Genomic DNA, 57,671 nt, shown 5'->3' with positions numbered 1-57,671 from the left:
CTGCTGGTCTGAGTGCTAACTTCTAAATATAAAAAAATGATAAATAACTCATATAAAAGATATACAGTGATATTATACCTATTGATCCTGATGGTATCCTGTACAAAATTAGATTATAAACCGACTGATTTTATCGACCCGGATAAAGCATTCAGAAATTTAAGTGATATCAATCTTGGCTTAAATGGTGCTTATGCATTGATTAATACAGACATTATGATTAATAATTCAATGGTGTCTGATGAAGTGAATCTGCCAACAGAAAATACGGTGAGCAATACCGATACCCACAGATGGCTTTATACAGGAAGTAATGGTTCTGTTACTGGTCTTTATACGGCTTATTATCAGGCCATAGATCGTGTGAACAGGACTATTGCAGGACTGGATTTACTCACTTTAACCGGTGCCGATATTGCCACGGCGAATAATTACAAGGGACAATTACTTGCCTTGCGTGCTTTTTTCCATTTTGAATTATTGCGTGCTTATGCCGCATCTTATCAGAGTGGCTCTTTAGGGGTTACTTATCTTAAATCCCCATCCTTTGAGTTTCTTGCCAGAGATAAATTCGAGACTACAATTGAAGGCGCAAAATCAGACCTGATCGCCGCAAAAGCTTTGTTGCCTGCAACAGCTGATGACAATAGCAGGATCACAAGAACGGCAGTTTCAGCAATACAGGCCAGACTTGCCCTTTATGAAAAAAACTGGGCCGATGCCATTACCTATTCTACAGAGGTCATCACAGCATTACCTTTGGCAGATATAACGGAGTTTCCATCTATCTGGACAGACGAGTCGGAGACCGAAGTAGTTTGGAAAGCGAAAAGAGTGCCTACTGATGACCGGACAGGCGCTGTATACTTCCGTCAGGACGTAGAAAGAGTTTTATATGCGCCATCATTTAAATTGATTAATTCTTTTGATCAGTTGAATGATATACGTTATGCTGCTTATGTTCAGTTTGATGCAACAAGAATCGGCACTAAATCAAAGTATCTTGTCCATAAATATGCAGGCCCTGCAGACAGTCCCGGGCAGGCAGACCTCAAATTATTCAGAACCGGCGAAATGTACCTGATCAGGGCAGAAGCCAAAGCCGAATCAGCAGGGGATGCGGCAGCGGATCTGAATATTTTGCGCGCAGCAAGGATTACCGGATATACGAATGCAACTTTTGCAAATAAAACCGCATTGATTGACGCTATTTACGCAGAACGCTTTAAAGAATTAGCTTTTGAAGGGCACCGTTTCTTCGACTTAAAAAGAAGAAATCTCCCTGTAGAAAGATTAGCGATCGATGCTGTAAATACCTCTGGTGCAGTAACTTTATTGCCAGCTGCAGCCCAGTATGCATTTCCATTACCTGCACAGGAATTGGCTATCAACAAAAACGCTGTACAGAATCCTAATTACTAATGCTTACAAATGCGCTATTCAACAACGTGGTATGCGGATTGAACGCAAATAATGGGTAAATAAATTATAATAGAACAATAACCATGATTAAGAATTTAATACTTTTCAAAACAAGTGCCATACTGCTGTTGTGCATGGCGGTCAATGTATCAATTGCACAAAATAAAGAACAAAAATATATCATGGTCATCCACGGTGGTGCGGGTACGCTGACCAGAAAAAACATGAGTGTGGAGAAAGAAGCGGCTTACCGGGCCGCCTTAACGCTTGCTTTACAAACAGGTTATAAAACATTGAAAGCAGGGAAATCCAGCCTTGATGCTGTAGAGGCTACTATTCATGTGATGGAAGATTCCCCGCTTTTTAATGCCGGTAAGGGAGCTGTCTTTACCCATGATGGGAAGAATGAGATGGATGCTGCGATAATGGAAGGTAAGACGATGATGGCTGGTGCAGTAGCCGGAGTAACGACTATTAAAAACCCAATTTCCGCTGCAAGGGCAGTAATGGAGAAATCAGAACACGTGATGATGGTAGGTCAGGGTGCAGAAGCTTTTGCCAGGCAGGCAGGTATAACCATTGTAGATCCCAAATATTTCTATACTAAAGAACGCTGGGATGGTTTACAGCAAGCGATTAAGGAAGATTCTGCTAAGGCGGTACTAGACCATGGGAGTAAAAAATCCATGAAATTAGGTACCCTTAATCATGATTTTAAATTCGGTACGGTAGGAGCTGTTGCGCTTGATCAGGCTGGCAATCTGGCTGCAGGAACTTCAACAGGCGGGATGACCAACAAAAAATACGGGAGGGTAGGCGATGCACCGATTATCGGAGCAGGTACCTATGCGAATAACACCACTGCGGGAATTTCCTGCACAGGCTGGGGTGAATTCTATATCCGCAATGTGGTAGCCCATGATATCTCGGCCATGATGGAATATAAAAATATGAGCGTTACCGATGCTGCTGCGGCAGCGATAGAAAAAGTTGGTAAGATGGGTGGTGACGGTGGTTTAATTGCTTTGGATGCCAAAGGCCACGTAGCGATGCCTTTCAATACTGAAGGCATGTACAGAGGAACTGTTACTGAAGATGGTAAAATTGAGATCCTGATTTATAAAAACAACTAATGAAATATATATATCGTACTTATGCGTTTATTTTTATCCTTTTGCTGTCAGCTACCCAGCTGATGGCACAAAAGGGAAAGCTCTTTATCATTGGAGGAGGCACGCGCTCCCCCGAACTGATACAGTCGCTTCTCGAAACATCGGCCATGCAGCAAAAGGATTATATCATTGTTTTACCGATGGCCACTGCAGAGCCGGAAGCTTCTTTCAACGCTATTAAAAAGCAGATAACTGCCTTCTCGAAAAACAACATTGCTGCCTTGAATTTTACACCAGAGCAAGTGAATAACAAAAATTGGCTTGATTCTTTAAAAGGAGCGAGGTTGATTTATATTGCTGGCGGCGACCAAAGCCGTTTTATGAAAGCAGTGTTGCACACGCCAGTTTATGCCGCAATCCATGAGGCTTATCAAAATGGAGCCACTATTGCAGGTACCAGTGCAGGAGCAGCAGTAATGAGCAAACAGATGATTACCGGCACTCAATTACAAGACAGCGTCTATAAAGAAACGTTCAATAAATTGTGGACCGGGAATATTGAGTTTGAAGAAGGAATGGGTTTGCTGGATGGTGTAATTATCGATCAGCATTTTCTTAAACGCAGCAGATATAATCGACTGATCTCTGCACTGGCAGCATATCCTAAATATGAATGCATTGGCATAGATGAAGGGACAGCTATTATTGTTCAGCAGAAAAAGGTAACCGTTGCGGGAGCGAGTCAGGTGCTGCGAATCTCCAAACCAAAAAACTTAAAAGTTACCAGTAAAAATTTGATCAAACTGGATGGTCTGGAGTTTAACCTGTATACAGCAGGTGATCAGTTTTTACTGAAAAAACAGTAGCATTACAGGAGAATTTTATAAAAAAAAGCCTGACCAATTGGATGATTGATCAGGCTTTTTTTCAGCTTTTAAAAGCTTAAATTACATTTTTGTAGTGTCTTTAACTAATGTATCTGTAGCAGCAGTATCTTTTGCTGTAGTGTCCATACCAGTCATTGAAGTATCTGCCATTGTAGTGTCAGTTGAAGTAGAATCAGTTGCACCTGCTTCTTTGTTACTACCACATGCCGCTACTGATAATGAAATTGCGAAAGCTAAAAAGCCAAATTTGAATATATTTTTCATAATACTGTTTTGTTGAAATGTCTTGTTTTCATTAGTTAATACTATTTAGTGCAAAAGGTAACCCGGTTTTGTGATAATCCTGTCATTCTTATTCCTGAATGCTGGACTGATCGCTGCGAATGTATTGGAATAGTTGCCTTTACCGCCGCATTGTATATCCTACTGTTGCAGCATAATAAAATGATAATAAGCTGAAATAAATAATCAATTAATGCTGTATTAACATGCAGATGCCGATATTGTATTACATAATCCTATTTAAAACAATCTTTATGAATTTGAAAAACTTACTGCTGAGTACGCTGACTACCGCTTTCTTTTTTGTTGCCTGCTCAAAACAAATAGCTGCACCTGAAGAAGCTGCTTTAAATGCAAATCTTTCTGAAAAATCTTCCATGTCGCTCGCTCGTGCCATCACACAGACTTTTGCCGAAACTTTTGAATCAGGTACCAAAACAGCTTATGCTACCGGCAATGTAACTTTCGGTAGTGGGTCCTGGACACTCAATGATGCGTTGGTGGGCAACAGTTCTACGGATCGCAAGTCCGGCGCACAGTCGGTACGGATCCGTAATACCGGTATACTGGGCATGAATTTTAACGTAACTACAGGTGCTTCCACAGTAACTTTTAAATATGCTGTTTATGGAACTGATGCGGCTTCAAACTTCCAGTTATGGGTATCTGCCAATGGCGGAAGCAGTTATACGCAGACAGGTGCTACAGTTACTGCATCTGGTACAGCGTTAAATACAGCTACTTTTACTGTTAATCAGGCCGGAACCTTACGTTTCCAGATCAGAAAAACTACCGGTGGAACTAACCGGATCAATATAGACGACTTCACCATTAATAGTTATGATGATGGCAATACTGGTGGTGGAGGCGATGGTGGCTCCGGTGGTTCCGTTGGCGATAATACAAACCTGTTATTAGGCAATCCCAGCGGGGCAACAAGCAGCCTTACTTCAGCTACTAATTACCTGATGGATCAGACTTATTTTGTGGAGAGTTATAATCGCGACAGGGGAACACCGAACTGGGTGAGCTGGTATGCAGGCAGTAGTAGTCTGGGTTCAACAGGTCGTACAGATGATTTCCGTGCAGATCCGAGTTTACCATCAAGCTGGTACCATGTGCAGAATACCAGTTATTCAGGTTCGGGTTTCGATAGGGGGCATAATTGTCCAAGTGGCGACCGCACTTCGTCAACTGCGGCTAACCAGGCTACATTTCTGATGACAAATATGATTCCCCAGGCATCAAATAACAATCAGCAGTCATGGGCTACCTTAGAAAATTATTCACGATCACTGGTAACGGCTGGTAATGAAGTATATATTATTATGGGCAGTTATGGTACCGGCGGAACGGGTTCAAATGGCTTTGCAACAACGATTGACGGCGGTAATGTTACAGTTCCATCAAATGTGTGGAAAGTGATTGTTGTTTTGCCGAATGGAAATGGAGACCTGAGCCGTATGAACAGCACGACCAGAGTAATAGCAGTGAATACACCAAATACCAATAGTATTGGTACAGACTGGAAACAGTACCGCTGCTCTGTCAGAAGTATAGAGTCTGCTACAGGTTATAACCTTTTATCGGCGCTGCCGCAGGCTGTGCAGGATGCATTAGAGACCGGGGTGGACAATCAGTAATCATTTCCGATGTTAAAAAAACAGACCTTTGCAAGACCGCTTGCAAAGGTCTGTTTTTTATAAATTTACGTTTCTATCAATTGCGTGCGCATTCCTGCAACTTTTCCTTCTTTCGTGATTCCAGCAATAAGCACTTCAATCCGGACTTCTCCAACCCGGTAAACCACCACATCTGTAAGCTCTTCTTTTATTCCGCTTGACAGGCTGCTGAATTTTTTTGCTGTTTCCTGATTTACCGTACCAGAGGAGGTACTGGTCATATTCCTTAATAAGTGATCAAGATCTGTTTTCTCAATAACCGAACCCTCTGGTTTTCCGGCAAGTTGGAGAATAAGCTTTTCATCAAGTTGGTCTACCGGTGTTTCGAACCAGGTGAAAGGATAATCTGATTCACTCATCATTAACAGACCATCTGCTGCGCTTTCCAGTTTTATTTGTGTCGATTTCATAGTTTTAAGCATCGGTTGTAAACCTAATTTCCGTTTATTATTCTGTAAGTTGATGGCGTTTGCCGGGTATGTTTCTTGAAAAAATGGTTAAAATGGGATAGGTCTGCAAAGCCAAGGCTATAGCTGATTTCCGAGATATTCCAGTCTGTGTGTTTCAGCATTGCAATTGCTTCATTTGTAAGTCTTTCAGCAATATGCTCGGTCGTGGTGCGTCCGGTAACAGATTTGACAGCACGATTCAAATAATTCACATGCAGACCGAGTTTCCCGGCATAATCACCGGCAGCACGTAATTCAAATTCCTGATTTGCCGATTCCACCGGGAATTGTCTGTCCAGCAGTTCAAGAAAGACGTTGGTGATTCTCAGCTTTGCATCTATATTTTGATAGATCGTCTCTGTCGGCAACATTCTTTGTGCAAAATGCATCAGCTCCAGCACCTGATTCCGGATAAGATCATGTTTGTAGGCATAATCGGAATTCATCTCTTTATGCGCTTTCATGAATATTTTATCCGCTGTCTTTTCCTGCTCTTCGTTTAACATATAGATTGGTCTTGATGCGTTCGCAAATAAGGGGAAATCCCGGATGTTAGTCCTTACATATTCATTAAGATAGTTTTCCCTGAAAATTAAATACCCTCCATAGTTAGTTTCTTCCAGCATTTCAACAGTATAGGGAATATCAGGATTAAAAAATACCAGCGCAACTCCCGAAACTTCCAGACTCTTGTCGCCATAATGGATTAATATCTTTCCTTTGAATAGGGATACCTTATAAAAATCCCTGCGCCGGTATTTCATGCTTGTGCCATTCGCGCATTCTTCATTGGTAAATATCGCAAATTGCAGCTCCTTATGATTCAGCTCAGACCGGGAAACATTGAATTTTTCTCTATAGAAATCTTCAAGCAACTCTGTTTTTTCCATATACTAAGCTAAGGTAATGTTATGATAAAAGTTTCAAAAAGACGGTTTTCCGGATACCAAATGTTTAAAGCTACTGATGTAAGAATTACAGTCCTGAAATGTATATCGGGTATGCTGGTATTTATTTATTTCGCTTTTCGAGTATTTCAGGAATAAAAGCTTTTCTCATGTAGTTTACATATTCCTGATCTTCGCCTTTTCTGATTCCGAAGTACAGCGCTGTATCTTTCCCGGCCATATAGCGCAGCTGATTTTTATTATCGGTAGCTGCCTGGTAGATCACCTCAGCAATTTCCGCTGACTTTGAAGTCATGGTATCATTCTTATTCCAGTTATCGAGTGCAATTTTATCAAATTCTTCATACGCTGTAATACCTTGATCTGCCGCCATACCTGCAGCACTAAAGAAATTACTTTCAGTAGAACCCGGCTCTACAATTTTTACGGTAATATTTTGCGAAAGTAATTCGTAGGCTAACGACTCTGAAAAACCTTCAATGGCAAACTTTGTGGAATGGTATAAACTGCAGGTAGGGAAGGTAACTCTTCCGCCCTGTGAGGTAATATTGATTATTGTTCCATCTTGTTTTTCCCTGAAATGGGGGAGAATCGCTTTGATCACGTTCATCACGCCAAATACATTTACACTGAACTGATTTTGTATCTGTTCGTCAGTAGATTTTTCAAAAGCACCCAGAATACCAAAACCGGCATTGTTAACCACGGTGTCAATAGTACCGAACTTATTGATTCCTGAGTGTATTGCTTCGCGGATACTTTCCTTATCCTGCACGTCGAGTCTGATCACCATTACGTTTTCCAGCAATGATAGTTCAGCTTCCTTTTCCGGCGAGCGCATGGATGCGATGACATTCCATCCTGCAGCTGCAAATTTTTTAGCCGTTGCTTTTCCTATGCCTGATGATGCACCTGTTATTAAAATAGTTTTCATTGTGTTTGATCTAAATTGCTGTGAATAATTAAACGCCATTATTGATAACACAAAGTTAGCTGCCCTTAATACATTGCGTTTGTTCTATCCAAACCGATAGTTGTATAATTCAAACCTGGCCTGATCCGGATGATCAGTAACCGGGGTCACAAAAACGATTGATAAAGACCCTGGGATTTCATTTATAGTTGATTGTCAGTTATTTACTTGCAGGTGATGTTGAAATGATACATAATAACATATATATGTGTTATTATGAAGAGTTCCCGGTTTGTTACCTGTATGTTGGGATATATTGGTGTATCTTGCCGCATCAGCGCATAATTATATGGATTGCAATGATCTACTTAGCAAAATTGATATGATTAATAGTTCCGACAGCCTTCTGGAACAAGTTCAAAGAGATAATGATTATTACAAATCAATTATTGATAATAACTCTTTCTATATTATAAATACTGATCTGTTGGGCAATTATGCCTATATGAATCCGTTCTTCGCTAAACGATTCGAGATTGATCCATTGGTCTGGATTGGACAACCATCTTTAAATCACATTTTACCGGAAGATCATCAACTCTGTATAGATACCGTGACTTTACTTTTTCAGGAACCGGAAAAATCACAGTGGGTAATTCTCAGAAAGCCGGTTCGTGATCAGTTTTTATACACGCAATGGGAATTTTCACTCTTATTTGATAAGAATGAAGAGCCCCTGGAAGTGCTTTGTATTGGCCATGATATTACCTCGCAAATTATAAAACAAGAAGAGTTACGTGCGCTGGTGGACATCACATCACAACAGAATAAGCGTCTGATCAATTTTACTTATATTGTTTCGCATAATGTACGGTCACATGTGGCCAATATATTAGGTATTATCAACCTGACCGAGCTGGAAGATGCGGAAGAGCAGGTAGTTTTATGGGATATGCTGAAGACCAGTGTGGGTAGCTTGGATGCTACTATCCACAATTTAAATGAAGTCATCAGTATCCAGTCTCAGACCAACCTTTCTATCAAAAAGATTTATATTCAAAAGGAGATCGAAAGCATCCTGAAAAGTATTGAAAATCTGGTTGCTAATGCTGATACAAGTATGGTGTATAACTTGAATGAAGAAGATTATATTGAAACCAATCCCTCGTACTTTGAAAGTATCCTGTTGAATTTAATTACTAATTCGCTAAAATATAAGTCGCCGGATCGTCCATTACAGATCAGTATCAGTATCAGTATCTGTTCTGACGACATCTATACTATATTAACATTCAAAGACAATGGTGTAGGGATTGATCTGGATAAATACCAGGATCAGTTATTTGGCATGTATAAAACCTTTAATGGCAATTCTGATGCAAAGGGTTTGGGCTTATTCATCATCAGAGCGCAAATAGAGGCTTTGCAGGGAAAAATTGAAGCGTTCAGTGAATTGGGAATGAGTACAACTTTTAAATTGTCCTTTAAAAAATAGGATTGGGATAGCTATGAATTTTTAACTTGCTCAATTTGTCAATGGAGAAAACTAGATTAGATTTTTTTTGGATAACGTTTAATAAGTTTGTGGATGATCTCTCCTAAAACCTGCAGACTTTTATCAATTGCATTATCATATACCGCTCCAAAACTAATCCGTAAAAAATTAGAAAAGCGGGAATCGGTACTAAAAATCTGACCCGGTGCAATACTGATTTGCTGTGCTATTGCCGCGTTATAGAGTTCAAAAGCATTTATACTTTTATCCAGTTCTATCCATAAAGCATAACCGCCCCGGGGACGGCTGATCATCGTACCTTCAGGAAAATACTTTTCAATACCCTGCATATATCGCAGGCATTGGGTATAAAGCACTTTGCGTAAATTACGCATATGTAAATCATAACGTCCGGTTTCGAAAAAATGTGCTATAGCAGCCTGTGTAGGTGTGGATGAAGAAACGGTATGGATCATCTTGATATTAAGTACCTGATCTTTAAAAATTCCAGGTATACACCAGCCCACCCGGTAGCCTGGCGCAATTGATTTTGAAACGGATGAACATAACATCACCAGACCCTGCAAATCATAACTTTTACACGTACGTGGTCTGCTTTTGCCAAAGTAAATCTCGCCATAGATGTCATCCTCTATCATTGGAATCTGTTTTTCACTCAATAATTTAACCAGCTGCCGTTTGCGTGCGTCCGGCATACAACTCCCGGTAGGATTACTGAAATTAGGCACAAATAAACACGCTTTAACGGGTAGTGTTTCCAGCGCTTTCTCCAGGTATTCCAGGTTTAAACCAGTTTCCGCATCTGCCGGGATTTCCAGTACCTTTAAATTCAAACTCAGCATGAGGTTGAAAATTCCAAAATATGCCGGACTTTCTATCGCTACCAGATCGCCCGGATTAGTAATTGCGCGGAGGCAAAAAACTAAGGCTTCCATACAGCCATGCGTGGTCACAACGTCATCTGCTGTAATGTTTCCACCCCAGTTAAAGGCATTTTTGGCTACCTGCCGGCGCAGGGAAATATTTCCCTGTAAATGCTCATAGCTGGTGTTTCCCGAACCACTCTGACGCAATGCTTCCATCATGGATTTATTCAGTTTCGCAACAGGTATCAAATTAACGGGCGGTGCAGCACGCGATAATCCTATAATGCCTTCACCCGAAACCTGCTGATAAACTAAGGCAATCATCTGAGATACATCACTCTGCTCCATCTGTTTTAAGGGAAGCTGCACAGATGGAATTTCGCTCATCCTGTTTGAAGAAAACTTGACATAATAACCTGATTTTGGTCTTGCCTCGATCATACCAGTATTTTCCAGTTCTACATAAGCTTTATAGGCTGTACTTATACTAATTCGCTGCTCTTCACTTAAAGCTCTCACGGAGGGTAATTTATCACCTTTCTTAAGTAGGTTTTGCCTGATCTGATGCGCTATCCTGGAAGCAATCTGCACATATAGGAATTCTTTTTCCGAAGCTATTTTAGTGACCATCATTTGGAATCTGTTATGGTCAAAATTAACAAAACTGAATCTGTTTTGCTATGATAATATACTTTTACTTTGTTAAATAATTAATCAAACAGCTATGAATTCTATAAGCGAACAAGAAGTACTGCAATTCAGACAGGAGACCAAAGGCACGGCAAACCTTACTCATTTCAATAATGCTGGCGCATCTTTGCCTCCAGATGAAGTTTTAACTACAATGATTAACTATCTGGAAGCCGAAGCTACCATGGGCGGATATGAAGCTGAAGCCATGTATCAGCCAGAATTACTGCGTACTTATGATTTGATTGCACAGCTCATCAACGCAGATAGTGATGAGATTGCGATTCTGGAAAGCGCAAGTGCAGCCTGGATGATTGCTTTCAATGGTATAGCTTTCAGCAAAGGAGATGAGATCATTACTTGTGAGATGGAATATGTTACCAATCTCATCGGATTTTTACATGTCCAAAAACGTGATGGTATTTGTATTAAAGTGATCCCTAATGACGAGTATGGTAATTTTTCTCTGCCGGCGTTAGAAGAGGCAATATCCCCGAAGACAAAATTACTGGCTATCACCCACATAGCATCAGGCACCGGAGGGATGATGCCTATTGCAGCGATAGGAGCCATAGCGCGTAAATATGGTATTCTCTATCTGCTGGATGCTTGCCAGAGTGCTGGTCAGGTTCCCATTGATGTAAAGGAAATAGGTTGTGATATGCTTTCCGTTACTGGTCGTAAATATCTGCGCGCACCGCGTGGAACAGGTTTCTTGTTCGTTAGAAAGGAAATTCGTGATCAGCTGCGATTAACTGCCATTGATGGATTTAATGCGGAATGGGTTACCACTACAGCATATAAATTGAGAGATGATGGTCGCAGGTTCGAGCTGTATGAAAAAAACCGGGCACTTACCCTTGGTTTGGGGAGAGCGGTAGCCTATGCACTCCACATTGGTGTAGACAGGATCTGGACAAGGATACAGCTATTGTCAGCCTCATTACGCCAGAACCTGGAAACTATAGATGGAGTAACCCTTCATGATACCGGTAAACAAAAATGTGGTATCGTCACTTTTTCAATTGAGGGTATAACACCGCAGGAGATTAAAATTAAACTGGCCGCTAAAAAGATAAATGTATCCGTAGCCATGGCAAAATCTACTTTATATTACATGGATAAAAATCAGTTAACAAGTGTGGTGAGGGCATCTGTTCATTATTACAATACAGAGGAAGAAATTGATGGCTTATGCGCCGCTGTCCTGGAAATAAGTAAATTGCTACCATAGGAACCTCTTTAAGAGAGCATTTGGATTACCTGTCTCATTATTTAAGCAGCGACTGATAAAAAGGTAATAACTGATCTGCTAAAATCGAATGATCGTCTACACTGGGATGTCCTGAACAGCCGCGAGGCTCCATTGCCGGAAAAAAGAACGTTTTAACTTTCTTGTCTTTCTGATACAGAGCGTCGATTTTCACTTTTATAATTTGAAGGGACCTTTCCAATAGTTCCTTTTGTGCGTTCTTTATCATCGGGCTGCTTAAAAGCGCTATTTGTGCTTTTGGATATCTGGACTTTACAAGTCTGATAAAGTCAACATATCTTTCTATAAAAATAGTCTCATCAAATGGCTTTCTATTTGTTTTTCCATCCCCGGTACTTAAATCATTGGTCCCTAGAGCAATACTCACAATCTTCGGGCTGTATTTTTTGAAATCCCATTTATGCGGGCTACCGGGCTGAAAATCTACATGCTCATAAACCTGAGGCATAGAAGGACCATCCATGTTCCACATTCTGTAAATTCCAATGCCACTTACACTGCTTAACAGGTAGTTCATCCCCAGTTTCCTGGCGACTCTCGGTCCATAAGCCATATATGCATTATGCTGATCATGATATTCGCCTGTTCCACACGGAAACAATGAAAAGTCTGATGCTGCTCCGCAGGTAATGCTGTTTCCAATAAATTCAATCAGTGGTGCTTTCAGAACTGCAATGGATTTTACGCCATCTGCCACAATCTTTGAAATCTGAATCGCTCCGGTATGTGCTTCCGTGGCTTTATAAATCCATAAGCTATGCTCACCGTTACCACCGGCTTTTATGATTATGGGTTCTTTGAGATTACCATTGATTCTTATCCGATGCTGATAAACCCCATCAATTTCGTATTGTATATAATTGTGGGCTTGTTTATCTTTTAGAGAGGCAAAAATCCTGCAGCTTTCACCTTTAAATTTAATGCCAAAATGAACTGCTGAGCTAATCATCTCCAGCTGATTATTTTCGTTAAATAAATATCTGCCGTAAGGTTTCAGTTTAGGAGCGTATAATGTATCCAGGTGATCCTGTCTTACATTGGCTTTTGAAAAGTAAGTCAGTAATAAAAAAAATAAAAGCAGGTGCAGGGTTTTAAGTTTCATTATGCGAATGTATGCTATACTGCAATGATATAGAATCTTACAGTGCTTAATAGCTCAACGATAAAATAATATCATAAAATGATTGAAATGATGATCAGGCAAGCGAAATCAGCGATGCTTACCTAATGATCATCTGATCGTCGTTTTTTCCATTAGTGACGCAATTTAAATGAGCTATTCATATTTCAGTGCATCAACAGGATTCGCTTTGGCTACCTTTACGGATTGAATACTCACCGTTAAAATGGCTATCAAAACGGATAGGCTGATGGCCAGGATAAATGGTATAACTGAAATTGACACCCGATATTCAAATGCCGAAAGCCACTTATCAATGATAATATAGGCTAAGGGAAAGGCAATGAGATTAGCAATAGCTACCAGCCTGATGAAGTCCCTGTTGAGTAGTGTCAAAATATTTGCCGTACTTGCACCTAATACTTTACGGATGCTGATTTCCCGCTTACGCTGCTCTGCCATAAACAAGGCGAGTCCGAATAACCCTAAGCAGGAAATAAAGATCGCAAAGCCACCAAACCAGTTAGATAGCGTTCCCAGAAGCTGTTCATTCTTAAATTTCAAAGCAAAACTTTCATCAACGAACTTACGGTCTACCGGAAAATTTGGCTCCATATCATGAACTATCTCATCAATTTTTATTAATGAATTTCCTACGTTTGATGAAGGATTTAAACGAATCAATACGGTTTCTGCACCACTAAAGTTGATCGGGTAAAACATCATCGGTGCAACTCTCTGATAAGCAGACTCGACTACGAAGTCTTTAACAACACCTACAACAGTCCAGTCTCTGTCGTTCCATTTCACTACCTTGCCTAAAGGTTCTTTTAATCCCATCGTTTTAACAGCAGACTCGTTCAACAGCATATGTGTTGAATCATTTGGGAATTTTGCAGAAAACTCCCTTCCGGCAATGAGTTCCGATCCGATGGTCTTAGTAAAATCATAGCCTATACCACGCTGATTAAAAAGAACATCTTGTTTCGGATCTTTACCCGGCCAGTATACATCCATCGTGTTATTGCCGCCCTCACTGATATCATAACTAAAGAAGGATACCGTTGTTGCTGCTCCCGATTTTAATAACTGGTCTTTCAGTAAGTCGAGTTTGCTCGTGTTTCTTAGACTTCCCTGAACAGCCAATTGCAGCAAGTTATGTTTATCATATCCAATAGGTTTGCCTTTTATAAAAGAGAGCTGCTGATAGATTACTGTCGTACAGATAATGAGACAAACAGCAAATATAAACTGAAAAACCACCAATACCTTCCTGATGGAAACAGCACTTCCTGCCTTCACATTGAAACCTTTAAGTACCTGAACAGGTTCGAAAGAGGAGAGGTAAAGCGCAGGATAACTTCCGGCTATCAAGCCGGTAAAAATGATCAGACTGGCAAGAATCAGCCAAAAGCGCCAGTTATCATATTGAATAGTGAGTTGCAGATCCAATAACTGATTGAAGTAAGGCAGCGTTACTTCTGTAAGTACAAAGGCAAGAATGGTGCTCATTGCTGCCAGAATAAGTGATTCCAGCAGGAACTGACCAATTAATGATTTGCGCGACGAGCCGATTGCCTTTCGTACACCAACTTCTTTAGCTCTCTTTTCGGAACTCGCCGTAGACAGATTCATAAAGTTTACGCAGGCTATCATTAATATACAAAAAGCAAGTAAAATAAAAATCTTCAGCTGATCAATCTTTCCGCCTACAGACTTCCCGTTCACAAAGTCATCGTATAAATGCCATTTGTCCAGAGGAAACAACAATGCTTCACTGATACTCCCTTTTTGGTTACGTTTGTAGATGTCTTTTATTTGCGCATTTGCATTTTCGAAAGCATCAGAATTTCTGAGTTGTACTAATGTAAGACACATGTTATTACCCCAATTCACACCCTGAGCCCAGGATTCCCGCTTTTCGAACAGTGCCCATGGCATCAGATACTGAAAGCGAATACTGTTATTGGCCGGAACATCCTCAATTACCGCGTCAACTTTTAATATGTCTGCATTATCCAGCTTTACTGTTTTGTTGATTGGATCCTCATTCCCGAATAATTTCTCTGCGAAGCTTTTTGTCAGGATGATGGAGTTGATCTCTTTCAGCGCAGCGTTGGGATTGCCCTTAATAAATTTATAATTCAATATTTTAATGAAGGCAGGGTCGGTGAAAACGCCGGTTTCCTTTAATTTCTTTTCACCATAGGTAATCAGATTCGGACGTGGATAGGTTGAATGCGATGCATATTCCACTCCCGGGATTTTTTCCTTTACTTCCTGAGCCATAGCATTTGGTGTCCATGCCCAGCTAAACACTTTACCACTGGAAGGGGTATTTTGATAAACTACATAAGTGTTTCCGTGATTACTAAACTGTTTATCATATCCCCATTCATAGCTTACATAGAGTAACAAAATCATACAGCTTGCAAGTCCTATACCCAAACCGCCTACATTGATGAAGGCAAAGCCTTTATTTTTCCAGAGATTTCGCAATGCGATTTTTAAGTTTAATCTGAACATGTCTTGTGTATTGCTGTGAAAATTAATAGGATGATTTTTTTCTTTCTTATTCAATTATCATCCCGGTTTGCTATTCACATGCCAAATTTAATTCAGTTTTTAAACCATTGAATAGTAGGTATATATGTTTTTATCTGAGTGTTCGTTGTTCAATATCGGACGCTGTATGTACGCCAATGGACAGTGTCATTTTGAAGGATGATGCTGGTCATAGCTGAAGGTACATTTTCTTAATTAAAAGACTGCCTGAATTCAAGAGGAGAGAAGTTAGTCTTTTTTCTGAATAAATTACTGAACGACTGTGCATGTTCAAAACCCAGGTGATAGGCTATCTCACTTATCGAGAGGTTTGTAGTTGACAATTTTTCCTTGCCTTTTTCGATCAGCTTGTGGTGAATATGTTGCTGTGCATTTTGTCCGGTCAGTGAGCGTAACATATCACTTAAATAACTTGCTGAAATATTTAGCTGTCCTGAAAGATACTGCACAGTGGGGATGCCTAGTTTTAATGACTGCTCTTTATCAAAATAATCGTCCAGAATTTCTTCCAGTTTTTGCAGCAGGTCGCTATTTACAGCTTTGCGTGTAATGAATTGCCGCTTATAAAAGCGGTTACTGTAATTCAATAACAGCTCTACTTGTGAGATAATTACATCCTGACTAAAATCATCTATTCTGCTTTTCAGTTCCTCATCAATAATTTTAAACACAGACATGATGGTTCCCCTTTCCTGATCTGATAAATGGAGAGCTTCATTCGCGGCATAGGAGAAGAAGCCATATTGCCTGATTTTTTTCGCTAAGGGGTAGGAGAGGAAAAAATCGGGATGAACGAGCAATATAAATCCAGCAGTAACATTATCATCCGGACTTTCAAAAACCTGATTTGGTGCCGTAAATACTAAGCCGCCTTCCCCGAAATCGTAATAGTTTTGTCCGTATTTTGCTCTGCCGCAAAGAAGCGTTTTGTAGGCTATTTTATAGAAATCCAGCACTATTGAATCTGCTAACTCCCCGGCATTATACTTCATATCTGCGATATCAATAAAGCTGATGAGTGGGTGCAGGGGCTTTTGCAGCCCAAACACCCGGTGAAAATCGTTTAAGGATTCAAACTTATGCAATGTTTTTTCTTCCTTTTTCATCTTGTAAATTTACTTGTTTTAATGAGATTTGCATTACCAGGGGCTAAGTCCTGTTTCAGGATTATATTCCTCAGCAATAAACTGTCCCGTTGGCCCATCTTCACCAATCATTGCATATTTAGCAATCCTGATACCGGCTTCCTGAACTGTGCCGGTTCCGCGATGATTGTTAAAATCTGTTGCTACAAAGCCGGGGCAAACTGCATTTACTCTAAAGGCCGTATCTCTTAATTCGTAAGCCAGGTCTATAGTGTACATATTAAGCGCAGCTTTTGAGGAGGGATATAAAGCTGCCTTATGTGTATAGTATATCCAGGTAGGATCACTATGTAAGGTTAATGACGCTCCACTGGAAGAAACATTAACAATGCGGGGTTGCGGGGAATTTCGCAGCAGATCAATAAATGCCTGCGTAACGCGCACCACACCATATAAATTCGTGTCGAATACCTTTTGAAACTGGTCGGTGCTTGCTTCCAATGCAGACTGCGGGAAACCTCCGTTAATACCGGCATTGTTAATCAATGCATCCAGCACTTTTGTTTTTTGTCCGATCATTATACGGGCCGTATTTACTGATTCAATATCCGTAACATCTAATTGTATAGCTTGTACGTTAGCCAAACCTTCAGCCTTAAGCTGTTCTGCAGCAACCAGACCTTTTTCTAAAGTACGGCTGCCCAGAAATACATAATATCCATTTTGCAGCATCTGGCGTGCAGTTTCAAAGCCAATACTTTTGTTGGCACCTGTAATTAATACTGTTCTCATTTTCGTTTATTTTGTTTGCTGATGATATACCTGTGCAAATTCTTTGGCAAAGTCTGCCAGTTTCACTTTTCCCAATACAGGCTTGTGCCGATAATAGTCTTCGTATAAACTGCCATTTTCCTGGGCGGTCTGCATGGCAACAAAGCCATTGGCAATCCACTCATTCATTCCTGCGCTTAACATTCCTTCATGTATTTGTTCACCGGGAATTACCGATACTTTCAAATCCGGCTGGCCAATCGCTTCACCGATTGTTTGAGCTACTTCATTCGGAGAAACTTCTTCACTGGCTATGTAATGCACGGTTCTTCCCTCAAAAGGTTTTTCCATTTCTTCAACGATGGTTGCTGCAATATCCAGCGGAGAAACCCAGGGCTCTTTTTGATCACCTCCGTAGCTTTGAATGAGTGCTCTGCTTGTTTTTATGTTTTGCAGCTGCCTGAAAATATTGGTGTAAAACCCTACGGGCCTCATAAATTTGATGGAAACATCATCAGGTAATTCTTTTAGGATATTTTCTACTCTATGATGCACCAAAAGGCTACCAGTTCCTTTATCCGTGTGTGCACCTATACTGCTTAAATGGACAATCCGTCTAACTCCGGATTGCTCCACTGCTTTCTTGTAGTTGTTACCAATCTGGTGAAATGCACTAACAAAATCCAGGTCTTTGTCAAACATGCTGCCGATGCCTTCCCATGCTTCCATCAGGTAAACAATATCTGCACCTGTTAAAGTTTTGGTTAAAAAATCGGCGTCCTGAATCGTGCCGATTGCTGCCCTTGCACCTAATTTTTCAATTTCAGCTTTTCGCCCGGCTCTGCTGCTAATCACTGTTAACGAATGTCCTTTTTGCAGCAACTCTTTGGTCAGGGGTCTCCCTATGTTCCCGAGGGAACCTGTAATTACAATATTCATATTCCTGTTTTTTGTTCTTCCAAAATTGAGGAAAGCACAAAAAACAGCTATAAGCAAATTGAGGAATTACGTAGGCATAATGAGGAAATTGTATTTATATCCCGTTTGCGGCTGTCAAAATAATTGGCTCGTTAGCTGTAATCAATATGGTGTGTTCATGCTGGGCTACAAATCCGCCTTTATTTCCTGTAAAAGTCCAGCCATCGGCCGCCGTTACAACATGTGTAGAGCCGGTAGAGATAAATGTTTCGATCGCAACGGTAGAATCTTTTCTAAATCGCCTGGAATGATCATAACGGTCATAAAAATTCATAATTGCATCCGGCTCTTCATGTAAACTTCGTCCAACTCCATGACCGCCTAAATCTCGGATAACGGTATATCCCGCTTTTTTTGCCATGGTTTCAATTAATTTTCCGGTATCAGAGATTTTTGATCCTCCGCTAATCTGGGCAATTGCTTCAAGCAATATTGCTTGTGAAGTATCTATCAGGTGTTGTAGTTCCTGAATATCTTCTCCAACAATAAAAGAGCAACCGTTGTCAGCCCAAAAGCCGCCCAGCTCGGCAGAAACATCGATGTTGATGATATCTCCATTTTTCAGGATCACTTTATCCGAAGGGATTCCATGAGCAAACGCATTGTTCACACTAATGCAGCTATAACCGGGGAAACTGTAGGTTTCGAATGGGGCAGACCTGGCACCAAGGGCCTCTAATAATTGCCTTCCATAGTCGTCAATATCCTTTGTGGACATGCCTGTCTCCGTATAGGCTTTCATTTTTTGTAAAGTAAGCGCAACAGCCTCACTTACATTCTTCATACCCTGCAGCTCTTCTTCGGTTCTTATGATCATATATTGATGTCATTCTTTCCATACAAAGTTATAGGTATTTGAAATGTATACATAGTAAATATTAGACATGGTATTATTCTCCTGTCACCAGCATTTCCCGTAAATTTGCCTTATGCCGATAAATTATCTGAAGAAGATACAATTAGGGGATTTTGATGAAAACGACTATAAAATTAGTCCGTCCAAATCTGTGGAAGCTGTTATAGAAGGATTTTATGTGTTCTCCCGGGATCCCAAGGATGATGCACATCTTATTTTTAATGATGGATTTCCTGTGCTTGTATTTTTGCAAAATCCTCAAGATGCTATTTCGGTGACAGCGGCAAACAATGAATTTGAAATCAAAGGAGCCTGGGCAAGTGCAGGCGCAATTAAGAATGTTTACATCAATTACAATAGCAAGACAGACCAGGTATTTATAGTGCGTTTCCACCCGACTGCTTTCTATCAGTTATTTGGTATAGATGGGCAATACTTCAGATATGATCCGGTCACTTCTTTTGAAAGTATTGCCAGCAACAATAACTTCAGTATAGCAGAGTTTTTCGAATACAGTTCTATTGAAGAAAAGGTAGCGTTTATTGAAGCATATGTTCTGAGTTCTTTTAAAGCTACAGACACTCCTAAAATTTTACAGAGAACATTGGATTACATTCATAAAATAAAAGGAAATAGTACTGTGAAAAATGTAACTAATGATGCCGGAGTAAATTATAAATGGCTGGAAAGGAGTTTTTTACAGTATATCGGACTTTTGCCTAAAGAATACATTCAACTGCAGCGTTTTATCAATGCCTACCTTGAACTTGTTGGCAGTCAGGATGTAGATTTGATGCGCATCGCAATAGCTAATGGTTATTACGATGCGAATCATTTTCTAAAAGATTTTAAATCTTACACCGGGAAAACCCCACTAGCTTACTTAAAGTTTCTTTATAAATCTGTTCTTAAAACTCAATAATTATAATAAAGCCTTACAACTCCTGAAAGCAATTATTTCCCTATGAAAATCAAATTTATAACTACTCATTTAAGCGCATTCATTCTTGGCTTATTTATTACGCTCGGAGCAACTTTAATCGCTAACAATTCCTATGGACAAAGCCAGTCAGCTATGAATATAACTGCCAGTAACAGTTATAAAAATGCAGATGCTGAACTTAATACGGTTTACAATAAAATTTTGAAGGAATATTCCGGCAAACCCATATTTATAAAAAATATCAAAACCGCACAGCGTTTGTGGCTAAAGCTGAGAGATGCTGATTTAGCAGCACGATATCCTGAAAAAGGGAAATATGGAAGCACAGAAGCGATGTGCCGGATTTCTTATCTGGAATCTATGACCAGAGAACGCATAAAAATTCTGCAGGTATGGCTGGATGGAATCCCTGAGGGGGACGTTTGTAGTGGCTCAGTAAAGTTTCAGTAGATTTAAACGAAAATCATAATACCTTAGCTTATTCCACCTGATAATAACAATTCCTTAATGACAACACCAGAAAATTACGTAAAGATCCTGTTTCGCTTTTACAGCAATTTATTGGAAAAACAAACGGTTGAAACTATGTGGGCTGAAATAATGGATGCTGATGCAGGTCTTTACATCCTTGATAGTATACCTTTTTATGCTTCAGATTTGGCATTTGGAGATGTTATTTCTGCGGTTTATAGTGAGGATGAAGAAATGCTCACGTATAAGGAAACCGTTTCTTATTCAGGTAATTCTACTGTGCAGGTTATTGTTTTTGACAAAATGGGCGTAACAGATGAGATCCGCGCATTCTTTGATGATTTAGGTTGTATTTCAGAAAAATTCAAGGAGGGATATTTTGTTATTGATGTTCCTGCAGACCTGACTTATACGCCTGTACGAAATAAATTGCAAGAGTTAAGTGAAGCAGGAATTATTGACTATGCTGAGCCCTGCCTCTCGGCAGCACATGGTAATGCACAATAATAAGTGATAACTATTTTAAATACCGGGATTAAAGTTCAGCTTGTGCAGACGGCATATCAATCACACTCAATTCATATATAGAAGGAGGAGCGGTTGCTTTGAGTACTTTAAATCTCAATTTGCTTGTTGTGTAACTTACAGCCAGTTTAACCACCTTGCAGTCACCCATAGGCTCGTCAGACAAAAAAATAGTTTGCCATTGCCCATCCTGCAAAATATCAATACTATACTTTTGTATACGTGGGATCCTGATCTGAGAAAATCCGTCAGGCAGATTTTTCGTGTCCTGATATTCAAAGATGCTGATCTTATTAAATGATTCCGCAGGATTCAGTTCTATTTCTACGCTCGCTAGCGTGTCTGCAGCGGCCCAGCGACTATCCATTTTCCCGTCATTTAAAGACCTGCCGCTATAACTTTTATTTTTGTCGTCATAAACACTGCTCGCCTTGACTGCTTTATTCAGGGATATGAAATGGCCATTTTTGGGCAGCGGATTGTTTGGCTGCAAATGGAGGCGCTTGCCTAAACCAATTGCCGTATGAGCAACGTATTCGCGAATTTTTCCAGTTTGATCAGGAGCTACGTTCATCACCAGGCAATTGTCATTCTCCGTACACCAGTAAAATAATTCCTCCAGTTCATCTAAATCCCTTGTTGGCAGGGCCTGTTTTTTCTCAAACCAGTTCCAGTTCTTGCTGATGCAAAGGGTATGCTCAAAAGGCAGGTAGTATGATTTGCCCTCATGCAGGTACTGTTTCTTATCAAATTTTGTAATTATTTTAGGATCCCATAAACGAAAATCTGAAGGGAAATACTGGAAAAAATATTTGTTATTTACCGTCATATCAGATGGAAGAGTAAAATCGCGTTGGCCTTCCGCATTCACAATCGTATGGTTTACGCTTACCGCACAAGCAGGATTGAATTTCTTGACTAAACTATAAATCTGATCAATACCCCAGTCCGACGGTTTCCTGTCCCAGCCGCCATCCAGCCATAGTTCGGCAATAGTGCCATAACCGGTATACAGTTCAGTCAGTTGGCCAAGCATATAATCTACATATTTTTGCGGATCTTTATCTTTATAAACAGGGGCATTCCTGTCCCACAACGAATAGTAAATAGCAAACTGAATTCCGTATTTCTTGCAGGCATCTGCTACTGCTTTTACCACATCTGTTTTTACCGGAGAAGAGGCCACATCGTAGCTGGTGTATTTGCTATCCCATAAACAAAATCCATCATGGTGTTTGGTAACCAGTAATACATAACGAAATCCTGCTTCTTTTGCTGTACGTACCCACTGGTCCGGATCAAGTTGGCTGGGGTTGTAACTGTCCGCAGGCAACTTTCCATCAGACCATTCTATATCATTAAAAGTATTTATCCCGAAATGTATAAACATGCCATATCCTCTTTTAATCATGGCCTGCTGCGCAGGATTAGGTTGTGTAGCAGGTATAATTTTCTGTGCGAAGCAATGGTTGAAAGTTAAAGCGAGCAGGAAGGACGTCAGGATGAATTTGTTCATAGCTAATGGGGGCAGGACTAAAATATATCTGGTTTGAAAGCCGGCTGGCAATTTTTAGGTTGAGCGCGACTAATTTTCAAATCTAAGGGAAATAAGGTTGAGGTTAAATGGACTAAACACCGAAAAACATAGCATATCTGATTATATAGCGTGCTGATAAAAGCATAATCCTTATAAGATCTGTATCAAATCATACTAACCGCTATCTTTTAGCTAATTTAGCAGCCAGACGCATATGCCGCAACCAACAGATGAAAGAATTCTCCGGATTTATAAAATCAAAAATCACTATCAGCGCTGCTGATCTGGAAATTATCCTGGCCAGTTTCAAAACAAAGCAGGTTAAAAAAGGACAGTTGATATTGAAAAGGGGACAGGTTGCGGACCAATATTTCTACATCAGGTCTGGCGCATTGCGCTTCTTTTTTGGTGAGTTTTCCGAACAATTAACTGCCTGGGTCGTTTTTCAGAATGAATTCTTTACTGAAATTTCCAGTCTTAACCCGCAAAAGCCCACTCGCTTTAATATCGAGGCTATTGAAGATACCGAACTCATCTATATTGGTAAAACAGAAATGGAAAGATTATACAAAGCCTTTTCTTCCTGGCAGGAATTTGGCCGAATCACCTGGGAGGCAATGGCTGTGCGCATGATTGATCAGATTATCAGCTTCCAGACCTTATCTGCCGAAGAACGTTATTTAGAGTTCCTGGCCAACTCAGAACTGGTGCAAAGAGTTCCAGTGAAACAAATCGCCTCCTATCTCGGCATCACCCCAAATGCATTGAGCCGGATCAGAAAAAATATCAGATAGCTCATTAACTACCAAATGGTAGTTTTAGTCGCACTTTATCCCTTTAGCTTTGCATCATTAAAAATCATAATGATATGCAGAAGTTAATATTGGTAGCAGGGGCTACAGGCAATCTAGGTCGCAAAATATGCCGCGAACTGATCCATAAAAACATCCCGGTAAGGGCAATTGTGCGGGAAGAAAGTGAGCAGGATAAAATTGATTCGCTGGAAAAAATGGGTGTGGATGTATTTCAGCTGAACTTCTCCAATGAGCAGGAATTGATAGGTGCATGTGCAGGCGTGTCCTGCGTTATCTCTGTCCTTGCAGGTTTGCAGGAGGTAATTGTTGACACACAGACGAAACTACTGAATGCTGCGGTGGCGGCAGGTGTTCCCCGTTTTATCCCTTCAGATTTTTCTACTGATTTCACGCTGATGCCCAAAGGGGAGAACAGGAATTTTGATCTTCGGATGGAATTTCATGAAAAGCTGGACAAAAGTCCGATACAGGCTACATCTATATTCAATGGTGCTTTTGCAGATATCCTGCGCTACAATACACCAGTTTTCAATGTGCCGCAAAAAACTGTTGCTTATTACGGTGATAAAGCCGACTGGAAAATTGATTTCACCACAATGGATGATACAGCGGCTTTTACTGCCGAGGTCGCAATAGAGGTAAATACTCCCCGGTATCTGCGCATAGCGAGTTTCCAGGTAAGCCCCAATGACCTGGTTCATCTCAGTGAACAGGAAAAGGGATCAAAGTTTAAGCTGGTTGATATGGGATCGATGGAAGGCTTTTCAGCATACAACAAAATGCAGAGAGCGGCACATCCGGAAGGTGAGGATGAATTGTATCCAAAATGGCAACAGTCGCAATATGTATATAGCATGTTCGCCGCACATCACATGCGTCTGGACAATGACAGGTACAAAGAATTGAGCTGGTCTCCGGTTGAAGCAAATATCTAAATTAACAAATCATGAAAAACGAAGTAATCAACAATCCTTACACCGATGAGGAGTTAATCAACCAGTGGCCGGGTTTTGTAAATCGCTATGCCACTGTCAACGGAATAGAGATACATTATGTAGAAGGCGGCAATGGCGAGCCCTTGATCTGCTTGCCCGGCTGGCCGCAAACCTGGTATTCTTTTCATACGATCGCTCCGGAACTGGCTAAAAATTACAGGGTAATTGTGGTAGATATCCGGGGTATGGGAACTTCCGGTAAACCGGCATCGGGCTATGATAAAAAAACAATGGCGAGTGATATCTATGAATTGACACAGCAAATAGGATTGGAAAAAGTACAGCTGCTGGGGCATGATATCGGTGGCATGGTAGCGATGAGTTTTGCTTTCAATTACCCGGAACTCACAGAAAAGCTGATTGTAATGGACGGCTCACATCCCGGTGAAGGAATGTTGCAAATGCCGCTGATACCTGCTGCAGGGACATTTGGTGATAAAATGAATGGTGATGCGCCTTATGCCTGGTGGATGGCCTTCAACCAGGTGAAAGGTTTGCCAGAGCAAATTCTGGAGGGCAGGTTCAGGTATCTGCTGGATTGGTTGTTTAGTTATGTGATGATCGATGAAACTAAAATGACTGCTTTTGAGCGGGAGGTTTATGCATGGGTATATAACAATCCGGAAAATATCCGTGCTGCTAATGGCTGGTATCAAAGTTTTGCTCAGGATATTGAAGATGCCAAAAACTACGGACAGTTAGCTCTGCCGGTGTTGGGCATAGCGAGCAATGTGAGTTATAATTATATGAAAATGGGACTGCCTTATGTGGCTGCAGACTGCAGTGTAACTGGATTAGTAGATAGTGGTCATTATATGAATGAAGAATCACCTGAGCAGGTTTTGGCAGCTGTGATAGATTTTCTGCAATAATTTCATAATTTCGTCAGCATCTTAAATGGATTGATAACATGAGAATTGCCTTAGCTACACCGCCCATTCCTGAATCATTGAAAACTGGTCTGAAAAATCTGGAGGAATTAGTACAAACTGCCGCCTCAGACAAAGCAGAAATAATATGTTTTCCCGAATCTTATTTACCGGGTTATCCCGGAATGGACTATCCGCCCGAAGACCGCAGTCCGGCCTCTTTGGAAGCTGCATTAAAATCTGTTTGTGAAATCGCAGAGAGATATGCTATTGCGATCATCGTACCCATGGATTGGCATAGCGCTGCGGGCTTGCTCAATGTGGCCTACGTGATATCCTCAGGGGGCGAAATTCTCGGTTATCAATCCAAAAACCAACTCGATCCCTCAGAAGACGAAATTTGGATTCCGGGTACAGAGCGACGGATATTTGAAATTAACGGTGTAAAATTCGGTATTACCATTTGCCATGAAGGCTTCAGGTATCCGGAATCTGTAAGGTGGGCCGCACAAAACGGTGCTAAAATTGTGTTCCATCCGCATTTTAGCGGGGGAAATGAGTCAGGGCTGGAATTGAAGGAATGGGGAAGTATGGACAATCCTTATTATGAAAAAGCGATGATGATGCGCTCGGTAGAAAATACAATTTACTTCGCGAGCGTGAATTATGCTTCCAGATATTCAGAATCTGCCACTTCGGTGATCAATCCTGACGGGACTTGCCTCGCTTATCAGCACTATGGACAAGCAGGTGTATTAATTGCAGACATCGATCCTGATCAGGCTACGGGTTTCCTGGCCAGAAGATTTAAGAACAAGCTGTATTCAAAGTAGAAGGATGTTTATGGAATATGGAATAAATAGTCTGCCGTCATGGAATCAGTGATCATGACCAAAGCGCAAGCCAGGAGGATTATACTTCATGCGGCAGGGCTGGCGACCAGGGAGCAGTTTGGAACGGGCATAGAGGCGGTTTATCAGCTAATTGATCATTTGGGTTTTGTGCAGCTGGACACCAATTATGTAGTGGAACGGGCGCATCATCATGTGATGGCCGCACGTGTGCCGGACTATGAACCGGAATGGCTGGAAGAACTATCGGCTGAGGGCCGCATCTTTGAGTATTTTACATCTGATGCAGGCTATATACCCATGCATGATTTCCGCTTTTCCCTCCCTGTAAAACAAGCTTTTGCAAAGCAGCGAAAACCAATGACAAAGGAGGAGCTGAACCTGATGAAACACGTACTGGACAGGATAGAGCGGGAAGGTCAGCTCATGGTTGGAGATTTTGATGATGACAGGGTTGAAGCGAGCTCAGGATGGTGGGATTGGCGACCAGCTAAAGTCGCTCTCGAACGGTTATATCTGGATGGTGAACTGGTGATTTCCCGTACAAAAGGTTTCAAAAAAGTATATGATCTGCCGATGAATTTAATTCCGGAAGATACTGATCTCAGCGTACCTGCGGCAGAAGAATATGCCCGTTACGTTATCCGGCGTACACTGGGTGCACTGGGAATTGCAGCTGTTAAAGAAATAGCCTGGCGTGCACGTCATGTCAAGGGTAACCTGGTAAAAAAGGAATTAGAGCAGATGGTCGCTGAGGGATTGGTTAACACTGTAGTTGTGGAAGGACTGAAAGCTGCACCCCTTTATATGCTATCCGATCAGAAAAGGGAAATCGTATTGTCTGGTGATGCATTTATTCTCTCGCCATTTGATATCCTGAATGTTTTCCGGCACAGATTAAGAGATTTTTTTGACTTCGATTACCAGATAGAATGTTTTGTTCCCGCAGCCAAACGCAAATACGGCTACTTTTCCCTGCCAATATTAATAGGTGATGTATTTGTAGCAAGAATGGATGCCAAAGCAGACCGGAAGCAAAAGGTATTAATAGTTCATAACCTGCATTTTGAAGAGGTTATCTTAAACAAGGAGATGACGGATAAGCTTGCCGACGCTTTAAAATCATTCATCCTATTTAATCAGTGCCGGGATATCATTTTCAAAAAATCAAATAGAGAAGATGAGCTGAAAGCTATCAGTCAGCATTTTTAAAGCAACTGTCAACAGGTCTCCTGGTTTCTCCGTGATTCCAGTCAAATCAGATGTTTTATTCAGAATCCTTTATAAAACTCACATACTGCACAAACCTGGGCAAGTCAGACCGGTTTGGCGTTGCAGCATGGGGGAGAGCTTGCTGCCATACAATAAGATCTCCCTTTTTTCCCGGAATAAACTGCTCAAGGCCTTTGTCTCTAAGTGCAAGGATAGCCTGTTGAGGGTCTTCATATTGACGGAGGTAAGTATCTATTTCATGTTGAAATCCAGGAATAAGACTAAAAGCACCGCGATTTGCAGGCACATCATTGAGATAAACGAGGCCTTGTATATAGTATGCCGGACCTGTAGTAAAATCGATGTCCCAATGCAACGGACTTCCGCTGAAAAAATGACTACCAGTAACAGGGGGATTGTAGCTCACTTTTTCTGTGTTTGGATAAATCTGCTCACTTCCGTAAAGACTCGCAAATACCTGCCTGATTTTTTCATTCTTTCTGATCATTTCAATTTCCTTTCCCTGATAAAATTGCACCATCATTCCCTGAATCAGCTGATGTTCGGGATACCACGTTGCTGGATCCGCTAAAGAAATACCCAGGTGATGACAGATAAAATCACAAACCGCATCACAGTCGGCCTCACTAACCAGCTGTTCAATTTTCAGGTAACCCTGCTGTTTCCAAAAATCATGCTGTACCAGACTAAGAGGGTCATCCGAATGCTTTTTCTCCAATCTGCCGGTCACCGATGTGCTTAAATTAAATTGTACTACCGCATGCAGGTAAAATTCTGCCCCTTTAAGGTCAATCAGCCAGGCTTTAAAATCATGCTCATCCTTGCAGCGGCTATATATAAATGAATAGGTTTCAAAGAGACCGATTTCAAATATGCTGAGAAAAAGCTTTTCAAGTCTCAGGAAAGATTCGTCCGCTTTTTTATTCGTGTTGGCAGGATGATGGTGGAGCCTGAATTGCTCCAGAAAAGGAAAGGGGGCATGTAAAAGCTTATCCATAATGGTAATCACCTTGCTTAAATAATGATTTCTAAGATAGAATTTTTATGTATCGGTTGACACATAATTCCAAATCTTTTCCACAAGATCAGTAATACTAATAAAATTAGTACTATGTTTGTTGATGTTTAAACGTTTTACTAATTAAATTAGTCATTAAATTGGGTGGGTGATATGGATATGAAAAGAGATTTGATACACAAGCTGCAACAGAATATACTGATGTGGCAGGGTTATCGGCCGACTGTAGCAGCTTCATCTGAGCAGATAGGCCTTGGTGTAATTGAAAGTGCTTTTCCTGGCGGTGTTTTTCCTAAACGGGCCATCCATGAATTTATTACCGTTTTCCCTGAGCAGGCTGCTGCCAGTGGAGGGTTCATTGCAGGGCTACTGGCTGTGCTTATGGATGGTGGTGCTGCCTGTGTGTGGGTCAGTACTTCAAGGCGTTTATTCCCTGCTGCGTTAAGGGCTTTCAACGCAGATCCGGAACGTATCATTTTTGTCGACGTAAAAACAGAAAAAGATGTACTCTGGATTATGGAAGAGGCACTGAAATGTGAAGGGCTGGCTGCAGTAGTAGCAGAACTAAACCAACTGAGCCTCACCGCATCGCGAAGATTGCAGCTGGCAGTAGAAGAAAGTGGAGTAACAGGTTTTATACTGCGTAAAGAGGCGCGTAAAACAGCAGGTTCTGTAACTGCAGCACGGTGGCAGATTAGTCCATTACCGAGTAATGCAGAAGACGGTTTGCCAGGTCTGGGCTTCCCGCGCTGGCAGGTAGAATTACAAAAAGTGCGTAATGGTAATCCAGGTAGCTGGATACTGGAATGGGCTGGTGATGCCTTCGTTGAAGTTGCACCGCTGCAAAAAGAAAATATATGGTCCGAAGACAGGAACCGGCAAATTGGGTAATGTATGCAAAAGCGATATGTTTCGATCTGGTTCCGCCACTTGCTGGCCGACTGGCAACTGATCCGGCGACCCGAACTTGCGGAGGTGCCATTTGTTTTTGCCGCACCGGATCATGGACGGATGCTCATTACTGCAGTAAGTCCCCTTGCGCATAATTTTGGTGTTGAAACAGGAATGCAGTCGGCCGATGCTAAAGCGATCTGTCCCGGACTGGAAATACTGGATGATAAACCTGACCGCCCGCTAAAACTATTGCGTGGTCTTGGCGAATGGTGCGTGCGGTATTCTCCTTTCGTTGCTATAGATGAATTTGCAATGGATGGATTACTGATGGACGTGAGTGGCTGTGCTCATCTGTGGGGTGGTGAGCGGGAATACCTGAAAGAAATGGTGTCCAGATTAAAAAGTAAAGGTTATAACGTCAGGCTTGCTTTCGCAGATACACCTGGTGCTGCCTGGGCAGTGTCCCGCTTTGGCACAGTTACTCCATTGATTCCTGAAGGGGAACATATGGAAGCTTTGCTTTCACTCGCTCCTGAAGCGCTGCGGCTGGACACTGCAGTATTGCTGAAATTGCGTAAACTTGGTTTTTACCAGATCAAAAGTTTTATAGGCATGCCACGTTCGGTACTTCGCAGGAGATTTGGAGAGGAATTTTTGGTACGGCTGGCACAGGCACTGGGTACTGAACAGGAAGTGTTGCAGCCATTGCAGGTTCCCGTACCTTTTCAGGAGAGATTATCCTGTTTAGAACCGATTAAAACTCGGACAGGTATTGAATTAGCCATTACCAGACTGCTTGAGATTTTATGTCACCGCCTGCAAGCTGAAGGAAAAGGTCTACGCAGAGGTGTGCTGACCGGCTACCGTCTGGATGGCAAAGTGATCCAGGTAACAATTGGTACGAGCGGAGCAACGCATAGTGTAAGTCATTTGTTTAAGCTCTTTCAGTTAAAAATCGATCAGATCAAGCCTGGTCTAGGGATCGAGCTTTTTGTGCTTGAAGCACCTCAAGTGGATGATATGGTTGTTCCACAGGAAGCTATCTGGACAGTAAAGCCAGGTTTGGATGATCAAAGTGTAATCCGCTTATTGGATAAAGTAGCAGGTAAGGTGGGCCAGGAAGCAATCCGCCGTTACCTGCCTGCTACACGTTACTGGCCGGAACGTTCATTGAAAACAGCAAATGCCGTTACTGAAAAACGGATTACAGATTGGAATACAGACAAACCACGGCCTACTGAGTTGCTCCGCCGCCCGGATCCCATAGAAGTAATGGCCTTAATTCCAGATCATCCGCCTAAATTTTTCATTTATAATGGTGTTCAGCATTATATAGTGAAGGCGGATGGACCTGAGCGTATTGAACGTGAATGGTGGATGGATAAAGGAGAACACAGGGATTATTACCAGGTGGAGGATGATCTGGGGCAGCGCTACTGGCTGTTTCGTTCGGGACATTATGATGGAGATCAGAAATATAAATGGTTTATCCATGGTTTTTTTGCATAAAAGAGGGAGATATGGAATATAGTGAATTACAGGTAACCTCTAATTTTAGTTTTCTGCGCGGGGCATCTCATGCAAATGAATTAGTAGATCGGGCGGAAGCCTTAGGATATAAAAAAATAGCAATTACTGACCGCAATACACTGGCTGGCATTGTGAGGGCATATGCGGCATGCCGCGAAAAAAATATCAAACTTATTCCTGCATGCAGGCTGGATTTGCTGGATGGACCGAGTCTGCTGGCTTACCCGACAGACAAGGATGCCTACTGCCGTTTATCGGCACTATTGACCAAAGGCAATCTGCGTGCAGAAAAAGGTTCCTGCCATATTTCCCGGACAGATGTGTATGAACATGCCAAAGGCATTTTATTTGCGGCAGTAATGCCCGGCACATTAAACCGCAAATTTCAGTTTGACGATCCCTTTACTGAAGCAATTGCTCAGTATCGGGAGGCACTGGGCAATCAGCTTTATCTGGCCGCATCAAGAACCTATCTTGGCAATGATGATAAACTCATCTTTCGGATTTCACAGTTAGCTGAGCGATTTGATATCCCCATGGTCGCCACCGGCGATGTGCACTACCATGATCCTTCCAGGAGGGAACTGCAGGATGTGCTGACTTGTGTTCGTGAGAAATGTACAGTACATGAGGCAGGTTTTGGTCTGCACCAGAATGCTGAGCGGTATCTAAAACCCGTTGATGAGATCTACCGACTATTCCGCAGACATCCTGAAGCCTTTGAAAATACACTGCATTTATCAGAAGCCTGTACTTTTTCACTGGATGAACTGAAGTATGTCTATCCGGAAGAGATCAACAAAAGCGGGCGCAGTCCGCTGGAGGAGTTAGAATACCTTACATGGAAAGGGGCACATCAGTTTTACGGGAAAGTAATCCCGGAGAAGGTAACAGACATGGTTAACCGTGAAATGGAATTTGTAAAACAGATGGATTATGCCAACTATTTTCTTTTTGTGGAAGATATAGTTCGCGAAGCGCGCAACAGAAAAATCCTTTGCCAGGGGCGGGGTTCTGCCGCAAATTCAGCTATTTGTTTTTGTCTGGGCATAACTTCAGTTAACCCCATGAAGTTTAATCTGCTTTTTGAACGCTTCATTTCGTCTGACCGGAATGAACCGCCGGATATTGATGTGGATTTTGAGCATGAACGGCGGGAGGAAATCATCCAGTATATTTATGATAAATATGGAAGGGACAGGGCTGCAATAGTGGCTACAGTTACTCAGCAACATCAGAAAGGAGCAATTCGCGATGTGGGTAAAGCCATGGGACTTTCTGTAGATACAATTAACAGGCTTTCCGGTTCACTGTGGCAACATACCGATGAGTGGTTTGAAAAGGAAAGGCTGATTGAACAGGGCTTGAACCCGGATGATCCGCATTTAAAAAAAACACTGGAGCTCACTGCCCAAATGATAGGTTTCCCCAGGCAGCTTGGCCAGCATACCGGGGGATTTGTAGTAACCAATGGTAAACTTACAGATCTGTGCCCGATTCTGAATGCGCGCATGGAAAACCGCACAAACATAGAATGGAATAAGGATGATATTGACGAACTGGGCTTTTTAAAGGTGGATGTGCTCGCACTCGGAATGCTCACCTGCATCAGGAAAGCTTTTGATTTATGTCGCGATCATTATGGGGAAAATTTTACTTTAGCCAATGTCCCTGAGGACGATACGGAAGTTTATAAAATGATCAGTGCCGCAGATACACTCGGCGTATTCCAGATTGAGAGTCGTGCTCAAATGGCCATGCTGCCCAGACTGCGCCCTAAATGTTTTTATGATCTGGTTGTTGAAGTGGCCATTGTACGGCCCGGACCTATCCAGGGAGATATGGTGCACCCTTACCTGAAGCGACGTAACGATGAGGCGGAAGTTGAGTATGATTCCCCGGAATTGAAAGAAATTCTGAATAGAACCTATGGTGTGCCGCTTTTTCAGGAACAGGCCATGAAAATTGCTATAATAGCGGCTGGGTTTAGCCCGGCAGAAGCCGACGGTTTGCGGCGTAGCATGGCTACTTTCAAGTTTAAAGGGATGGTGAATCAATATGAAAAAAAGCTGATTGACGGAATGGTAGCTAAAGGATATAGCGTACATTTTGCGAGAAGAATTTTTAAACAGCTGGAAGGTTTCGGGAGTTATGGCTTTCCTGAAAGTCATGCTGTATCTTTTGCCTTACTGGTTTATGTGTCATGCTATTTAAAACATTATTATCCGGATGTATTCGCTACTGCTTTATTGAACAGTATGCCGATGGGTTTTTACCAGCCTGCGCAGATTGTGATAGACGCACAGAAACATACAGTAGAGGTGCGCGAAGCAGATGTGAATTATTCTTTGTGGGATAATCTGCTGGAAGAAAAAACTGCTAAGTTCCATGCCATCCGTTTAGGTTTCAGGCAGGTAAGTGGTGTCAGAAAGGAAGAGATAGAGGTTCTGGTCGCTGGCCGTGTACAGCCTTATCAAAGCATCACCGCCATACGTGATGCCGGCGTATCTGTATTGGTACTGGAAAGGTTAGCTGATGCCGATGCCTTCCGTTCCATGGGTTTAGACCGGAGAAAAGCACTTTGGGAGATCTCTGCACTCAAAGATATGCCCGAAAAATTGTTCAAAGGTCAGCCTTCAGAGAGCGTACTGGAAACGCAGGTGGAATTGCCTTTGATGAGTAAGGGCGAACATGTCGTTCAGGATTATGCATCTTTAGGATTGTCGCTCAAAGCACATCCTGTGAGTTTTATACGAAGTCAGCTGGAAATGTTACGTATTCTTTCCTGTCATGGCATCAGCAACGATACAACTGATGGTCAGCAGGTAAAAGTAGCCGGACTCGTATTGGTACGTCAGCGTCCCGGAACAGCGGGTGGTGTGTGTTTCATAACTATTGAAGATGAGACGGGTTTTACTAATCTCGTCGTTTTTCAAAAGCTATTTGAAAAGTACAGGAAGGAAATTTTGCATGCCAAATTATTGATGGTTGAAGGCCGTTTGCAGCGTGAAAAGGAAGTGGTGCATGTGATTGTGAGTAAATGTGTGGATCTCAGTAAGATGCTGGGTAAACTTGCACAGCGGGAGGGAGATGATCTGCCGGTGCTGACTGCATCAGCGCTTAGTGAAAAAAATACAGCTTATGCTGCACAGGATAAAAGGTCACAGGTTAGGGAAGATGTAGCTAATAATGCATTTCATAGTGGAAGGAATTTTAAATAATTTGTATCGTGGAGATGTAAACTATATATTTACAACCGACCAAATTATCTTGCAATGACAAACATTATCAAAAAATCGCTGCTTACTGTATTCGCGCTGGCTGCTGTATCCGGATCTGTTGTAAAAGCGCAGCAACCAAAAAGCTATGGGAGATATGTGAATACTTTTATAGGCAGCTATCCGCTTACTGATCCGAAAATTCTGGGCTACGAATTGCCGAAAGACTGGCGCTCATGGGCCGGATTAACATTTCCAGGCAGTTCAATGCCCAATGCGATGGTACAGTTGAGCCCTATGACAGAGTATGGCTCCGGTGCAGGCTATGAATATGAAGACGATATGATTTATGGCTTTACCCATACCAATAAAGGACACTGGAATCTTTGCAATATTCCCCTTATGCCTGTATGGGAAGCAGGGATCGCTGATGCGAAAGCTGCAATTCAAGCCTCCCGTAATACTATAGAAGGCAAAAGCCGGAATCCTAAAGAATTTGGGTCTAAATTTTCTCATGATAAAGAAAATTCCGCACCCGGATTTTACCAGGTATATCTCGATACTTATAAAGTAAAAGTGAGCCTTACCTCTACCTTGAGAAGCGGATTTCACAGATATGATTTTGCTGATCAAAGCGGCAGACAAATTATATTCGATCTCGGCAGGGCCAACAATCATATTACCAGCTGGGAGATAGAGCAGGTCGGTAAAAATGTATTGAAGGGAAGTCAGCGTCCGGGTGAACATGTCTATTTCTATGCGATATTAAACACTGATATCACCTCAGTCGAAAAAACAGATGCAGATAAAGCCGGAGGTTTTGCACGTGTTAAGCTGTCAAATACACATATAGGACCAGTTGAGGTTAAGATAGGTATTTCCTATGTGAGTACTGAAAATGCAAAAGAAAATCTTGAAAAGGAAATAGGAGCTAAAACGTTTGATCAGATACATCAGGAGGCTTCGCAGACCTGGGAACAGGTACTTTCTAAAATCCAGTTAAAAGGGGGTACAGAAAAACAGAAGCAGATGCTGTACTCTTGTCTGTACCGTTCATTACTCTGGCCGGCATTGCGCAGTGATGTAAACGGTGAATATACTGACGCTAAAAACAACCGGGTTCAATCAACTGATTTCAATTATTATACAGAGCCTTCACTTTGGGATACTTATCGCAATAAAGATGTTTTGCTGGGATTGATATCTCCCCGGGTTGCCCTTGATGTGATCAAATCCATGAAGGATGTGGGAGATAAGACAGGTTTTATACCTACTTTCTTCCACGGTGACCATGGCGCATCTTCTATCGCCGGAGCTTACCTGAGAGGAATAGATGATTTTGATGTAAAAGGCACTTATGCTATCCTGCTGCGAAATGCTAATGTATCACCTGGAGCGCGACCATACCTTGCTGAATATATTGAAAAGGGATATATTTCAGATCCTGATGTCCCCAACCCGGGGGTTGAAACCAAAGCAAAAGCAGGAGTTTCCAAAACGCTGGAGTATGCATACGATGATTATTCGCTCGCACAGATGGCTAAAAAATTAGGCGACAGTACCAACTACAGGATCCTGATGGCACGTTCTGAAAATTATAAAAATATGTTTGATCCTTCCACCAGGTTTATGAGGGGCAGATTGGCAAATGGTGATTGGATTAAACCTTTTGATCCCCAGCATCCTTATTATGAATACATGTACAGGGAAGCTAATGCATGGCAGGTATCTTTCTTTGCACCACATGATATGAAAGGACTCATTCAGTTGTATGGCGGCGCTGCAGGTTTTGAATCTAAGCTTGATTCCTTGTTTACCCTGCCATGGAACCCTAAACATATTGCCAGAAATGTAGAAACTTTTATCGGACAGTATTGTCACGGTAACCAGCCGGATCATGAGGCACCATTTGCGTATACTTTTATAGGCAAGCCAGAAAAAACACAAAAGGTACTGGACAATATCCTGAACAATTTATATGGAATTGGTGAGAAAGGCCTCGCGCTTTCAGGCATGGATGATGCTGGTGAAATGTCTGCATGGTATGTGTTGAGCGCTTTAGGTTTGTATACATTCTCTGCAACTGATCCTGAGTACCTGGTTACGGCACCACTGTTCGACGAAGTGAAATGGACAACCAGTTCCGGTAAAACTTTATGGATTAAAAAACCAGGAAAAGGAAGGGGAATTACGGCAATAAAGGTAGATGGGAAATTGAATAAGGGATATTTTGTATCGCACGACTTGTTTAAAAATGGAGGAACAGTAGAAGTGATTACCAAATAGAAACCGATATTCTACAGTTTATTGGAAACCCCCTATTTATTTTTTCAGGTATGAAGGGTATCAGCTAAAGCGTAAACTCAATATGCTGTACCAGATAAGCTTGTCCGAAATTAGAAGGATCATGTATCACCGTTGCTTTAATACCTTTCCATTTGGGAATATTTATAGGTGTGGCAGTTCCCCAACTTTGACGAATGTCGAGGCTATGCTGATATATTTCTTCCAATTGATCGTTTACTGTCTGATTGGCATAGGTCAGAATGATCTTATCGGCTATATAGGTATAACGGTCGGTGGTCTTTCCCAGGCTAATGACCGGGCCACCTGGTACGTATGATTTGATCAGTTGGATTTCAAAAGGCTCGCTTCCTGAATATTTTTCTTCTTTGATAATTTTTATGAATTCAAACCATTTGTCGGAACCATCCTGAGGTGGATTTTTATCAACATGTACTTTCGCTTTGACCTTGTAGATATAACCGGGTTTTCTTTCAGAAAATCCGCTCAAAGATAGATCAGCAGGTTTATTCTGAGGTAAGATGATCAGGGGATCATTAATAGCGCCATAGCGATGATCCACAGACAATTCTACTTCCTGTCCGTTTTTCAGGTTGTACGGACCAAAGGTTTCATCTTTTGAACAAGCAAAAAGAAAGATGACAGCGATGAACAGATAAATGTATTTCATAGGTTTGAGAGTTAGGGTGTTGCAGCTGAAACGTCAACAATGTGAATAATGCTACAGGTTATGAAAATTATTCTTGCAGTATTGTAATCATACAACTTTACAAGCTGAACTTTATACCAAATGCTGATAACGTTGCTGTCTTGTAACAATTTCCCTATCTGAGATTCTAAATAAAATTATGGAAAAACTGAGTTCAGGAGAGTTCTTCGGCTTAACAAGTCATAAACTTGAAACAGGCGGCCTGATTCTTACTGATACGGCTTACACCCATGATTATGTGGACTGGCACTACCATGAGAATGTCTATTTCACCTTCATCTTATCAGGGAAAGTAATCGAGGGCAATAAAAAAGGCAAGGTAAATCTCTCAGCGGGAAGTCTTTTATTCCATAATGCTCAGGAATCGCATTATAATATCAAACCACGTGGAGAAACCCGTGGTATGCACCTCGAGCTTCAGCAACGCTGGATTAGTGAAATGTTCCCTCATGCGGACGTAAAGGAGGGAAGCTTTGAACTGCTTTGCCCCAAAACGAAAATCTTATTTTATCAGCTATTAAGAGAAAGTAAGATTGCCGATGATCTGACAACACTTGGTGTTCAAAATCTGGTTATAGAAGCAACAAATCCATTTTTTTCCGGTTCCAGGGAATCAGCATTCAGACCATCATGGGTAGATAGAGTTGATGACCTCCTTCAGGACAATTATTTCTGTCCCCCAAACCTTAAAGAAATCGCCATAGTAGCAGGTGTCCATCCGGTTCACTTATCAAGATCGTTCACAAAATACTTTGGTTGCACCATCGCCGAATATATCCGCCTGTTAAAAGTAGAAAGAGCATTTTCTATGTTAGCTGTCAAAGGAAATTCCCTGAGTACAGTTGCCCATTGCTGCGGGTTTGCTGATCAGAGTCATATGATCAGGTGTTTCAAGACTCTTAGCGGAAATACTCCATTATTTTTCAGACGGCTCATTCAATTCTAGTCCGATGTTAATCTCATTCTATATTGTACCATTGCGCTGCCTTATTTTTGAATAAAAAATTATGATACGGAAATCTTATGCCACAGTTCTTATTCTTATATTAACGCTTCTCGCAATGCAGTCCTATGCGCAGAAATTAGCTTTTTTTGATTTCAGGCCTGCCAGGGATAGTGTGCAGACTTCGCGGGTCATTTCTTCCTACAATGTGGGTTCAGACAAAGATTTATATCTCCTATTGTCACCAGAAGTTTCTCTTCAAACTGAACTTGCCAAGCTCGCTCCGGCAATAAAAACAGAAGAGCTGCTGGCTAGCGGCAACTATAACTTCGACTTTTATATAGATGGCAATAAAGTATACGCTGAGAAATTAGGGCCGGGAGCCATCCTAACCCCTGATAAGACAACAAACCGTCCTCTGGATATTGTACTGATCAGCTCCGGCAGGTCTGGTTTATGGAGCATTAACCTTTGGGACCGCTTTATGGCAAAAGCAGGTTTCATACTTTTAAACGCACAGTCGAAGTTACTGGAAATTAAGATAAGCAGCTATGTTGAACAAAATGGAACAAAATATAGTCAGGTGCTGGCACGGGCACAAATTAAGATGACAAGAATTCCCAAAATAATTGACCCGTTGAAAATGGGTCCTCAGCCTATAATTGCAGGAAGTGGTTTCAAACTTTCCAAAGCCAGGCTGAACAGGGACCTGATTGTTGCGCTAAATACAAAAATCGCCGACCAGACATATCGTATGATCAACGGTATAGTGGTATTGAAAAAAGGGAAATTGCTGCTGGAACAGTATTACAACGGAGAAAATAGAGAAACCTTGCATGATCCAAGATCGGTTAGCAAATCGATAACCGCAACACTCACGGGCATGGCTATTAAAGACGGTTTTATTCATTCAGAAAACCAGCTTTTAAAAGAATTTTATAAGCTCCAAAATTATGACAATTACAGCTCAAAAAAGGATAGTGTAAAAATTGTAGATTTATTGACCATGAGCGCTGCATTTGAAGGGAATGATGACGTGGAAACGTCTCCTGGAAATGAAGAGAACATGTATCCGACTGCCGATTATACAAAATTTACACTTGATCTTCCAATGGTTCCCGGAAGAAAAAATGGTGAAAGCTGGTCGTATTTTACTGCAGGTACAAATCTGGTGATGGATATTCTGGATAGAAATATACCAGGTGGCGCAGAGTTATTTGCTAATCAAAAGCTATTTACACCACTGGGCATAAACAAATTCGAGTGGGCACGAACACCGCAGGGCAGACCTTTTGGTGGTGGTGGGCTCAGGTTGCGCGCACTGGATTTTGCAAAATATGGACAGCTATATTTAAATGAAGGCAAATATAATGGTGAACGACTGCTTGAAAAATCCTGGGTAAAGAAAAGTCTCTCACCTTTACAGGTTCTTCCAGGCGATAGACCCGGTTATTATGGACTTCTGTTTTGGAACAAGGCATTTGTAGTCGCAGGTAAATCCTACCAGGTATACTACAGTAGTGGAAATGGGGGGAACAAGATTTATATGTTTAAAGATCTGCCAATCGTGATCGTTATTACCGCTTCCGCCTATGGTAAAGCATTCGCACATATCCAGGCCGATGAAATTGTAGAAAAATACCTTTTACCAGCAATGTTATAACGTTTCCGGTGAATCAAGATGTCAGGGCAATGATAATAGGATATATCGTGGTAAAAAAAGCCTCATTGAGAACATTTAAACTATTTACGCCAGCTGGATGAGTCCTCATTTCCCGGGATGGCGTAAATTTATAATTCCAAAAACACCGGCCATTACCATAAACAAAACAGCTACTATGGTAAATATCACAGGTAATTGATGGTTATTTACTACTGCTTTCGTCAATGCAAGGCCACCTATGAGAAAATGGCTCAGGTTCGCAATTGCAATTGTGTTATAATTCTGTTTCCCTTATTTCAACCTTTTTACCCATTTTTTTCTGGATCACTTCAAAGTGATGGAGTTCATCGGGGCTAACGAGGGAAATGGCTTCTCCGGGGGCGTCTGCGCGACCAGTTCTTCCAATCCGGTGTACATAATCTTTTGGTGATCTTGGTAATTCGTAATTGATGACAAAAGGAAGAAAATTAATATCAATTCCTCTTCCCATTAAATCTGTGGCCACTAAAACCCGCAATTTTCCTGCTTTAAATAGTGTTAAGGTATCAGTTCTGTTCCCGTGACTTTTTTTACTATGAATAGATTTTGCATCTATCTTGTTTTTACACAGCTTATTTACAATAGCATCTACCTGTTGAACGGAAGAAGCAAATACCAGCACTTGTTTCATTTTTTGCTGACTGATCAGGTGACGTAAAAACGGACCCTTCTTTTCTGGAGAGACAATATAAGCCACCTGGTTAATCAGGTCTAATGATAATTCATCATCTGCTATTTTAATCACCACAGGGTAATGAAGCAATATTTGGTTGATATTTTCAAGGTCAGTGCTCAGCGTGGCAGAGAATAGTATATTCTGGCGTTTTTCTGGTAAAAACGCAAGTATTTTATTCATTTCTTCCTTGAATCCTAAATTAAGCATCTTGTCTGCTTCATCTAATACCAGTGTCTCAATAGCCGAAAGCTGTACCGAATTGGCATCGAGTAATTCCAGCAATCGTCCGGGCGTAGCTACCAGTACATTTACGCCCTGTAATGCCATCATTTGCGGGTTGATGGACACCCCTCCATACACAGCCAGGGTTTTAACAGGTTGAGGAAGTGCTTTGCTGAATATTTTAAATATATCTTTCACCTGTTCTGCGAGTTCACGTGTCGGTACTAAAACCAATACATTCGCCTGGCGATTTTTCACTAAAACAGACTGCTGTAAATTCATTAGAATAGGCAAAACATAAGCAGCAGTTTTTCCTGATCCTGTCTTAGCTATACCCAGAACGTCTTTTTTGCTTAGGATTGCCGGTATTGAAGTTTCCTGAATAGGAGTAGGCTTTGTATAATTTTGTTCTACCAATGTGCTTAAAAGCGCAGGTGATAAACCAAGGGAACTAAATGGCATAGATAAATTGTTTATTTAAAGCGGCAAGTTACCCATTATTTGGGAGGATTTGTGCCAACGTAAGCACGTTTGTATACAAACATACGAAGCAGCAGTATAGCCAGAACAGCGCTTACAAGTCTGACGATGTTACCTGTCCAATCCGTTGCAGCCGTATCTGATACCGTAAAAAAAATCCACGTAGCATTCAGGGAGGCATGAAAGACAAATCCGCTCCATAACGTATAAGCATCTAAAGCATTCAGAACAGCAAATAATACCGCGCCAAAAAAAGTAATCAGAAATACCTCCAACGCTACTTGTCCACCTCCTCCGGCACCCACCCAGTGTATCCAACCAAATACAACAGACTGTAGCAATGCTGCCGGGAGGAATGCCCAGTGAAGTTTTTTTCGGGTGAAAATAAATCCAAAGCCACGGAAAACAATCTCCTCGGCTAGAGGAAATATAATGGCCGTCATCAGCAGGCTAACAATATCAATATCTTCTGCTAACTTCCCTCTAATGGCAAAAACTGCCCAACAGGGGATAGTTGCCATCAATGCCAGCGCAGGGCCTTTAAAGCCATTCGTTCCAAGACCCAATGATGAATTTAGTCCGCCAGACTTTCTTCGCATCAGGACCATAGATATAGCTATCACAGTAACTACTGCCAGGAGATTGTCGAGAATCGCCCCGCCATAAGGCATAGGCAACCCGGGCACCTTTATCCCGATCAATTTAAAGATGTCCCTGATCTCTAAAGCAGTAATCAGTGTCAGGATAACTATTACAGCTATCCCGATTTGTCTTGCAGTGGTGGGCTTTGATGTCGTCACGAGTTTGCTGTTTAAATAAATGATCTCCTATGGATACCAGAAACAAGACGTGAATAAAGAATTAATGGTTGCAGCCGGGTAAAAATTTGACTAAATATTTATGCATCATTTTATTACCTTTAAAATAACAAAAGAAACATAATTTTTGACATTCAATTGCTTTTCTTATTGATAGTAAGAAACCGATGGCTTAATCTGATAACAATTAATATTAATGGAGCATGAAAAGAATATCACTGACCTTTGCACTTGTAGTTGTTTCGTTTTTGTTAGGCTTTGCTTTTAAAACAATAATACCTGAAAAAACAAATAAAAAAATGAAAAAAGTAACGGGAATAGGGGGTGTTTTCTTCAAATGTAAGGACCCAAAAGCAATCAATGAATGGTACAAAACTCATTTAGGGTTTGATACCAGCCCATACGGAACAAGTTTTGAATGGCGCGAGGCGGATGACAGTACTAAAAAGGGGCTTACGCAGTGGAATCCTTTTGCAGAAGATACAAAGTATTTTGAGCCTTCTGTCAAAGATTTTATGATAAATTATCGCGTAGAGAACCTGGAAGCGCTGGTTGAAGAATTGAAAAAGGAGAATGTAACGATCGTAGACACAATCGAAACGTACGACTACGGGAAATTCGTACATATCTTAGATCCCGAAGGAAATAAAATCCAATTATGGGAACCTAAAGAGTAATCCGCTCAATGCTGACCCTTAGTTAAGGATTTCCTGGCATCAGGATCATCGTAAAGAAGCTGGCTTGATTTTAGATAGCTCGGGTTCGTGCATATGCTATGCATTACCTGAGATAAATCGAAATCATTATCAATCTATGGAAAAGATCAAAGAATTAGCTTTGAAAACGTTAAAATGGTTCGGGATTTTTATAGCGTTTATATTATTTCTGATGTTTATTATTCCGTTATTGTTTCCGGGAACAATATCAGAACAGGTAAAAATATTCGCGAATAAGAAGCTTGCGGGAAAACTGGAATACAAAAAGGTGCATCTTACTTTTTTCCGGCATTTTCCCTCCCTTACCGTTTCTGTGGATGAATTATTACTTAAAGGTTCCAGGCCTTTTCAGCAGGATACCTTACTGTCTGCCAAAGAAGTGGCAGCCGGAATCAATCTTAAAAATCTTATTTTTGATGGTGAAGTAAAGATTAATGAAATTTACGTAAGTGATGCTTTTGCAAATGTTTATGTCAACAGTAAAGGAGAAGCCAATTATAATGTATATGTTTCCAGTCCGTCTGCAGGTCCAAAAGATACCACGGCAAAGGAGACCTCAATAAAGGTAGATCTTATCAAATTCAGGAACTGTAATATCAGATATAAAGATCACTCGGCTAATATATTAGTAGATGCGAAAGGACTTAATTATACAGGTACAGGCGGATTAAGTGAAGATATTTTTGACCTTAAAACTGACCTTAATATTGATCAACTGGATTTTAGTCTCAACCGGGTTTATTATGCCAGACAGAAATCACTGCGTGCCGACCTGATTACAAGGATCAATACGAACGCACTAACTTTTGTCCTCAAGAAAAATGAATTGAGGATCAATGATCTGCCATTAAAGTTTACCGGTTTTGTGACCATCCTCAAAGATGGATATAACCTCGATATCAAAGCTGCCTCAGAAAAAACTACTATTCGTGATATGATTTCTGTGTTGCCACCGCAATATCTGGACTGGGCTAAGGACACTAAACTTAAAGGGAACAGTGATCTCTTTATTAGCCTGAAAGGACAGTTTAGTGAACCAAGGAAAGTAAAGCCAAATTTCACAGCGCGTTTACTGGTTAAGGACGGTAGGATTTCAAGCGAAAAAGCTCCGGTACCAATGGATCACCTCAATGTCGATCTGGGGATAGATTTCCCTTCTTTGGATCCTGAAAAATTAGGAGTGGATCTGAAAACACTGAATTTTGACCTCGGACCAAAAAGCGCTTTCCGGGCAGTTGTTAAAACCAAAGGATTGAGCGAGATGGGTGTGAATGCTGTAATGAAAGGTGCTCTTAACCTGCAAACGCTAGATGAAGCATTAGGCTTAAAAGATCTTGACCTCAAAGGGCTGATGAATGCCGATGTTAACGCGAACGGTATCTTCAGCATGGATAAAAAACTTTTTCCAAAAACTAAGGGCTATCTGAACCTGAAGGATGGCTGGCTAAAAACAACAGCCTACCCAAACCCGATAAAAAATATCAACCTGACGGCTAATATCAATAATACCGACGGAACTTTCAGCAGTCTTGGCGTAAAACTTTCTCCTTTCAAATTTGATTTTGAGGGAAACCCCGTGTTTGTTGATGCAGATTTACAAAATTTTGAAGATCTGCTTTATAAAGTGCGTGCAAAAGGGGTATTAAATATTGGGAAAATTTACCAGGTATTTGCAAGAAAAGGATTAGATGTGAGCGGATTGGTAACGGCAGACCTTTCGCTTAACGGCCGGCAAAGTTATGCCACCTCAGGTCAGTACAGCAAACTTGATAATAAAGGCACGTTGATCCTGAAAAACATAAAGGCAAATACAGCATATCTGCCAAAGCCATTTTATTTGAAAGAGGGAAGTTTTGAGTTTGAAAACGAAAAAATGTGGTTCAGGAAGTTTTATGCCACTTACGGGAAATCTGACTTCTCGCTGGATGGTTATCTGCTGAACACGATCAATTATTTTATAGCGCGTAAAGGAACACTCCACGGAAACTTTGGCCTGCGGTCCGACTATATCCTGGTTGATGAGTTTATGGCACTGCAAAGCGGTGATAATGATGCACAATCCCTGGCCATTGAATACGCGAAAGCGGAGAATCCTAAAAGTAGCGGTGTAGTGATTGTTCCAAAAAATCTGGACGTATCCTTAAAAGTTAATGCAAAAAAAGTTGGCTTTAAAGGATTGGATATTCATCAGCTTCAGGGGATGGCAACCGTACAGAATGGCCAGGTATTTTTGAAAAACACCTCTTTCGACATTATTGGAAGCAGGATGAACATTGATGCCCGTTACCAGGACGAGTCGCCCTTAACCGCCAACTTTGACGTTGCATTTAAGGTAATGGACTTTAATGTGCAAAAGGCATACAAAGAAATCGACATGGTGCGTGAATTAGCTACTTCAGCAAAGGATGTTAGTGGAATTGTGTCGCTGGATTATAAATTGAAAGGAGATTTTGATCAGAATATGGCGCCTATCTATCCTTCTCTGGAGGGAGGCGGTGTAGTGAACCTGCGCGATGTAGCAGTGAAAAATCTAAAGATGCTGTCTGTTATTGGCGATAATGTAGGGGCTGATGCCTTCAATAATCCTGATATGAAAGGGGTTAACATTGTAACTCAGATTAAAAATAACCTGATCCACATAGATGAATTTAAATTTAAAGTCTCTGTGCTCAGACCTTCCATTAGCGGAACTACCAGTTTCAATGGATTACTGGATATCCTCGTAAAGGTTGGATTGCCACCTGCGGGCTGGATCAGTGTTCCTGTTGCGGTGACAGGAACGAGCGACAAGCCGAAAATTAAGTTTTTCAGCAGAACTGGTCAGGGAATAGTAACTGCACTTTACAACAGGAAAATCAACAAGGTGATCCGGGAAGAAAAACGCGATCAAAAGAAATCGGGAGCAGAACAACGGAAAGTGAAAAAAGCCCAGGAGAAGAAAGCTGAAAGTGCTGAAAAACAGGTAGCTAAAGACGTTAAGAATTAAGTCTGCAGCTACCCGTTCTGATACTTATAGGTTTTTTAGCAATAGCGTGTTGATCAGGATGAGCAGTATTACGCCTGTCCGTTCCCGCACAACCATTGTCCGATATTGAACATTTTAAAATAATAAAATCAGTTAACTGTTTAATATTCAGTGGTATATAGTCTTATTTTTCTTTTGGCATAAGCTTGGTACATAGGTGTCAGACGGTACGGTATACCGGATAGGAAAACAAAGAGAAATTATATCTTATGTACAGATTAAACCTAAAAATCGCATTGCGAAATCTTTGGAGAAACAGGAATATTACAGCAATTAATGTGGGTGGTTTAGCTATTGCCTTAGCTGCTTTTATTTTGATTATATTGTACTTCAGCTATGAAACTGGATTTGACAAGTCAAATCCGAATTATAAGAATATCTATATTGTTGGTAGAATCTATCCGGAGTTTAAAACAAATTATACCTCTCCGCCATTGGCCAGGGCAATTAAAGAGAACTTTCCCGAGGTTGAACTTGCCGGCATCACCAAAGGTGGTTCTTTTGAACTTGTGCTGAGAAATGGAAATAAAACGGTCTTCACGAGAAACTTTATCCAGGTTGATTACAGTGCCGCCAGGATTCTTGACCTGAAACCCAGCGGAGGTTTAGAAAGACCCGCCGGCCAAAAAGAACGTCTCAATTATTTAAGTAAAGAAAATATCAGCACATTATTTCCGGATAAAAAAGATGATAAACCGGAAATCGTTGGCGCCGGAAGTAGTCACTCCGGAATAACGAGCAAGATAAATGGCTCCATTGTCACTAATCCGCAGTCGAGTATCACTTTTGATGGTGTTTCAATTGCCAACGAAATAGGAGTGGGGGAAAATTATGGCTATAACAATTATTACACTTATATTCAGGTAAAACCGGGAACAGATATAGCCAGTCTGGAACAAAAAATAACAGGTCTTTACCAGGCAGAGTTATTGAGAATGGCGACCGACCAAAAGGCAATAGATGAAATAAAACAAGTCTCAACCTTTTTAGATCCTTTGGCAAACCAACATCTCAGGCCTAAGGCTGGTAATGATGCGCCATATAAAATATTAATCATCATTTCATTATTGGGAATGCTGATTTTGGTAATTGCCTGTATCAATTTCACTAATCTAAGTATTGCTCAGGCGGCCAAACGGGCTAAAGAAGTTGGGGTTAAAAAAGTGATGGGTGCCTATCGTATTCAGTTGATCACACAGTTCCTTACGGAAATATTCATCCAGTGTTTCGTCGCTACCATCCTGGCACTCATCGTAGCAGAACTGATGTTGCCGGGCTTTAATAATTTACTCGAGGTAAATCTATCGATCTGGTACATCGGTAACGATTTAATCTGGCAACTGCCCTTAATCCTGTGCCTCATTACAATTATTGCAGGCGTTTATCCTGCCCTGGTTTTGTCTGGTTTTAATCCGGCTATGGTATTAAAGGGAAACTTTTCTACAAGTAAACAAAGTTATTGGTTGCAAAACGGTTTGCTGGTATTCCAATTTGTCATTGCGGTAATCTTTATCATCGGTGTATTCATAGTCAATTCGCAATTAAAATATATGCGTAGTCAGGATCCGGGCTTCAGCGCAAATCAGGTGGTGTACATTAAAAATATCTCTTATTTCAATGATCCTGCCGTATTCAAACCCATCAGGGAAAGGATACTGCAAATACCCGGAATCAAAGCGGCTACAGTAGCTACCAGTATACCGGATGGTAGTAAAAACGGAACGAATGGTTATACAGTGAATGGTAAAAAATCCAGTATCGAGTTTGTGGACCTGGATTTTGATTACTTTGAAACCCTGGATATTAAATTGAAAGAAGGTCGTTTTTTCTCTCAGGCATTTAAAACCGATACTGCAAACTCGGCGGTAATCAATGAAAGTGCGGTTGCCAATTTCGGTATGAAAAATCCTTTAGGACAAACGATCAGAGGCTGCGAGATGGATTATAAAATCGTTGGTGTCGTTAAAGATTTCAAAGCACAGGGATTTGAAAGTGCTGTTCAACCCACAATTTATGCGATTAAGAATCCTTGCGGAAATGCAAAACTCGAGATCATGTTAAAAATTGAGGAAAGCAAAATGGCAACTGCATTGGCTACCTTGAAGGATCAATGGCCTGAAATTAATTCCCAAGACGGAGAAGATTTTCGATATGAATTTTTGGATGATCTTTATGCTAAGCTTTTTAAAAAACAGGAACAGTTGCAATCTCTGTTTTTTGTTTCGGCCCTGCTGACTATTTTCATTGCCGTACTCGGATTATTTGCTTTTGCGAAATACATTACGAATGGGAGAACTAAGGAAATTGCTGTACGTAAAATACTGGGAGCAAGTAATATTCAGATCCTCAGATTCATCAACAGTTCATTCCTGATGTTGGTAGTCCTGGCCAATATAATTTCCTGGCCAATTGCTTACGTGCTCACAAACATATGGCTCGAAACTTTTGCTTATAGAATAGGCTTACCTGTTTTTCCTTTTGTCATCAGTGCTGTGATCACAATTTTATTAACCGTTATCACTGTGAGTATCCAGGCACAAAGAGCAGTTAAGGCTAATCCTGTTGACGCATTAAAATATGAATAGGCATCAGCGTAAGCAGGTTTTGTTAAATCAGTTATTAAATTAAAATGATGAGTAAACCAACTTTAATAATTTATGAAACGCAAACTTATACTATCGGCGCAGATACTTTTGTGGAGAGCGCTGCAGAAAATAACAGAGCTGTAGCATTCGAAGATGATGGTGAAACTGGCTATTTTTATGCAATCGATACGAGTAATGATGAGTCAAAAATTTTAGATGGATTACATATTTATAACGTCACCAACGTCACTGATAAACATATACCATGCCTTATCAAAATATTATGGACGGAAGACTTCGAAAAGGCATTCCTTTCTGTCAATAATTATTATCATGCCATGTTTGACTTTAGAAATCATGCCGGTTATTGCAGGAACGCTTTTCCTGAAACCGGAAGTCCCTGGGTTAAAGTAAAAGAACGAAAGCTGACTGATGCATTGATTGAAGAAATTCACATCTAGATTTTCTGTTTTGCAATCAGCTTTATTTTTTTTAAAATCTGTTACGATTGATTTGCAGGTAATCCGGCAAATCAATATCCACTTCTTCTTTCTTCTTGCCTTTGCCGAATAAACTGATTATCGATTTCACAGGCGAACTGCCTGCTACAGTAAATAAACTGTTCAATAAAAACAGACCCAAGCGGGAGGTAGGATAAACGATGCGCGGAACGCCCGGGGGCAGCTTTTGAGACTTTTCTACATAGGGGCGCATCTTTTTCTCATAACTGTCAAAGGCTTCCTGATAAGTCTCCGCTATTGAAAGTTCACCGGCAAGGATATAAGCGCCAGACATGGCCAGGTCTGTTCCTTTTCCGGCAATTGGGGTGGCGCAATAAGCTGCATCACCAATTAAGGCAATTCTACCCTTACTCCATCGGGGCGACTTCACCTGGCTCACCTTATCAAAGTAAAGGTCTTGCGTCCGGGTAATCTCGTTGATTAACCTGTCCGACTCCCAGCCGGTTCCGCGCATCCGTTCAATTAATACCTGCTTTTGTTCTGCTACTGAGCGTGACTTATAATCTTTTTCATCAGCCAGAAATGTGACCGAAGCCCTTGTAGAACCGTAATTATCCGGACGAAGCATGTAAACAATGCCACCACGAGCATTGCACCAACGCGCCCATCGACTGTCGGTTGCCGCTTTCTCAATGGTCAGGTAGGCCGTATACAAACCCAGGAATTTAAATTCTGTTTCCTCGCCGAAAACGAGTTTACGGGTGCTGGAACCGATCCCTTCAGCTGAAATGACCAGGTCATAGGTTTCAGTTTTCCCGCTATTGAAAGTTACACTGATATCATGCGGTGACTCCTGTACTTGCGTGATATAGTCGTCGAATAAATATAGCACATCTTTTCGGCTATGTTCGTATAAGATATTGACCAGATCGCCGCGAAGAATTTCCAGGTCCTGCGTCATGCTTAACGCGCTGTCTTTCGGAAACTCGGCTAATAGTTTATTGTCTGTATTCACGAAGCGGATACCAATCTCCGTTGTGTTAGCATCCCTTATCCGATCTTCCAGTCCCATCTTCCGGGCAATTTCCAGTGCCGGACCCTTAACATCAATATTTTGTCCGCCTAAACGCAATGCTGCAGCACGTTCTGCTACAGAAACTTCAAATCCGTACTTATGCAGCCAATAAGCTAAAGTCGGACCGGCAATGCTGGCTCCGGTGATAAGTACTTTTTTATTTTTCATGTGTAGCTAATTCAGTATGGGCAGATATTTCTTTATGAGGTGATGTTTGTTTATTCTTCCTGAACATCAGGGGTGAACTTCCTGCCAGCCTGGTAAATAAGCGGATAAAGTATTTGTGATCTTCGTATCCCAGGGAAAACGCGATTTCCTTTATGCTTTTTGACGTGTAACACAACTGACGCCGGGCTTCAGCAATAATTTGCTGCTGGATAAAGTAGGTTGCAGGGAATCCGGTGAGGGCTTTAACCGTGTCATTCAGGTAGCTGACCGACAAATGAAGCATCGCGGCATAGTCCGAAGGCTTTTTTAAGGTCAGGAAGTGAACTTTAACCAGGCTTTTAAAACTCGCTGTAAGTTGAACCGGTCTTGAATTTTCCATTGCTCCAACTCCTCTTCTGACTAGTTGATACAGCTCCGCTATCTTATAAAATAACCCATTGGTCAGCGAATGCAACAGTTGCAGGTTAAAATTTCCCGGATCATTATCGCTTGCTGTTTCGAAAATTAAAGCAAGCATCTGCCTGATGAAATTCAAATCGTTATTCGCCGGATTTAATAAGGCAATCTGTGTGGTCACACTTTCCATGACAGCGCAAACCTGGGGATCCAATAAGGTCCCGTCAAATGACATCACCCATCCAGAAATGTCTGCCGAGTGGACGCTCTGGTGTACCTGCTCAGGATGCAGGATCAGTAGCGCTCCTGAGGTCATGTGAATCGGCTTCGAATCAATTTCGAAATCCAGTCTGCCGGTTTCCAGGTAAAACAGCGAGTGATAGTCGTGCCTGTGCGCATCCGAAACCGTGTTTGCTTCTTCGGTATAGCTGAATGAGGCAGACATAGGTGCAATCACCAGTCCCTTAGGGCTGGCTGCCAATTCTACCAAAGGGATGTGCGACCTGTTCATGGAAATTGCTGTGTTTTAGTTCATCAAATATACGGAAGGATTAAGCCTCATCAGTCAGATGAAATACGGTTTATGGTGGACAAATGGCATTAAGAAAAAACTTAGTTTTCAGACATACTCCTGATGGTCCTGTTCAGCGCCCTCAGCGTAATTCCCAGATAATCTGCAATATCCTGTTTTGAAATTACCTGTTCCAGCGCCGGGAATTTCATTTTTAGCCGCGTCAGTTTATCTTCAATCGTATGGGATTGATTGTAGGAATGCCTTGTAGCCTTGTATTTTAATTTCGAGATCAGGGCCTCAATGAAAAGCCGGTTGAATTTTTTATCTTCATCAAGCAATTGAAGAAAATCACCTTTTTGAATTTTATAAACCACCACGTCATCGATAGCTTCAATTGTGCAATAACTATAACAGTCATCCATTAACTCAATCTCACCAAAAAGCTCTCCTTCGCCAAAAAACTCCTGGATAAAGTTACTGCCGGTATCTGTAGTCAGGAAGCATTTAACCATCCCGCTTTTCATAATATATACTGAAAATACTTTTTTGCCCTCCACCAGGATTTTCTGAGACGGGGTAAAATGATGTTCAGTAAATTTATGTTCAGCTCCCGAACGGACTAAATGAGTAATATAGCTGAATAGTTCTTTATTGGTTCTTATCATTTTTTGGGAGGACAAATGTCCTTTATGGTATCCGATATGAATGCTTTCTTTGCAATAATATCAGAAAATCACCATATAATGAAACAAGTAAGCAGACTGCTGATGCAAATGGACTTTATCAAAGAAATTGATAAGCTAAAGTACATACAACGAAAAACAAAATTATTTAACAGTGAAAGGCATGAAAACGATGCTGAGCACAGCTGGCACCTGGCCATGATGGTAATGGTATTGTCCGAATATGCCAATGCGCCTGTCGATATGCTCAAAGTTTTGAAAATGGTACTGCTGCATGACATTGTTGAAATTGATGCAGGTGATACCTTTCTGTATGATACCACGAAGAATCACAGCAATACTGATGAAGAATTGATTGCTGCAGCTCGTATTTTCGGCCTCCTGCCAGATGATATGAAAAATGACTTTATGGCCATCTGGATCGAGTTTGAAAATGGGGAAACCAACGAGGCTAAGTTTGCAAAGGCGATTGACCGGCTGGAGCCTATTCTGCAGAACATTTCTAACCGGGGCGGAACATGGATAGAATATAACGTTCCTTTCGAAACGGTTTATGCAAAAATTGATAAGATAAAAGATGGTTCCTCATTCCTGTGGGATCATGTGGATGAGCTGATTCAGGAGTTTAGAAAAGCATAGGCAACAATTAAGGCTATGGCGTAATAGCTGAATTTCTGCATCTGACCATTGTTAAATATGGTTAAAAGTTTCTTTCATGATGAACTAATTGATATCATTGGTGCTCATAATCACAAATTGATGCTTCATTCAGTCTCCTCTTTTCTTAGGATTAAAGCGTATTTACTTGTACTCATCACCGTACTGATCAACGGTAGTTATTCTTATGCACAATCCGTATCATTAAAGGGCAATACTGTTGATCAGCATAATTCCCTGCCGGTACCCTACGTAAGCATTGGTATTGTAAATAAGCCAATTGGTACGGTTTCTGATTCCCTGGGCCGCTATACGCTCTCTTATCTGCAAAGCGAGGTTAAACATACGGACACCATTGCTTTCTCAGCTATCGGTTACAGGAGCCTGAGAATGGACTGGAATACTTTTCTAAAAAATGGACAGGTGGTAAAACTAGCTGAGTCTCCTCATTTGCTCAAATCAGTCAGCATCAGCGCAAAGCCGGGAAAGCTGAAAAACTATGGACGATCCTCTGCCGGTATTATATTTTTTCCGGCAATGTATAAAAATATACCAAAAACCAGCGACGAGAAAGGTCGTGAGCAGGCTGTGATGCTGAAAATTGATAAAGATATTTTCCTGCGTAAGCTTAATTTTAGTATTAACAGGAAGAACTTTAAAAAAATTAAGCTCAGAATGAATATCTATGCTGTCAGGGATGGTTTGCCTGTTCAGTCCATACTGCATAAAGATGTTATATTCGAAGTAGCGGGGAATACAAAGGTGGGGATGCAGGCTCCCGAAAGCATTGACTTAAAACCTTACCAGATACATATTCAGGGAAGGAAGGAAATTGCTGTTGCGCTGGCCATTTTAGATCTGGAAGCCCGGGAGGGAGATACCAGCAAAACGGCATTTTTCATCCCTTCTTTTCCCGGACCATTGCGGTCTAGTCTTTACAGAATGAAGGGTGAAGCACAGTGGCAAAAAGTTTCGAATTCGAATTTACTCGTGGCGATTGAGGCATCGTCCAGAAAGAATGCTTCTCGTACTGCTGATAATGCCCCAGGAGAAAGTGAGGCCGAAACAATACAGCATGATACAAGCTTAGCCAGGCTGATGTATGGGAACAGTAATGGTAAGCGTATACAGATAGAAGATGGCGAAATTTATTATGAGACTTATGGTAAAGGCAGCCCCCTGATACTCTTGCACGGAAATAACGAAAGTATCGGTTCGTTCAGGAATCAAATAGGTCCTCTGTCGCAGTATTATAAAGTGATTGCTATAGATACCAGAGGTCAGGGAAATAGTATCAACAAAAAGACCTCAGCTTATAATTATGAACAGTTCGCAAAGGATCTGGAAGATGTAATGCATGCACTTTCTATAAAAAAGGCAAGTTTATTGGGATGGAGTGACGGAGGAAATACGGCACTGTTATTTTCGCTGAGACATCCTGAGCGGCTGGAGAAAATGATAGTGGTTGGTGCAAATCTATTTCCCGGTCCGGATGCAATTGAAGATAAGGTGGTTCAGCTGTTTGAAAAACGCAGGGACAGTTTGCTGCATCAGGCAGATCCGGAATCCCGGAATCGGTTGCGCTTAACGGAACTGATATTAAAGGAACCTCATATCAGGGCAGCAGCGCTGAGCACTGTAAGCATACCTGTCTTAGTGGTAGCGGGACAATTTGACGTGGTGAAAAAGGAGCACACGGAACTGATTCACTCGCACCTGAAAAATTCAAGACTGGAAATTATACCTGACGGTGATCACTATTCCCCTTTAAAACAAACGGAAACTTTTAACAGGCTTGTGCTGGACTTTTTGAATGGTGCTGAGGCAACAGATAAGTAATGTGACAGCTGATCCGGTAACATGGTTTCACCTTATTACCGGATCACAATCATTTCCCGTTTTTTCAGGTCAAATGTGATCTTATTTCCAATCCAGTTTAGCGACAGTATTCCGTCATAAATTAAACCGTCGATAAAGGAGGCTTTTACATCCCGGCACTGTACAGCGGATGAAGCTTTTGCTGTTATGGATTTTATATTCGCCTGGTAAATGATGCTCTTAATGTTCGGATTAAACTCGCTCGGGATCACTACTTTGCCGGCCTTTGCCGTATCGATACCCAATGCAGAAGTATATTTTGAATTTATTCGATATATATTGTTGCCTGCACCACTATCAATTGAAAACTGTAATGTTAACTTATCGTTTACAACAAAATAGGTAAATACGGTTAGTGCTTTATCTCTCGATTCTGCTAATTGCAAAGGAATGTGATGTCCTGATTTTCCAATAGAAAGCATACTTTTTTTTGTTTCAAAAATTACCTTTTTGTCGGTATAATCAATGGTAAATGGCTGATCCTTAAAACTCATGAGCGAGATCAGTCCATCAATAGGACCGAGGTTGATATCGAAAATAGTTACTACCGGATTCTGCTCAACAAAGTCTCCCAAAGCTAAGGTTTGGGCATCATATAGGTCGGCTGTCAATTGCTCACCAGTCGCCCGAAAGGCAGTAAAACTACCATCCTGTTTATGCAGTTTGTTTATCTTTTCTGAGAAGGTTTTAGTGATTAGTGTTAAGCCGGCACCCGTATCAAATATAAAGTTGCCTTCAACCCCGTTTACTTTCGCTTTAAGCATGATATGTCCCTGATCTGTCAGCTCAAATGGTACGAAAGACTGTGCATGGCCTGAGCTCGTGATGACCAGGCAAAGAAAAAGAGATCTCGACAAATAGGACACACTGGGATACATCTTAAACAGGGATTTTATGGAGCTAATCATCATATTTTACAAACGGATATAAAAAGCATTATCATTGCCAGCTTTGTTTAATAACCTGTTCAAAATTAGCTGAACAGGTTATTTACACTTTTTTTGTTTTAACGGACGAACTATCATAAAATTAATCCGGTCGGCAAGAGAGTTGGAAGTGAATTTTCTGAAGCTGTTTCATCACGTCTGTTTTTTGTGTTGGTGAGCGTAGGATTTTTGTGTTTGTACACTACTCGTTTTTTGATTTGTAATTTTACTGATTGCATACTCTTAAGTTTAGGTTAGCTATTGTTTTCTTTTATCTAAGTTTTGCTTTTAATAAAACAATTGAAAATTATTTCGACGAATAATAGGTTTTGTTCGATGAATCCTGCAGTTAAGTCAACAAATAATGGTTAGTATCCGTCATTCAGGTGATGGCCTGGTGATAAGTTACATTAGTTCGGTCAGGTACTTTTGCATTTCCTCCCAGTAAGTCGGTCCGATAGAAATTCTTTTAGCCATAGGAAGGGTAGTCTCTATATGCATATCCTGAATATTTTTAATCACATTTTTCCGGATAATGCAAGAGCGGTTGACACGTAAGAAGAGGGGTGGAGACAGGTAATTTTCCAGTTTTGCCATCGTGATGTTCAATATCACTTTGCCATTATCAGGAAGTATCAATTCCATATAGTCTTTTAACGCATTTACCATAATAATATCTTCAATACATATCTGTACTTTTTTTCTTCCTTCGTTAGCCCATACATAAGTTCTCTTCTCTCCATCCTGCATTTTTGTAACAGGAAAGCGGTCATGTGGTAAGTTTTGTAATTTATAAAGGTGATCAGCCTTTACTACTGCTTTTAGAAACCGCTCAAAAGAGATAGGTTTAAGCAAATAGTCAACCACATCAAATTCATAACTTTCCAAAGCATGCTCGTGAAAAGCAGTCGTAAGGATTACCATTATATTTTGTTTTTGTACAATACGCAGCAGCTCCAGGCCCGACATTTCCGGCATCTGGATATCTAAAAATATGAGATTTGGCTGCAGGTCCTGTATCGCTTGTATTGCCTGTATGGCATTGTCGCATATGGCTACAATTTCCAGATAGGGAATTCTCCCGGAGAAATTTTCCAGTATTTGCTGCGCTATCGGCTCATCATCTATGATTATTATTCTCATGATCGTTTGATTATTTACTGATGGAGTTTTATGACTAATACCACTTCAAATATATCTTCTGTTTCTTTTACGTCTAAACTATAATACTCGTGGTATTCCAATTCTAATCTGCGTCGGACATTTGATAAGCCTATTCCATTGCCTTTAGTTTCGGGTGCCGCACTGGCGATATTAATTTTGGCCTTATTGTTTGCTATTCTGAAAGTCAGCAAACCATTTTCTTCCCGCATTTCAATATCTACCCACATCCTTTTAATACTTGCATTAACCCCATGTTTAAAAGCATTTTCAATAAAGTTAACCAAAATCAAAGGTTTGATAGGCAGTTCTTTAGACTCAATTTTTTCAAAATCGTAATTGATCTGTACCCGCTCTTCCTTATGACGGATTTTCTCCAGGTGTATGTAATTGGTTAAGAAAACAATCTCTTCCTTAAGCGTAATATTATCTTTTTTACCGTCGTGGATAGAAAAGCGGAGCAGGTCTGACAATTGTAGTACCGCTTTGCAGGCGATATCATTATCGATAACCAAGCCGTATATATTATTTAATGAATTGAATAAAAAATGTGGCTGTATCTGCGCACGCAGGAAATTCAGTTCAATGGCATTTTTTTCTTCAATAATGGCTAATTTCTCCTGCAGGTTTTCATAGGTATCTTTGATAATTTTAATAAACATTCCCGGAATGGTATACCAGATGATATTGATCAATACCCAGAGCGCTGAATTAAAAGAAAACAGTTTAGTAAAATGGTGTATGCCATAGCGCTCATGATAGCTGGAAATGATGGCGCTTTCAGGGTATGATTCTTTTAATACTTTAAAAATGACAGCTGCACCGGTCACTGAAATCAGATATACCAATACCAGATTTGTGAAGACAATGAGCCATTTCCGCTTTCGAACATAAGGAAAAGTAAAGTAGATGAGGAAATAATGTATCAAAACAATGATCAGCAACTCCCCGCAAGAAAACAAAACATTGATGGGATCCAGCAAAGACAGGTTGAAGGAGAGCCGGCTCACAAATAAAATAAATAAATAGAAGACTATCCAGTAAAGTATATGTAATGATATCCTGGCCGACTGACTATGATAAATTGAAAACTTGTTATTTCCCAGCATTGGTGTGATAGGCTAATTGATTATAATATTTTCTGCAAAAGTGATAAGCCATATACTCCATCAGCCTTTGCTCGCTGGCGAACCATCTGTTGATGCTCATATGAATATAACTGGATAAGTTGTCAATTTTTAACTTTATTTTTTTTAATGCATCCGCTCTCTTTTCGAATGGAATGTCAAATTGATGTC

General features: G+C 41.0%; 50 protein-coding genes (2 of these 50 cut by a window edge). 27 read left to right on the top strand and 23 right to left on the bottom strand.

Annotation, left to right across the window (positions count from 1 at the left end; translation table 11 throughout):
* The 4 genes from OQX62_RS14580 to OQX62_RS14565 form a co-directional block, all read left to right on the top strand.
* Positions 1 to 26: the 3' portion of a SusC/RagA family TonB-linked outer membrane protein gene (locus OQX62_RS14580; protein ID WP_265832287.1), read on the top strand. Its footprint begins 3,337 nt before the window's first position; the window shows 26 of its 3,363 coding nt (coding positions 3,338-3,363); the start codon falls outside the window, past its left edge; its stop codon occupies positions 24 to 26.
* A gap of 10 nt (positions 27 to 36) precedes the next feature.
* Positions 37 to 1,422, top strand: coding sequence for a RagB/SusD family nutrient uptake outer membrane protein (locus tag OQX62_RS14575; RefSeq protein WP_265832286.1), 1,386 nt, complete (start codon positions 37 to 39; stop codon positions 1,420 to 1,422).
* 83 nt (positions 1,423 to 1,505) lie between these two features.
* Positions 1,506 to 2,555 carry an isoaspartyl peptidase/L-asparaginase family protein gene (locus tag OQX62_RS14570; RefSeq protein ID WP_265832284.1) on the top strand — a complete coding sequence of 350 codons (1,050 nt, stop codon included), beginning with the start codon at positions 1,506 to 1,508 and terminating at the stop codon, positions 2,553 to 2,555.
* Positions 2,555 to 3,400: a cyanophycinase gene (locus tag OQX62_RS14565; protein ID WP_265832283.1), complete on the top strand. Its 846-nt coding sequence runs from the start codon at positions 2,555 to 2,557 to the stop codon at positions 3,398 to 3,400. Before OQX62_RS14570 ends, OQX62_RS14565 begins: the two co-directional genes overlap by 1 nt.
* Before the next feature lie 81 nt (positions 3,401 to 3,481).
* Here the strand turns inward: OQX62_RS14565 and OQX62_RS14560 are convergent, their stop codons facing one another.
* The gene (locus OQX62_RS14560; protein ID WP_265832282.1) at positions 3,482 to 3,685 is read right to left on the bottom strand and encodes a hypothetical protein; all 204 of its coding nucleotides are present in this window, start codon (positions 3,683 to 3,685) and stop codon (positions 3,482 to 3,484) included.
* A 272-nt stretch (positions 3,686 to 3,957) separates the two neighbouring features.
* On the opposite strand from OQX62_RS14560, the gene OQX62_RS14555 reads away from it, so the two are divergent.
* Complete coding sequence (locus OQX62_RS14555; RefSeq protein WP_265832281.1) at positions 3,958 to 5,346, top strand: DNA/RNA non-specific endonuclease; 1,389 nt, start codon at positions 3,958 to 3,960, stop codon at positions 5,344 to 5,346.
* A 65-nt stretch (positions 5,347 to 5,411) separates the two neighbouring features.
* Here the strand turns inward: OQX62_RS14555 and OQX62_RS14550 are convergent, their stop codons facing one another.
* The 3 genes from OQX62_RS14550 to OQX62_RS14540 all read right to left on the bottom strand — a co-directional run bounded on the left by OQX62_RS14550 (position 5,412) and on the right by OQX62_RS14540 (position 7,676).
* Positions 5,412 to 5,795: a nuclease A inhibitor family protein gene (locus tag OQX62_RS14550; RefSeq protein WP_265832280.1), complete on the bottom strand. Its 384-nt coding sequence runs from the start codon at positions 5,793 to 5,795 to the stop codon at positions 5,412 to 5,414.
* Positions 5,796 to 5,818: 23 nt separating this feature from the next.
* Positions 5,819 to 6,724 carry a helix-turn-helix domain-containing protein gene (locus OQX62_RS14545; protein WP_265832279.1) on the bottom strand — a complete coding sequence of 302 codons (906 nt, stop codon included), beginning with the start codon at positions 6,722 to 6,724 and terminating at the stop codon, positions 5,819 to 5,821.
* 121 nt (positions 6,725 to 6,845) lie between these two features.
* Positions 6,846 to 7,676: an SDR family oxidoreductase gene (locus tag OQX62_RS14540; protein WP_265832278.1), complete on the bottom strand. Its 831-nt coding sequence runs from the start codon at positions 7,674 to 7,676 to the stop codon at positions 6,846 to 6,848.
* A gap of 361 nt (positions 7,677 to 8,037) precedes the next feature.
* On the opposite strand from OQX62_RS14540, the gene OQX62_RS14535 reads away from it, so the two are divergent.
* Positions 8,038 to 9,150, top strand: coding sequence for an ATP-binding protein (locus OQX62_RS14535; RefSeq protein ID WP_265832277.1), 1,113 nt, complete (start codon positions 8,038 to 8,040; stop codon positions 9,148 to 9,150).
* A 56-nt stretch (positions 9,151 to 9,206) separates the two neighbouring features.
* Here the strand turns inward: OQX62_RS14535 and OQX62_RS14530 are convergent, their stop codons facing one another.
* Positions 9,207 to 10,670, bottom strand: coding sequence for a PLP-dependent aminotransferase family protein (locus OQX62_RS14530; RefSeq protein WP_265832276.1), 1,464 nt, complete (start codon positions 10,668 to 10,670; stop codon positions 9,207 to 9,209).
* Positions 10,671 to 10,761: 91 nt separating this feature from the next.
* Between OQX62_RS14530 and OQX62_RS14525 the strand changes: the two genes are divergently transcribed.
* Positions 10,762 to 11,961: an aminotransferase class V-fold PLP-dependent enzyme gene (locus tag OQX62_RS14525; RefSeq protein WP_265832275.1), complete on the top strand. Its 1,200-nt coding sequence runs from the start codon at positions 10,762 to 10,764 to the stop codon at positions 11,959 to 11,961.
* Positions 11,962 to 11,998: 37 nt separating this feature from the next.
* Here the strand turns inward: OQX62_RS14525 and OQX62_RS14520 are convergent, their stop codons facing one another.
* The 6 genes from OQX62_RS14520 to map all read right to left on the bottom strand — a co-directional run bounded on the left by OQX62_RS14520 (position 11,999) and on the right by map (position 19,336).
* A complete protein-coding gene (locus OQX62_RS14520; RefSeq protein WP_265832274.1) occupies positions 11,999 to 13,102 on the bottom strand; it encodes an SGNH/GDSL hydrolase family protein in 1,104 nt (367 codons plus the stop codon).
* A 174-nt stretch (positions 13,103 to 13,276) separates the two neighbouring features.
* Positions 13,277 to 15,646: an ABC transporter permease gene (locus OQX62_RS14515; protein ID WP_265832273.1), complete on the bottom strand. Its 2,370-nt coding sequence runs from the start codon at positions 15,644 to 15,646 to the stop codon at positions 13,277 to 13,279.
* A 230-nt stretch (positions 15,647 to 15,876) separates the two neighbouring features.
* Positions 15,877 to 16,791 carry a helix-turn-helix domain-containing protein gene (locus OQX62_RS14510; RefSeq protein ID WP_265832272.1) on the bottom strand — a complete coding sequence of 305 codons (915 nt, stop codon included), beginning with the start codon at positions 16,789 to 16,791 and terminating at the stop codon, positions 15,877 to 15,879.
* A 33-nt stretch (positions 16,792 to 16,824) separates the two neighbouring features.
* Positions 16,825 to 17,562: an SDR family oxidoreductase gene (locus tag OQX62_RS14505; RefSeq protein ID WP_265832271.1), complete on the bottom strand. Its 738-nt coding sequence runs from the start codon at positions 17,560 to 17,562 to the stop codon at positions 16,825 to 16,827.
* Between the two features lie 6 nt (positions 17,563 to 17,568).
* Entirely contained in the window at positions 17,569 to 18,480 is a 912-nt protein-coding gene (locus tag OQX62_RS14500) for an NAD(P)H-binding protein (protein ID WP_265832270.1), read from the bottom strand.
* 94 nt (positions 18,481 to 18,574) lie between these two features.
* The gene (map, locus tag OQX62_RS14495; RefSeq protein ID WP_265832269.1) at positions 18,575 to 19,336 is read right to left on the bottom strand and encodes a type I methionyl aminopeptidase; all 762 of its coding nucleotides are present in this window, start codon (positions 19,334 to 19,336) and stop codon (positions 18,575 to 18,577) included.
* Positions 19,337 to 19,448: 112 nt separating this feature from the next.
* Here map and OQX62_RS14490 point away from each other — a divergent pair, with 112 nt between their 5' ends.
* The 3 genes from OQX62_RS14490 (at position 19,449) to OQX62_RS14480 (ending at position 21,296) form a co-directional block, all read left to right on the top strand.
* Entirely contained in the window at positions 19,449 to 20,297 is an 849-nt protein-coding gene (locus OQX62_RS14490) for a helix-turn-helix domain-containing protein (RefSeq protein ID WP_265832267.1), read from the top strand.
* A 42-nt stretch (positions 20,298 to 20,339) separates the two neighbouring features.
* Positions 20,340 to 20,768 (top strand): lysozyme inhibitor LprI family protein, encoded by a 429-nt coding sequence (locus OQX62_RS14485; RefSeq protein WP_265832266.1) that lies wholly within the window; start codon positions 20,340 to 20,342, stop codon positions 20,766 to 20,768.
* A gap of 111 nt (positions 20,769 to 20,879) precedes the next feature.
* Positions 20,880 to 21,296, top strand: coding sequence for a DUF4265 domain-containing protein (locus OQX62_RS14480; RefSeq protein WP_265832265.1), 417 nt, complete (start codon positions 20,880 to 20,882; stop codon positions 21,294 to 21,296).
* 28 nt (positions 21,297 to 21,324) lie between these two features.
* Here OQX62_RS14480 and OQX62_RS14475 read toward each other — a convergent pair whose 3' ends face one another.
* Positions 21,325 to 22,830 carry an alpha-L-fucosidase gene (locus tag OQX62_RS14475; protein WP_265832264.1) on the bottom strand — a complete coding sequence of 502 codons (1,506 nt, stop codon included), beginning with the start codon at positions 22,828 to 22,830 and terminating at the stop codon, positions 21,325 to 21,327.
* 251 nt (positions 22,831 to 23,081) lie between these two features.
* Between OQX62_RS14475 and OQX62_RS14470 the strand changes: the two genes are divergently transcribed.
* The 5 genes from OQX62_RS14470 (at position 23,082) to OQX62_RS14450 (ending at position 27,593) form a co-directional block, all read left to right on the top strand.
* A complete protein-coding gene (locus OQX62_RS14470; protein WP_265832263.1) occupies positions 23,082 to 23,645 on the top strand; it encodes a Crp/Fnr family transcriptional regulator in 564 nt (187 codons plus the stop codon).
* Between the two features lie 74 nt (positions 23,646 to 23,719).
* Positions 23,720 to 24,601: an NmrA family NAD(P)-binding protein gene (locus OQX62_RS14465; RefSeq protein ID WP_265832261.1), complete on the top strand. Its 882-nt coding sequence runs from the start codon at positions 23,720 to 23,722 to the stop codon at positions 24,599 to 24,601.
* Positions 24,602 to 24,612: 11 nt separating this feature from the next.
* Positions 24,613 to 25,533, top strand: coding sequence for an alpha/beta hydrolase (locus tag OQX62_RS14460; RefSeq protein WP_265832260.1), 921 nt, complete (start codon positions 24,613 to 24,615; stop codon positions 25,531 to 25,533).
* A 38-nt stretch (positions 25,534 to 25,571) separates the two neighbouring features.
* Positions 25,572 to 26,363 carry a carbon-nitrogen hydrolase family protein gene (locus OQX62_RS14455; RefSeq protein ID WP_265832259.1) on the top strand — a complete coding sequence of 264 codons (792 nt, stop codon included), beginning with the start codon at positions 25,572 to 25,574 and terminating at the stop codon, positions 26,361 to 26,363.
* A 39-nt stretch (positions 26,364 to 26,402) separates the two neighbouring features.
* Positions 26,403 to 27,593, top strand: coding sequence for a winged helix-turn-helix domain-containing protein (locus OQX62_RS14450; protein WP_265832258.1), 1,191 nt, complete (start codon positions 26,403 to 26,405; stop codon positions 27,591 to 27,593).
* A gap of 55 nt (positions 27,594 to 27,648) precedes the next feature.
* On the opposite strand, the gene OQX62_RS14445 is transcribed toward OQX62_RS14450, so the two are convergent.
* On the bottom strand, positions 27,649 to 28,611 hold the full coding sequence (locus tag OQX62_RS14445; protein ID WP_265832257.1) for a phytanoyl-CoA dioxygenase family protein: 963 nt from the start codon (positions 28,609 to 28,611) through the stop codon (positions 27,649 to 27,651).
* Between the two features lie 174 nt (positions 28,612 to 28,785).
* Between OQX62_RS14445 and OQX62_RS14440 the strand changes: the two genes are divergently transcribed.
* From OQX62_RS14440 to OQX62_RS14425, 4 genes are read left to right on the top strand one after another with little or no spacing between them, the layout of a single operon-like run.
* Complete coding sequence (locus OQX62_RS14440) at positions 28,786 to 29,523, top strand: ImuA family protein (protein WP_265832256.1); 738 nt, start codon at positions 28,786 to 28,788, stop codon at positions 29,521 to 29,523.
* Between the two features lie 3 nt (positions 29,524 to 29,526).
* Positions 29,527 to 31,035: a Y-family DNA polymerase gene (locus OQX62_RS14435; RefSeq protein WP_265832255.1), complete on the top strand. Its 1,509-nt coding sequence runs from the start codon at positions 29,527 to 29,529 to the stop codon at positions 31,033 to 31,035.
* Between the two features lie 11 nt (positions 31,036 to 31,046).
* Positions 31,047 to 34,277: an error-prone DNA polymerase gene (locus tag OQX62_RS14430; protein ID WP_265832254.1), complete on the top strand. Its 3,231-nt coding sequence runs from the start codon at positions 31,047 to 31,049 to the stop codon at positions 34,275 to 34,277.
* Between the two features lie 54 nt (positions 34,278 to 34,331).
* Positions 34,332 to 36,560: a GH92 family glycosyl hydrolase gene (locus OQX62_RS14425; protein WP_265832253.1), complete on the top strand. Its 2,229-nt coding sequence runs from the start codon at positions 34,332 to 34,334 to the stop codon at positions 36,558 to 36,560.
* A gap of 64 nt (positions 36,561 to 36,624) precedes the next feature.
* On the opposite strand, the gene OQX62_RS14420 is transcribed toward OQX62_RS14425, so the two are convergent.
* Positions 36,625 to 37,248 carry a hypothetical protein gene (locus OQX62_RS14420; protein ID WP_265832252.1) on the bottom strand — a complete coding sequence of 208 codons (624 nt, stop codon included), beginning with the start codon at positions 37,246 to 37,248 and terminating at the stop codon, positions 36,625 to 36,627.
* Positions 37,249 to 37,426: 178 nt separating this feature from the next.
* Here OQX62_RS14420 and OQX62_RS14415 point away from each other — a divergent pair, with 178 nt between their 5' ends.
* A complete protein-coding gene (locus OQX62_RS14415; protein WP_265832251.1) occupies positions 37,427 to 38,233 on the top strand; it encodes an AraC family transcriptional regulator in 807 nt (268 codons plus the stop codon).
* A 115-nt stretch (positions 38,234 to 38,348) separates the two neighbouring features.
* Positions 38,349 to 39,893, top strand: a complete 1,545-nt coding sequence (locus OQX62_RS14410) for a serine hydrolase domain-containing protein (RefSeq protein ID WP_265832250.1) — start codon at positions 38,349 to 38,351, stop codon at positions 39,891 to 39,893.
* 274 nt (positions 39,894 to 40,167) lie between these two features.
* Here the strand turns inward: OQX62_RS14410 and OQX62_RS14405 are convergent, their stop codons facing one another.
* Together OQX62_RS14405 and OQX62_RS14400 are read right to left on the bottom strand one after the other, a co-directional pair.
* On the bottom strand, positions 40,168 to 41,292 hold the full coding sequence (locus tag OQX62_RS14405) for a DEAD/DEAH box helicase (RefSeq protein WP_265832249.1): 1,125 nt from the start codon (positions 41,290 to 41,292) through the stop codon (positions 40,168 to 40,170).
* A gap of 35 nt (positions 41,293 to 41,327) precedes the next feature.
* On the bottom strand, positions 41,328 to 42,110 hold the full coding sequence (locus tag OQX62_RS14400; RefSeq protein WP_265832248.1) for a CPBP family intramembrane glutamic endopeptidase: 783 nt from the start codon (positions 42,108 to 42,110) through the stop codon (positions 41,328 to 41,330).
* A 221-nt stretch (positions 42,111 to 42,331) separates the two neighbouring features.
* On the opposite strand from OQX62_RS14400, the gene OQX62_RS14395 reads away from it, so the two are divergent.
* The 4 genes from OQX62_RS14395 (at position 42,332) to OQX62_RS14380 (ending at position 48,915) form a co-directional block, all read left to right on the top strand.
* Positions 42,332 to 42,805 (top strand): VOC family protein, encoded by a 474-nt coding sequence (locus tag OQX62_RS14395; RefSeq protein ID WP_265832247.1) that lies wholly within the window; start codon positions 42,332 to 42,334, stop codon positions 42,803 to 42,805.
* A 136-nt stretch (positions 42,806 to 42,941) separates the two neighbouring features.
* Positions 42,942 to 45,830: an AsmA-like C-terminal region-containing protein gene (locus OQX62_RS14390; RefSeq protein WP_265832246.1), complete on the top strand. Its 2,889-nt coding sequence runs from the start codon at positions 42,942 to 42,944 to the stop codon at positions 45,828 to 45,830.
* A gap of 248 nt (positions 45,831 to 46,078) precedes the next feature.
* Positions 46,079 to 48,454, top strand: coding sequence for an ABC transporter permease (locus OQX62_RS14385; protein ID WP_265832245.1), 2,376 nt, complete (start codon positions 46,079 to 46,081; stop codon positions 48,452 to 48,454).
* Positions 48,455 to 48,498: 44 nt separating this feature from the next.
* Complete coding sequence (locus tag OQX62_RS14380) at positions 48,499 to 48,915, top strand: DUF2251 domain-containing protein (protein WP_265832244.1); 417 nt, start codon at positions 48,499 to 48,501, stop codon at positions 48,913 to 48,915.
* Between the two features lie 31 nt (positions 48,916 to 48,946).
* Here the strand turns inward: OQX62_RS14380 and OQX62_RS14375 are convergent, their stop codons facing one another.
* From OQX62_RS14375 to OQX62_RS14365, 3 genes are all read right to left on the bottom strand, one after another.
* Positions 48,947 to 50,158: an FAD-dependent monooxygenase gene (locus tag OQX62_RS14375; protein ID WP_265832243.1), complete on the bottom strand. Its 1,212-nt coding sequence runs from the start codon at positions 50,156 to 50,158 to the stop codon at positions 48,947 to 48,949.
* Positions 50,148 to 51,065, bottom strand: a complete 918-nt coding sequence (locus OQX62_RS14370; protein ID WP_265832242.1) for a helix-turn-helix transcriptional regulator — start codon at positions 51,063 to 51,065, stop codon at positions 50,148 to 50,150. Before OQX62_RS14370 ends, OQX62_RS14375 begins: the two co-directional genes overlap by 11 nt.
* Positions 51,066 to 51,166: 101 nt before the next feature.
* A complete protein-coding gene (locus OQX62_RS14365) occupies positions 51,167 to 51,733 on the bottom strand; it encodes a Crp/Fnr family transcriptional regulator (RefSeq protein WP_265832241.1) in 567 nt (188 codons plus the stop codon).
* 78 nt (positions 51,734 to 51,811) lie between these two features.
* On the opposite strand from OQX62_RS14365, the gene OQX62_RS14360 reads away from it, so the two are divergent.
* Both OQX62_RS14360 and OQX62_RS14355 read left to right on the top strand, forming a co-directional pair.
* Positions 51,812 to 52,390 (top strand): HD domain-containing protein, encoded by a 579-nt coding sequence (locus OQX62_RS14360; RefSeq protein WP_265832240.1) that lies wholly within the window; start codon positions 51,812 to 51,814, stop codon positions 52,388 to 52,390.
* A gap of 57 nt (positions 52,391 to 52,447) precedes the next feature.
* Positions 52,448 to 54,247 (top strand): alpha/beta fold hydrolase, encoded by a 1,800-nt coding sequence (locus tag OQX62_RS14355; protein ID WP_265832239.1) that lies wholly within the window; start codon positions 52,448 to 52,450, stop codon positions 54,245 to 54,247.
* Positions 54,248 to 54,282: 35 nt separating this feature from the next.
* Here the strand turns inward: OQX62_RS14355 and OQX62_RS14350 are convergent, their stop codons facing one another.
* From OQX62_RS14350 to OQX62_RS14335, 4 genes are all read right to left on the bottom strand, one after another.
* Positions 54,283 to 55,164, bottom strand: coding sequence for a retropepsin-like aspartic protease (locus tag OQX62_RS14350; protein ID WP_265832238.1), 882 nt, complete (start codon positions 55,162 to 55,164; stop codon positions 54,283 to 54,285).
* A gap of 453 nt (positions 55,165 to 55,617) precedes the next feature.
* Positions 55,618 to 56,355, bottom strand: a complete 738-nt coding sequence (locus OQX62_RS14345) for a LytR/AlgR family response regulator transcription factor (RefSeq protein ID WP_265832237.1) — start codon at positions 56,353 to 56,355, stop codon at positions 55,618 to 55,620.
* A 14-nt stretch (positions 56,356 to 56,369) separates the two neighbouring features.
* Positions 56,370 to 57,482: a sensor histidine kinase gene (locus OQX62_RS14340; protein ID WP_265832236.1), complete on the bottom strand. Its 1,113-nt coding sequence runs from the start codon at positions 57,480 to 57,482 to the stop codon at positions 56,370 to 56,372.
* Positions 57,469 to 57,671, bottom strand: partial view of a lantibiotic dehydratase gene (locus OQX62_RS14335; protein WP_265832235.1) — the 3' end only. It continues 2,872 nt past the right edge of the window; 203 of the gene's 3,075 nt are visible here — the last part of the coding sequence; its start codon lies beyond the right edge, outside the window; the stop codon is at positions 57,469 to 57,471. The genes OQX62_RS14340 and OQX62_RS14335 overlap by 14 nt, the downstream gene beginning before the upstream one ends.

The organism is Pedobacter sp. MR2016-24 (assembly GCF_026239655.1).
Taxonomy (GTDB): Bacteria; Bacteroidota; Bacteroidia; order Sphingobacteriales; family Sphingobacteriaceae; genus Pedobacter.
This window is presented reverse-complemented; position numbering and strand designations above follow the sequence as displayed.

What these genes read in the sequence shown, in the direction of transcription:
- OQX62_RS14575 (WP_265832286.1), top strand. Translation starts at nt 37, where the DNA reads ATGATAAATAACTCATATAAAAGATATACAGTGATATTATACCTATTG.
- OQX62_RS14570 (WP_265832284.1), top strand. Translation starts at nt 1,506, where the DNA reads ATGATTAAGAATTTAATACTTTTCAAAACAAGTGCCATACTGCTGTTG.
- OQX62_RS14565 (WP_265832283.1), top strand. Translation starts at nt 2,555, where the DNA reads ATGAAATATATATATCGTACTTATGCGTTTATTTTTATCCTTTTGCTG.
- OQX62_RS14560 (WP_265832282.1), bottom strand. Translation starts at nt 3,685, where the DNA reads ATGAAAAATATATTCAAATTTGGCTTTTTAGCTTTCGCAATTTCATTA.
- OQX62_RS14555 (WP_265832281.1), top strand. Translation starts at nt 3,958, where the DNA reads ATGAATTTGAAAAACTTACTGCTGAGTACGCTGACTACCGCTTTCTTT.
- OQX62_RS14550 (WP_265832280.1), bottom strand. Translation starts at nt 5,795, where the DNA reads ATGAAATCGACACAAATAAAACTGGAAAGCGCAGCAGATGGTCTGTTA.
- OQX62_RS14545 (WP_265832279.1), bottom strand. Translation starts at nt 6,724, where the DNA reads ATGGAAAAAACAGAGTTGCTTGAAGATTTCTATAGAGAAAAATTCAAT.
- OQX62_RS14540 (WP_265832278.1), bottom strand. Translation starts at nt 7,676, where the DNA reads ATGAAAACTATTTTAATAACAGGTGCATCATCAGGCATAGGAAAAGCA.
- OQX62_RS14535 (WP_265832277.1), top strand. Translation starts at nt 8,038, where the DNA reads ATGATTAATAGTTCCGACAGCCTTCTGGAACAAGTTCAAAGAGATAAT.
- OQX62_RS14530 (WP_265832276.1), bottom strand. Translation starts at nt 10,670, where the DNA reads ATGATGGTCACTAAAATAGCTTCGGAAAAAGAATTCCTATATGTGCAG.
- OQX62_RS14525 (WP_265832275.1), top strand. Translation starts at nt 10,762, where the DNA reads ATGAATTCTATAAGCGAACAAGAAGTACTGCAATTCAGACAGGAGACC.
- OQX62_RS14520 (WP_265832274.1), bottom strand. Translation starts at nt 13,102, where the DNA reads ATGAAACTTAAAACCCTGCACCTGCTTTTATTTTTTTTATTACTGACT.
- OQX62_RS14515 (WP_265832273.1), bottom strand. Translation starts at nt 15,646, where the DNA reads ATGTTCAGATTAAACTTAAAAATCGCATTGCGAAATCTCTGGAAAAAT.
- OQX62_RS14510 (WP_265832272.1), bottom strand. Translation starts at nt 16,791, where the DNA reads ATGAAAAAGGAAGAAAAAACATTGCATAAGTTTGAATCCTTAAACGAT.
- OQX62_RS14505 (WP_265832271.1), bottom strand. Translation starts at nt 17,562, where the DNA reads ATGAGAACAGTATTAATTACAGGTGCCAACAAAAGTATTGGCTTTGAA.
- OQX62_RS14500 (WP_265832270.1), bottom strand. Translation starts at nt 18,480, where the DNA reads ATGAATATTGTAATTACAGGTTCCCTCGGGAACATAGGGAGACCCCTG.
- map (WP_265832269.1), bottom strand. Translation starts at nt 19,336, where the DNA reads ATGATCATAAGAACCGAAGAAGAGCTGCAGGGTATGAAGAATGTAAGT.
- OQX62_RS14490 (WP_265832267.1), top strand. Translation starts at nt 19,449, where the DNA reads ATGCCGATAAATTATCTGAAGAAGATACAATTAGGGGATTTTGATGAA.
- OQX62_RS14485 (WP_265832266.1), top strand. Translation starts at nt 20,340, where the DNA reads ATGAAAATCAAATTTATAACTACTCATTTAAGCGCATTCATTCTTGGC.
- OQX62_RS14475 (WP_265832264.1), bottom strand. Translation starts at nt 22,830, where the DNA reads ATGAACAAATTCATCCTGACGTCCTTCCTGCTCGCTTTAACTTTCAAC.
- OQX62_RS14470 (WP_265832263.1), top strand. Translation starts at nt 23,082, where the DNA reads ATGAAAGAATTCTCCGGATTTATAAAATCAAAAATCACTATCAGCGCT.
- OQX62_RS14465 (WP_265832261.1), top strand. Translation starts at nt 23,720, where the DNA reads ATGCAGAAGTTAATATTGGTAGCAGGGGCTACAGGCAATCTAGGTCGC.
- OQX62_RS14460 (WP_265832260.1), top strand. Translation starts at nt 24,613, where the DNA reads ATGAAAAACGAAGTAATCAACAATCCTTACACCGATGAGGAGTTAATC.
- OQX62_RS14455 (WP_265832259.1), top strand. Translation starts at nt 25,572, where the DNA reads ATGAGAATTGCCTTAGCTACACCGCCCATTCCTGAATCATTGAAAACT.
- OQX62_RS14450 (WP_265832258.1), top strand. Translation starts at nt 26,403, where the DNA reads ATGGAATCAGTGATCATGACCAAAGCGCAAGCCAGGAGGATTATACTT.
- OQX62_RS14445 (WP_265832257.1), bottom strand. Translation starts at nt 28,611, where the DNA reads ATGGATAAGCTTTTACATGCCCCCTTTCCTTTTCTGGAGCAATTCAGG.
- OQX62_RS14440 (WP_265832256.1), top strand. Translation starts at nt 28,786, where the DNA reads ATGGATATGAAAAGAGATTTGATACACAAGCTGCAACAGAATATACTG.
- OQX62_RS14435 (WP_265832255.1), top strand. Translation starts at nt 29,527, where the DNA reads ATGCAAAAGCGATATGTTTCGATCTGGTTCCGCCACTTGCTGGCCGAC.
- OQX62_RS14430 (WP_265832254.1), top strand. Translation starts at nt 31,047, where the DNA reads ATGGAATATAGTGAATTACAGGTAACCTCTAATTTTAGTTTTCTGCGC.
- OQX62_RS14425 (WP_265832253.1), top strand. Translation starts at nt 34,332, where the DNA reads ATGACAAACATTATCAAAAAATCGCTGCTTACTGTATTCGCGCTGGCT.
- OQX62_RS14420 (WP_265832252.1), bottom strand. Translation starts at nt 37,248, where the DNA reads ATGAAATACATTTATCTGTTCATCGCTGTCATCTTTCTTTTTGCTTGT.
- OQX62_RS14415 (WP_265832251.1), top strand. Translation starts at nt 37,427, where the DNA reads ATGGAAAAACTGAGTTCAGGAGAGTTCTTCGGCTTAACAAGTCATAAA.
- OQX62_RS14410 (WP_265832250.1), top strand. Translation starts at nt 38,349, where the DNA reads ATGCAGTCCTATGCGCAGAAATTAGCTTTTTTTGATTTCAGGCCTGCC.
- OQX62_RS14405 (WP_265832249.1), bottom strand. Translation starts at nt 41,292, where the DNA reads ATGCCATTTAGTTCCCTTGGTTTATCACCTGCGCTTTTAAGCACATTG.
- OQX62_RS14395 (WP_265832247.1), top strand. Translation starts at nt 42,332, where the DNA reads ATGAAAAGAATATCACTGACCTTTGCACTTGTAGTTGTTTCGTTTTTG.
- OQX62_RS14390 (WP_265832246.1), top strand. Translation starts at nt 42,942, where the DNA reads ATGGAAAAGATCAAAGAATTAGCTTTGAAAACGTTAAAATGGTTCGGG.
- OQX62_RS14385 (WP_265832245.1), top strand. Translation starts at nt 46,079, where the DNA reads ATGTACAGATTAAACCTAAAAATCGCATTGCGAAATCTTTGGAGAAAC.
- OQX62_RS14380 (WP_265832244.1), top strand. Translation starts at nt 48,499, where the DNA reads ATGATGAGTAAACCAACTTTAATAATTTATGAAACGCAAACTTATACT.
- OQX62_RS14375 (WP_265832243.1), bottom strand. Translation starts at nt 50,158, where the DNA reads ATGAAAAATAAAAAAGTACTTATCACCGGAGCCAGCATTGCCGGTCCG.
- OQX62_RS14370 (WP_265832242.1), bottom strand. Translation starts at nt 51,065, where the DNA reads ATGAACAGGTCGCACATCCCTTTGGTAGAATTGGCAGCCAGCCCTAAG.
- OQX62_RS14365 (WP_265832241.1), bottom strand. Translation starts at nt 51,733, where the DNA reads ATGATAAGAACCAATAAAGAACTATTCAGCTATATTACTCATTTAGTC.
- OQX62_RS14360 (WP_265832240.1), top strand. Translation starts at nt 51,812, where the DNA reads ATGAAACAAGTAAGCAGACTGCTGATGCAAATGGACTTTATCAAAGAA.
- OQX62_RS14355 (WP_265832239.1), top strand. Translation starts at nt 52,448, where the DNA reads ATGGTTAAAAGTTTCTTTCATGATGAACTAATTGATATCATTGGTGCT.
- OQX62_RS14350 (WP_265832238.1), bottom strand. Translation starts at nt 55,164, where the DNA reads ATGTATCCCAGTGTGTCCTATTTGTCGAGATCTCTTTTTCTTTGCCTG.
- OQX62_RS14345 (WP_265832237.1), bottom strand. Translation starts at nt 56,355, where the DNA reads ATGAGAATAATAATCATAGATGATGAGCCGATAGCGCAGCAAATACTG.
- OQX62_RS14340 (WP_265832236.1), bottom strand. Translation starts at nt 57,482, where the DNA reads ATGCTGGGAAATAACAAGTTTTCAATTTATCATAGTCAGTCGGCCAGG.